Source organism: Plantactinospora sp. B24E8 (assembly GCF_039871735.1).
Taxonomy (GTDB): domain Bacteria; phylum Actinomycetota; class Actinomycetes; order Mycobacteriales; family Micromonosporaceae; genus Plantactinospora.
This window is the reverse complement of record NZ_JBDPMH010000028.1, coordinates 1-55,731: the sequence shown is the minus strand read 5'-3', so window position 1 is coordinate 55,731 and position 55,731 is coordinate 1. Positions and strand designations below refer to the sequence as shown.

General features: G+C 72.2%; 52 protein-coding genes (1 of these 52 only partly in view). 31 read left to right on the top strand and 21 right to left on the bottom strand.

Translation table 11 applies throughout. From position 1 onward, the window contains the following. Positions 1-72: the 3' portion of an ABC transporter permease gene (locus ABGB21_RS28355; protein WP_347654820.1), read on the top strand. 726 nt of this gene lie to the left of the window's left edge; 72 of the gene's 798 nt are visible here — the last part of the coding sequence; its start codon lies off the left edge, out of view; its stop codon occupies positions 70-72. Between the two features lie 39 nt (positions 73-111). Here the strand turns inward: ABGB21_RS28355 and ABGB21_RS28350 are convergent, their stop codons facing one another. Next, positions 112-828, bottom strand: a complete 717-nt coding sequence (locus ABGB21_RS28350) for a hypothetical protein (RefSeq protein WP_347680360.1) — start codon at positions 826-828, stop codon at positions 112-114. Positions 829-917: 89 nt separating this feature from the next. Here ABGB21_RS28350 and alr point away from each other — a divergent pair, with 89 nt between their 5' ends. Further along, entirely contained in the window at positions 918-2,099 is a 1,182-nt protein-coding gene (gene alr / locus ABGB21_RS28345; RefSeq protein ID WP_347680358.1) for an alanine racemase, read from the top strand. Next, a complete protein-coding gene (locus ABGB21_RS28340; RefSeq protein ID WP_347680356.1) occupies positions 2,092-3,102 on the top strand; it encodes a D-alanine--D-alanine ligase family protein in 1,011 nt (336 codons plus the stop codon). Before alr ends, ABGB21_RS28340 begins: the two co-directional genes overlap by 8 nt. Before the next feature lie 134 nt (positions 3,103-3,236). Here ABGB21_RS28340 and ABGB21_RS28335 read toward each other — a convergent pair whose 3' ends face one another. Further along, positions 3,237-4,190, bottom strand: coding sequence for an NlpC/P60 family protein (locus ABGB21_RS28335; RefSeq protein WP_347654824.1), 954 nt, complete (start codon positions 4,188-4,190; stop codon positions 3,237-3,239). Between the two features lie 607 nt (positions 4,191-4,797). Between ABGB21_RS28335 and ABGB21_RS28330 the strand changes: the two genes are divergently transcribed. Then, the gene (locus ABGB21_RS28330; protein WP_347654825.1) at positions 4,798-5,340 is read left to right on the top strand and encodes a DUF6232 family protein; all 543 of its coding nucleotides are present in this window, start codon (positions 4,798-4,800) and stop codon (positions 5,338-5,340) included. Positions 5,341-5,394: 54 nt separating this feature from the next. On the opposite strand, the gene ABGB21_RS28325 is transcribed toward ABGB21_RS28330, so the two are convergent. Together ABGB21_RS28325 and ABGB21_RS28320 are read right to left on the bottom strand one after the other, a co-directional pair. Then, the gene (locus ABGB21_RS28325) at positions 5,395-5,724 is read right to left on the bottom strand and encodes a DUF3817 domain-containing protein (RefSeq protein WP_347654826.1); all 330 of its coding nucleotides are present in this window, start codon (positions 5,722-5,724) and stop codon (positions 5,395-5,397) included. Next, entirely contained in the window at positions 5,709-6,266 is a 558-nt protein-coding gene (locus ABGB21_RS28320; RefSeq protein ID WP_347654827.1) for a hypothetical protein, read from the bottom strand. Before ABGB21_RS28320 ends, ABGB21_RS28325 begins: the two co-directional genes overlap by 16 nt. 134 nt (positions 6,267-6,400) lie before the next feature. Here ABGB21_RS28320 and ABGB21_RS28315 point away from each other — a divergent pair, with 134 nt between their 5' ends. From ABGB21_RS28315 to ABGB21_RS28305, 3 genes are all read left to right on the top strand, one after another. After that, on the top strand, positions 6,401-6,763 hold the full coding sequence (locus tag ABGB21_RS28315; RefSeq protein WP_347654828.1) for a DUF6158 family protein: 363 nt from the start codon (positions 6,401-6,403) through the stop codon (positions 6,761-6,763). A gap of 20 nt (positions 6,764-6,783) precedes the next feature. Then, entirely contained in the window at positions 6,784-7,098 is a 315-nt protein-coding gene (locus tag ABGB21_RS28310; RefSeq protein ID WP_347680354.1) for a hypothetical protein, read from the top strand. A gap of 76 nt (positions 7,099-7,174) precedes the next feature. Next, positions 7,175-7,693 (top strand): DUF1360 domain-containing protein, encoded by a 519-nt coding sequence (locus ABGB21_RS28305; protein WP_347654830.1) that lies wholly within the window; start codon positions 7,175-7,177, stop codon positions 7,691-7,693. Between the two features lie 40 nt (positions 7,694-7,733). Here ABGB21_RS28305 and ABGB21_RS28300 read toward each other — a convergent pair whose 3' ends face one another. Further along, the gene (locus ABGB21_RS28300; RefSeq protein ID WP_347680352.1) at positions 7,734-7,940 is read right to left on the bottom strand and encodes a hypothetical protein; all 207 of its coding nucleotides are present in this window, start codon (positions 7,938-7,940) and stop codon (positions 7,734-7,736) included. Positions 7,941-8,047: 107 nt separating this feature from the next. On the opposite strand from ABGB21_RS28300, the gene ABGB21_RS28295 reads away from it, so the two are divergent. Beyond that, on the top strand, positions 8,048-8,458 hold the full coding sequence (locus tag ABGB21_RS28295; RefSeq protein WP_347680350.1) for an amphi-Trp domain-containing protein: 411 nt from the start codon (positions 8,048-8,050) through the stop codon (positions 8,456-8,458). 342 nt (positions 8,459-8,800) lie between these two features. Here the strand turns inward: ABGB21_RS28295 and ABGB21_RS28290 are convergent, their stop codons facing one another. The 3 genes from ABGB21_RS28290 to ABGB21_RS28280 all read right to left on the bottom strand — a co-directional run bounded on the left by ABGB21_RS28290 (position 8,801) and on the right by ABGB21_RS28280 (position 16,617). Continuing rightward, complete coding sequence (locus ABGB21_RS28290) at positions 8,801-11,299, bottom strand: transglycosylase domain-containing protein (RefSeq protein WP_347654904.1); 2,499 nt, start codon at positions 11,297-11,299, stop codon at positions 8,801-8,803. A gap of 146 nt (positions 11,300-11,445) precedes the next feature. Continuing rightward, positions 11,446-12,531: a 3-deoxy-7-phosphoheptulonate synthase gene (locus ABGB21_RS28285; RefSeq protein ID WP_347680348.1), complete on the bottom strand. Its 1,086-nt coding sequence runs from the start codon at positions 12,529-12,531 to the stop codon at positions 11,446-11,448. Positions 12,532-12,867: 336 nt separating this feature from the next. Next, on the bottom strand, positions 12,868-16,617 hold the full coding sequence (locus tag ABGB21_RS28280) for a M12 family metallo-peptidase (protein WP_347680346.1): 3,750 nt from the start codon (positions 16,615-16,617) through the stop codon (positions 12,868-12,870). A 386-nt stretch (positions 16,618-17,003) separates the two neighbouring features. On the opposite strand from ABGB21_RS28280, the gene ABGB21_RS28275 reads away from it, so the two are divergent. The 10 genes from ABGB21_RS28275 to ABGB21_RS28230 all read left to right on the top strand — a co-directional run bounded on the left by ABGB21_RS28275 (position 17,004) and on the right by ABGB21_RS28230 (position 28,196). After that, positions 17,004-18,293, top strand: coding sequence for a pitrilysin family protein (locus tag ABGB21_RS28275; RefSeq protein ID WP_347654835.1), 1,290 nt, complete (start codon positions 17,004-17,006; stop codon positions 18,291-18,293). Between the two features lie 5 nt (positions 18,294-18,298). Continuing rightward, the gene (locus ABGB21_RS28270; protein WP_347680386.1) at positions 18,299-19,642 is read left to right on the top strand and encodes a pitrilysin family protein; all 1,344 of its coding nucleotides are present in this window, start codon (positions 18,299-18,301) and stop codon (positions 19,640-19,642) included. Positions 19,643-19,838: 196 nt separating this feature from the next. After that, entirely contained in the window at positions 19,839-20,864 is a 1,026-nt protein-coding gene (locus tag ABGB21_RS28265; RefSeq protein ID WP_347680344.1) for an aspartate-semialdehyde dehydrogenase, read from the top strand. A gap of 68 nt (positions 20,865-20,932) precedes the next feature. Next, on the top strand, positions 20,933-21,370 hold the full coding sequence (locus tag ABGB21_RS28260; protein WP_347654906.1) for a PPOX class F420-dependent oxidoreductase: 438 nt from the start codon (positions 20,933-20,935) through the stop codon (positions 21,368-21,370). Positions 21,371-21,557: 187 nt separating this feature from the next. Beyond that, on the top strand, positions 21,558-21,974 hold the full coding sequence (locus ABGB21_RS28255) for a CBS domain-containing protein (RefSeq protein ID WP_347654837.1): 417 nt from the start codon (positions 21,558-21,560) through the stop codon (positions 21,972-21,974). Between the two features lie 96 nt (positions 21,975-22,070). Further along, positions 22,071-22,466 carry an SCP2 sterol-binding domain-containing protein gene (locus ABGB21_RS28250; RefSeq protein WP_347654838.1) on the top strand — a complete coding sequence of 132 codons (396 nt, stop codon included), beginning with the start codon at positions 22,071-22,073 and terminating at the stop codon, positions 22,464-22,466. Beyond that, a complete protein-coding gene (locus tag ABGB21_RS28245) occupies positions 22,463-24,523 on the top strand; it encodes a glycogen debranching N-terminal domain-containing protein (RefSeq protein ID WP_347680342.1) in 2,061 nt (686 codons plus the stop codon). Before ABGB21_RS28250 ends, ABGB21_RS28245 begins: the two co-directional genes overlap by 4 nt. A 183-nt stretch (positions 24,524-24,706) precedes the next feature. After that, on the top strand, positions 24,707-25,099 hold the full coding sequence (locus ABGB21_RS28240) for an SCP2 sterol-binding domain-containing protein (RefSeq protein ID WP_347654840.1): 393 nt from the start codon (positions 24,707-24,709) through the stop codon (positions 25,097-25,099). A gap of 52 nt (positions 25,100-25,151) precedes the next feature. Beyond that, positions 25,152-27,182 (top strand): glycogen debranching N-terminal domain-containing protein, encoded by a 2,031-nt coding sequence (locus ABGB21_RS28235; RefSeq protein ID WP_347680384.1) that lies wholly within the window; start codon positions 25,152-25,154, stop codon positions 27,180-27,182. Between the two features lie 48 nt (positions 27,183-27,230). Continuing rightward, positions 27,231-28,196 carry a hypothetical protein gene (locus ABGB21_RS28230; protein ID WP_347654841.1) on the top strand — a complete coding sequence of 322 codons (966 nt, stop codon included), beginning with the start codon at positions 27,231-27,233 and terminating at the stop codon, positions 28,194-28,196. Between the two features lie 42 nt (positions 28,197-28,238). Here ABGB21_RS28230 and ABGB21_RS28225 read toward each other — a convergent pair whose 3' ends face one another. From ABGB21_RS28225 to ABGB21_RS28210, 4 genes are all read right to left on the bottom strand, one after another. Beyond that, positions 28,239-29,423 carry an MFS transporter gene (locus ABGB21_RS28225; RefSeq protein ID WP_347654842.1) on the bottom strand — a complete coding sequence of 395 codons (1,185 nt, stop codon included), beginning with the start codon at positions 29,421-29,423 and terminating at the stop codon, positions 28,239-28,241. A gap of 220 nt (positions 29,424-29,643) precedes the next feature. Further along, positions 29,644-30,336, bottom strand: coding sequence for a hypothetical protein (locus ABGB21_RS28220; RefSeq protein WP_347654843.1), 693 nt, complete (start codon positions 30,334-30,336; stop codon positions 29,644-29,646). Continuing rightward, entirely contained in the window at positions 30,333-31,190 is an 858-nt protein-coding gene (locus ABGB21_RS28215; protein WP_347654844.1) for an ATP-binding cassette domain-containing protein, read from the bottom strand. The genes ABGB21_RS28220 and ABGB21_RS28215 overlap by 4 nt, the downstream gene beginning before the upstream one ends. After that, the gene (locus ABGB21_RS28210; protein WP_347654845.1) at positions 31,187-31,525 is read right to left on the bottom strand and encodes a PadR family transcriptional regulator; all 339 of its coding nucleotides are present in this window, start codon (positions 31,523-31,525) and stop codon (positions 31,187-31,189) included. The genes ABGB21_RS28215 and ABGB21_RS28210 overlap by 4 nt, the downstream gene beginning before the upstream one ends. 88 nt (positions 31,526-31,613) lie before the next feature. Between ABGB21_RS28210 and ABGB21_RS28205 the strand changes: the two genes are divergently transcribed. Together ABGB21_RS28205 and ABGB21_RS28200 are read left to right on the top strand one after the other, a co-directional pair. Beyond that, positions 31,614-32,246 carry an ABC transporter ATP-binding protein gene (locus ABGB21_RS28205; protein WP_347680340.1) on the top strand — a complete coding sequence of 211 codons (633 nt, stop codon included), beginning with the start codon at positions 31,614-31,616 and terminating at the stop codon, positions 32,244-32,246. Continuing rightward, complete coding sequence (locus ABGB21_RS28200; RefSeq protein WP_347680338.1) at positions 32,243-33,805, top strand: DUF6297 family protein; 1,563 nt, start codon at positions 32,243-32,245, stop codon at positions 33,803-33,805. Before ABGB21_RS28205 ends, ABGB21_RS28200 begins: the two co-directional genes overlap by 4 nt. A gap of 21 nt (positions 33,806-33,826) precedes the next feature. On the opposite strand, the gene ABGB21_RS28195 is transcribed toward ABGB21_RS28200, so the two are convergent. Beyond that, positions 33,827-34,537, bottom strand: coding sequence for an alpha/beta hydrolase (locus ABGB21_RS28195; protein ID WP_347680336.1), 711 nt, complete (start codon positions 34,535-34,537; stop codon positions 33,827-33,829). Positions 34,538-34,770: 233 nt separating this feature from the next. Between ABGB21_RS28195 and ABGB21_RS28190 the strand changes: the two genes are divergently transcribed. After that, positions 34,771-35,175 (top strand): hypothetical protein, encoded by a 405-nt coding sequence (locus ABGB21_RS28190; RefSeq protein WP_347680334.1) that lies wholly within the window; start codon positions 34,771-34,773, stop codon positions 35,173-35,175. A gap of 81 nt (positions 35,176-35,256) precedes the next feature. Next, positions 35,257-36,114 carry a hypothetical protein gene (locus ABGB21_RS28185; RefSeq protein ID WP_347654850.1) on the top strand — a complete coding sequence of 286 codons (858 nt, stop codon included), beginning with the start codon at positions 35,257-35,259 and terminating at the stop codon, positions 36,112-36,114. A gap of 111 nt (positions 36,115-36,225) precedes the next feature. Here ABGB21_RS28185 and ABGB21_RS28180 read toward each other — a convergent pair whose 3' ends face one another. Then, positions 36,226-37,023, bottom strand: a complete 798-nt coding sequence (locus ABGB21_RS28180; RefSeq protein WP_347680332.1) for an SDR family oxidoreductase — start codon at positions 37,021-37,023, stop codon at positions 36,226-36,228. A 42-nt stretch (positions 37,024-37,065) separates the two neighbouring features. Then, a complete protein-coding gene (locus tag ABGB21_RS28175; protein WP_347680330.1) occupies positions 37,066-37,545 on the bottom strand; it encodes a hypothetical protein in 480 nt (159 codons plus the stop codon). Positions 37,546-37,659: 114 nt separating this feature from the next. On the opposite strand from ABGB21_RS28175, the gene ABGB21_RS28170 reads away from it, so the two are divergent. After that, the gene (locus tag ABGB21_RS28170) at positions 37,660-38,829 is read left to right on the top strand and encodes a serine hydrolase domain-containing protein (protein ID WP_347680328.1); all 1,170 of its coding nucleotides are present in this window, start codon (positions 37,660-37,662) and stop codon (positions 38,827-38,829) included. Between the two features lie 158 nt (positions 38,830-38,987). After that, on the top strand, positions 38,988-39,626 hold the full coding sequence (locus tag ABGB21_RS28165; RefSeq protein ID WP_347654853.1) for a hemerythrin domain-containing protein: 639 nt from the start codon (positions 38,988-38,990) through the stop codon (positions 39,624-39,626). 54 nt (positions 39,627-39,680) lie between these two features. Here the strand turns inward: ABGB21_RS28165 and alaS are convergent, their stop codons facing one another. Continuing rightward, positions 39,681-42,356 carry an alanine--tRNA ligase gene (gene alaS / locus ABGB21_RS28160; RefSeq protein WP_347654854.1) on the bottom strand — a complete coding sequence of 892 codons (2,676 nt, stop codon included), beginning with the start codon at positions 42,354-42,356 and terminating at the stop codon, positions 39,681-39,683. 417 nt (positions 42,357-42,773) lie between these two features. Here alaS and ABGB21_RS28155 point away from each other — a divergent pair, with 417 nt between their 5' ends. The 5 genes from ABGB21_RS28155 (at position 42,774) to ABGB21_RS28135 (ending at position 48,037) form a co-directional block, all read left to right on the top strand. Beyond that, a complete protein-coding gene (locus ABGB21_RS28155; protein WP_347654855.1) occupies positions 42,774-43,190 on the top strand; it encodes a hypothetical protein in 417 nt (138 codons plus the stop codon). Between the two features lie 69 nt (positions 43,191-43,259). Further along, on the top strand, positions 43,260-44,123 hold the full coding sequence (locus tag ABGB21_RS28150) for a Clp protease N-terminal domain-containing protein (protein ID WP_347654856.1): 864 nt from the start codon (positions 43,260-43,262) through the stop codon (positions 44,121-44,123). Positions 44,124-44,260: 137 nt separating this feature from the next. Beyond that, positions 44,261-45,325, top strand: coding sequence for an asparaginase (locus ABGB21_RS28145; protein ID WP_347654857.1), 1,065 nt, complete (start codon positions 44,261-44,263; stop codon positions 45,323-45,325). Between the two features lie 64 nt (positions 45,326-45,389). Beyond that, entirely contained in the window at positions 45,390-46,433 is a 1,044-nt protein-coding gene (locus tag ABGB21_RS28140) for a LacI family DNA-binding transcriptional regulator (RefSeq protein WP_347654858.1), read from the top strand. A gap of 263 nt (positions 46,434-46,696) precedes the next feature. Next, complete coding sequence (locus tag ABGB21_RS28135; RefSeq protein ID WP_347654859.1) at positions 46,697-48,037, top strand: PHB depolymerase family esterase; 1,341 nt, start codon at positions 46,697-46,699, stop codon at positions 48,035-48,037. A 114-nt stretch (positions 48,038-48,151) separates the two neighbouring features. Here the strand turns inward: ABGB21_RS28135 and ABGB21_RS28130 are convergent, their stop codons facing one another. Further along, positions 48,152-49,018, bottom strand: a complete 867-nt coding sequence (locus ABGB21_RS28130) for a GNAT family N-acetyltransferase (protein WP_347680326.1) — start codon at positions 49,016-49,018, stop codon at positions 48,152-48,154. A gap of 145 nt (positions 49,019-49,163) precedes the next feature. Between ABGB21_RS28130 and ABGB21_RS28125 the strand changes: the two genes are divergently transcribed. After that, the gene (locus ABGB21_RS28125; RefSeq protein ID WP_347680324.1) at positions 49,164-49,859 is read left to right on the top strand and encodes a methyltransferase domain-containing protein; all 696 of its coding nucleotides are present in this window, start codon (positions 49,164-49,166) and stop codon (positions 49,857-49,859) included. A gap of 10 nt (positions 49,860-49,869) precedes the next feature. Here the strand turns inward: ABGB21_RS28125 and ABGB21_RS28120 are convergent, their stop codons facing one another. Further along, the gene (locus ABGB21_RS28120) at positions 49,870-50,832 is read right to left on the bottom strand and encodes an ATP-dependent DNA ligase (RefSeq protein WP_347680322.1); all 963 of its coding nucleotides are present in this window, start codon (positions 50,830-50,832) and stop codon (positions 49,870-49,872) included. 119 nt (positions 50,833-50,951) lie between these two features. Between ABGB21_RS28120 and ABGB21_RS28115 the strand changes: the two genes are divergently transcribed. Further along, positions 50,952-51,293, top strand: a complete 342-nt coding sequence (locus ABGB21_RS28115; RefSeq protein ID WP_347680320.1) for a hypothetical protein — start codon at positions 50,952-50,954, stop codon at positions 51,291-51,293. 21 nt (positions 51,294-51,314) lie between these two features. Here ABGB21_RS28115 and ABGB21_RS28110 read toward each other — a convergent pair whose 3' ends face one another. The 3 genes from ABGB21_RS28110 to ABGB21_RS28100 are packed head-to-tail and all read right to left on the bottom strand — an operon-like array spanning position 51,315 to position 55,441. Further along, entirely contained in the window at positions 51,315-53,429 is a 2,115-nt protein-coding gene (locus tag ABGB21_RS28110) for a hypothetical protein (protein WP_347680318.1), read from the bottom strand. Further along, positions 53,429-54,073 carry a TOMM precursor leader peptide-binding protein gene (locus ABGB21_RS28105; protein ID WP_347654864.1) on the bottom strand — a complete coding sequence of 215 codons (645 nt, stop codon included), beginning with the start codon at positions 54,071-54,073 and terminating at the stop codon, positions 53,429-53,431. Before ABGB21_RS28105 ends, ABGB21_RS28110 begins: the two co-directional genes overlap by 1 nt. Beyond that, positions 54,074-55,441, bottom strand: a complete 1,368-nt coding sequence (locus tag ABGB21_RS28100) for a YcaO-like family protein (RefSeq protein ID WP_347680316.1) — start codon at positions 55,439-55,441, stop codon at positions 54,074-54,076. Between the last annotated feature and the right edge of the window lie 290 nt (positions 55,442-55,731).

Below are 55,731 nucleotides of genomic sequence, written 5' to 3'. Positions count from 1 at the left end.
CTGCTCGCCGGGTACGCGGCCGTCGCCGCCCTGCTCGCCGTGGCGCTGCCGATGCGTCGCGACGTCAGTTGAGGTGGTGGGACCGGGGCTCGCCGCGCGGGCCCCGGTCCGTCACTTCAGTCGGCCGATCAGCTCGCCGATGGTGGCCTCGGGCCGGCTGTCGCAGAGCTGGTCGATGGCGGTCATCACCAGCGGGCTGTCCGCTCCGGAAACGCCCTTGGCCAGCCCGATCTCCCGGATCGCCGCCACCCGTTCCTCGGGCGGTGCCTGGCGGTACTCCGTACAGCTCGACTGTGCGGTCAGCCCGCCGGCGCCGCTGAGGTTGTCGACGACGGACCGGACGACCAGGAAGCCGGCCACGCCGAGCACGACGAGGGCGGCCAGCGCGATCCAGCCACCCCAGCGGCGGGGGCGGCGTTCCTCCGCCGACCCTTCGGACCCCTGACCGGCCGCTGCCGGTTGCTCCGCCGGTTGTGCCACCGCGTGTTCCGCCGTCCGGGCAGCCGGCCTCTCCTCAGCCGGGAGTGCGGCCACGGCGGCGGCGAGTGCGGCCACGGCGGCGGCGAGTGCGGCCGCGTACTCCTGATCATCGATTACCGCCTGGGCGAGCAGGCGCCGGGCCAACGAGTTGTTCCGGGGATCCCGGGCCAACTCGACCAGTGTCTCCTGCTCGTCCAGGGCGTGGAACCGCTTCGCGACCAGGGCGTAGAGCTGGCGGACCGGGGTATTCCGGCCCGGTGTGCCGCGCGGAGCGGCGAGCTCCGGCAGTCGCGGGGCGAGGTGGTCCAGCACCAGGGCGGCCAGCTCCCTGGCCTCGGGCGGGGTCATCCCGGCAGGCTAGTCGCCGCCGAGGTTCACATCACTACCGCACCCGGTCTTCACGGAATCCATACAACTTTTCCCTAGGCTCACTGAACGTGATCAACAACGGGGGAGAGTTGACGCTGCCACCACTCGCGGAGGCAGTTATCGATCTTGACGCGATCGCGCACAACACCCGGGTCCTGGCCGGCCTCACCGGCGCCGACCTGCTGGCCGTGGTGAAGGCGGACGCGTTCGGTCACGGATTCCTGGACATCGCCCGGACCACACTGAACGTCGGGGCGCGGTGGCTCGGAGTGACGTCGCAGACGGAGGCGCTGCGGCTGCGGGCGGCCGGGATCGACGCGCCGGTGCTCAGCTGGTTGCACGCCCCGGACGAGGACTTCGGGCCGGCCATCGCCGCCCGGATCGACCTCTCCGTCGCCTCCGTCGCCCACCTGCGGGGGATCGCCGCCGCGGCCGGGCGGACCGGCCGGCGGGCGGACGTCCACCTCAAGGCCGACACCGGGCTGTCCCGCAACGGCGCGACCGACACCGACTGGCCGGAACTGGTCCGGGTGGCCCGGGGGAACGAACTCCTCGGCCGGATCCGGGTCCGGGGCGTCTGGTCCCACCTGGCCGGCGGCGAGACCCCGGGCGACCCCCGGGACGCCGTCCAGTTGCGCCGCTTCGACCGGGCGCTGGAGCTGGCCCGGGCCGGCGGGCTGACCCCCGAGGTACGACACCTGGCGAACTCGGCCGGCCTGGTCGGGCTCCCCGAGACTCACTTCGACCTGGTCCGGGTCGGGATCGCCCTGTACGGCCCGGAGCCGCGGGCGGACCGGCAGGTGGGGCTCCGACCGGCGATGACCGTACGGTCCCGGGTCATCCTGACCAAGCGGGTCCCGGCCGGCACCGGGATCTCGTACGGGCACGACTACGTCGCACCGGCCGAAACCACCCTGGCCCTGGTACCGGTCGGCTACGCCGACGGGGTCCCGCGTATCGTCTCCGGCCGCGGCGAGGTCTGGATCGGCGGCCGACGCCGTCCGATCGCCGGTCGGGTGACCATGGACCAGATCGTCGTCGACGTCGGTGACCTGCCGGTCCGGACCGGCGACGAGGTGTTGCTCTTCGGGGACGGCAGCCGGGGCGAACCGGTCGTCGCCGACTGGGCGCGGTGGGCCGGGACCAACCCACACGAGATCTTCACCGGCATCGGCGCCCGGGTGGCCCGACGCTACCTGCCGGTGCGTTCGGAACAGCAGAACAGTGGACGGGAGCGGGTGCATGTCTGATTCGACGCTGAGGGTCGCGGTCGTGACCGGCGGACGCAGCGGGGAACACGAGGTCTCCCGCAAGTCGGCGGCGAGCGTACTGGCGAACCTGGACCCGAGCCGGTACCGCCCGGAACAGGTGCTGATCACCAGGTCGGGGGAGTGGGTCTTCGGCGCCGGGGCGCCGGTCAACGTCTTCGCGGCGGTGGACCGGCTGCGCGCGATGGACGTCGTCTTCCCGACCCTGCACGGCCCGTACGGCGAGGACGGCACCCTCCAGTCGGTGCTGGAGATGGCCGGTGTGCCGTACGTCGGCAACGGCGTACTGGCCAGCGCGGCCGGGATGGACAAGGAACTCACCAAGAAGCTGGTCGCCGCCGAGGGCGTACCGGTGGCCGACGCGGTGGTGTCGCGGCCGACCGACCCGGACGAGCTGCCGTCCGAGGCGGAGCTGCGCCGGCTCGGCCTGCCGGTCTTCGTGAAGCCGGCCCGGGCCGGGTCCAGCCTCGGGGTGTCCCGGGTGACCCGCTGGGCCGACCTGCCGGCGGCGCTGCGGCAGGCCCGGCGCAGTGATCCGAAGGTACTGATCGAGGAGGGGGTGCCGGGGCGGGAGGTCGACGTGGCGGTGCTGGAGTACCCGGACGGCCGGGTCGTCGCCGGGCCGGCACTGGAGATCCGGGTCACCGACGAGCGGTCGTTCTTCGACTTCGACGCCAAGTACGACGATCCCGGCACGGTTTTCGAGATCCCGGCCCGGCTCGATGGTCAGATCGCCGACCGGCTGGCCGACCTCGCGGTCCGGGCGTTCCGGGCGCTCGGCTGTTCCGGGCTGGCCCGGATCGACTTCTTCCTGCGGGACGGGGTGGAGCCGGTGTTCAACGAGATCAACACCTTCCCGGGTTTCACCCAGGTCTCGCAGTACCCCCGGATCTGGCAGGTGGCCGGGCTGAGCTACCCGACGTTGCTGGACATCCTGATCGAGACCGCGCTGGTCCGGCACCGGCGGCTGAGCCCGGTCGGCTGACTGTAGCGGCGCCGCCGGGCACATCGGCGGATCGCGCACCTGCGCTGACAGCGACGATGCCGGGAGGTCGGGTTCACCGACCTCCCGGCATCGTCGTGCTGTGCATGCCCCCGACAGCGGGGGACCGACCGGCGCTACCGCACCCGGCCGTAGCCGTACGGCGTCATCAGGTCGACGCTGGCCAGCTTGACGCTCTCGCCCGCGGTCGGCGCGTGGATCACCTTGCCGCTCCCGACGAAGATCGCCACGTGCCCGAGGCCGCTGTAGAAGACGAGGTCACCGGGTTTCAGGTCGCCCCGGCCGATCTTCGCGACCACGCCCCACTGGTCGGCGGCGTTGTGTGGCAGTGACTTTCCGGCCGCCCGCCACGCCGCCGAGGTCAGCCCGGAGCAGTCGTAGCCGTTCGGACCGTCGGCTCCGTAGACGTACGGGGTGCCGATCGCGTTGTACGCGAAAGTGACCGCCTTGCCGGCGTCGCCGTCGATCTTGGGGATCGTGCCGGTGTACTTTCCGCTGTACGACGTCGGCGAGCCGTACGCCTCCCGGCGCATGTCGTACAGCTTGTCCAGGTCCTTCTCGATCTTCTTCTTCTGGCTGGCCACACTCTTCGCCTGGGCGTTCTGCCGGGCCAGCGTGGCGTCGAGTTCGGCCTTCTGGTCGAGGTACTGACGTTGGGTGGCGTCGAAGGTGGAGAGCTGCCGGTCGCGGTCCCGGGCGAGCTGTTCCAGCGCGCCGAGCCGGTCGACCAGGTTGGCAGCCGCACTCCGCCCGAGCAGCGCGTTCGCGTCGCTCAACCCGCCGAACTTGTACGCCCGGGAGGCGATCTGCGCCACCTCGGCGCGGCCCTGTGCCACCTGCTGTTCCAGCGGGCCGATCCGGGCGTTCAGTTCGGCCGCCGCGGCCTTGCTCTTCTTGATGTCCTCGTTCAGTTTGTTGTACGACTCGACGACCTTCTCGAGTTCGTCCGAGGCCTTGTTGATCTGCTGCGTGAGCTCGGCGACCGAGGGTTCGGCCCGGGCCACCGACATGGGGGCGACCAGAACGGCCGAGACGGCGGCCACGACAAGCGCCCGCAGCAGGTTCCGCACCGAAGAAGACAACGTGTGCAGAGCCCTTCCTGCGCTACCACCGCGGGTGCTGGCTGGACTCGCGGCGACACCGGACCGGCGCCACCCGGCGGGATGACTGACTTCCGGGCCGGCCGGTTCAACCTAGCCCGGGTCGTGGATTACCGACAGTGGCCAGCGGGCGATCTGCGGCAGTAGTGAGAGATAAGGCGAATGTCGTGATCGCTGTACGTGTCCGCAGTGGATCACACCGTGGACCTCGGCGGTTCCACCCGGGGGAACGCGTACCAACTGGGCCTTCGCCCCTTTGGTCGGTGTTTGCGGATGGTTCTGCCGGTCGACAGTGGGCAAACCTGGGCAAGATCCGCCAAGCAGGGATCATCCTGGCCGCTGTCGCCGGGAGAACCGACAGGCTCGGAGCTTCTGGGCGACCGTCCGCTGGCACACCCTCCGCACAATGGGGGACGCCTCGGGGGAGCTGTCAGTAACGGACAGAACGTCACCGTCGACGCCGCCACTGTCACCGGCACCCGGCCGGACCGGGCGACCGGGTGAACCCGGTCGCCGACCCGCCGATCCCCGGAACCAGCCGTACCAGAGCGCCTCAGGAGCCGTTTGGGAGGCAAGAATGGAGCCGAACCGCCGTACCCACCGCCTACCGGAGCACCAGTTCGACGTACCTGCGGTCAACGTGCCGCGATCCTCGGCCGATCTCTACCACCAGCCCGGCGTCAGAGTCACCCGCGAGGCACTCATCGTCGCCGGTCGACGCTTTCCGGTCGCCGAACTGACCCACCTGCAGACCGCCCGCGGCCCGCACGACCGGCTGACCACCCGGGCCGTCCTGCTCACCGTCGCGGTGCTCGTCGGCATCGGCGTCGCGCTGGGCTACGCCGGCGACCTCTACGAACTGCCCGCCGCCGCGTACGCCGGCCTCGGCCTCGCGGCGTTCGTCCCGGTCGGGCTCGCGGCCGCCGGCCACCGGTGGCGGCCACCGGCGTACGAGCTGTGGGGGCGGTACCGGGGCTCGGTGGTACTGCTCTTCAGCTCCGACCAGGAACGGCAGTTCGGTCAGGTGACCCGGGCGCTGATCCGGGCCCGGGAGGCGGCCCGGCTCGGCGGGCTGGCCCACCCGCCGGCCTCCGAGTCGCCGTACGAGCCGATGGCCTGACGGTCGACGGTCCGACGGCCGGCCCGGTCGCGGTCCGGGCCGGACCCGTCCGGGTCAGCCCGCCACCGGCTCCGGTTCCGGCCGGCGCACCTGCTGCCGTACCTGACGGGCCACCGAGCGTTCGACGTAGATGGACAGGAACGGCACCGTGCCGGCCAACATCACCAGCACCATCCGGCCCAGCGGCCAGCGGGCCCGCCGGCCCAGGTCGAACACGGTCACCAGCAGGACCATGTAGAGGAAGCCGTGGGCCGGGCCGACCGTCTCGACCACCACCGGGTTGTTCCCGAGGTACTTCAGCGGCATGCCGATCACCACGAGCACGATCAGCACCACGCCGACGATGTTGGCGACCACGCGGTAGCGGGTCAGGGCTGCGCCCACGATGTGTCCTTCCTGCTGCCGGCCGGGCCGGGATAACCGGGGTAGTCGGCGGGCCGTGCCCCGGGATTGGCGTTCAGCCAGGCCAGATAGTGGTTGTATTCGTCAAGCGCCGGGTCGTCGGTGCCCTCGACCGCCGGCCGGCGCCGGGCCGTGCGAACCGGTCGGCGGATCCCCGTCGCCCCGCCCTGACCGGGCGCCGACGCCGGCCCGGTGGCCGGGACACCCGCCCCGGCGGCGGAGCCGTCCGCCGTGCTGCCCTCCAGCCCGGGGGCGGAGCCGCCCGAGGCGGTGGCCGCCGCCCCGGAGCCGTCCGGACCGGTCGCCGGGATCCGGTCACCGCGCAGGGCGTACCGGATCTCGCGTACCCAGAGAAAGATCAGGAACCCGGCGAAGATCGGCCACTCGACGGCGTACGCCCAGCTCAGGGTGTTGCCCGCGAGCGCCCGGCTGATCTGCCACCAGCCGAGCGCGAGGAAGCCGACCACCATCACGACGGTGAGCACGTGGCGCACGATCCACGCCGGTGTCCACAGCCGTTTCATGCCCCCGAGCGTACCGGGCGGCGGGGTGCTTCTCCGACACGGCGTCGTAGTGTCGGCGGCACCGGACGGGTTTGACCCTGCCCGGTCTGGGCAACCGTCTAGTCGTCAACCCAAACGAGCCATCGGGGGCGACGATGACCGAATCAGTGAGCCACGGCGGGTTCTCCCCGGCCGGCAGCGGGATACCGACCGAGGCCAGTCCGGAGCAGCGGCTCGGCGAGTGGAACGGTGACCCCGTCCGGTACGGCGGCACGGCGAGCGACTTCGTCGTCGCCGAGGAGGAGTCGCTCGGCATCGACCCGGTCGAGCTGAGCGACGACGACCTGATCCGGGAACTGCACAGCCTGCACCGGACCCGGCTCGACACCCTCCGGCACGCGGCCGACACCGCGCTCGGCCACCACCTGCGGCGTACCGCCGAACTGGAGACCGAGTACCTGACCCGGCATCCGGGTCGGGAGGTCGATCCGAGCCGACTGCGGGACGGCGCCTGGTGACGGTGCACGCCGAACGTGGCATGTCAGCCCCGCCGGAGGTCGTCTTCAGCACCGCGACCGACCCCGACCGGGTCTCCGCCTGGCTGCCGGAGCCGTTACGCGGCGACGGCGGCCAGGGGCCGGAGGTGGAGACGGCGGACCTGCGGGTCCGGTGGCGGACCACGGCAGGCCCGTCCTGGACGGCTCAGCTGGAGGTCGCCCCGGTCGACGCGGGCGGAGCCAGCGTCCGGTTGGCGCTCGACGCCGACCCGCCGGAGCGGCGGCTGCGCGAGATCGCCGACGAGTCGCTGGCGAGCCTGGCCCGCGAGGTGGCGGACAACCTGACCGCGGGTTGAGGGCGGCCGGCCCCGGCCGGCGACCGCCGACGGATCAGGACAACCGGAGAGCAGGCTACGCGCGGAGCGGAGCGGCATGAACGTACGGGACAGGGTGGCGCGGTTGCGCAGGGCGTACGCACCGCACGAGCACCGCCCGCTGGGCGGCTATCTCGCGGCGATGGGCACGTACGCCGGGGTGGCGACGGCGCTCGGGATCGCGGCGAAGACGACCGGCCGGCGGGTACCCGAGCGGCCGACCACGGCGGACGTCGTACTGCTGTCGATCGCCACCCACAAACTCAGCCGGCTGCTCTCCAAGGACGCCGTGACCAGCCCGCTGCGCGCCCCCTTCACCCGCTACGACCGGCCGATCGGCAGCGGTGAGGTGATGGAGCAGGTACGCGACCAGGGCAGTTCCGCCCGGCACGCCGTCGGTGAACTGCTCAGCTGTCCGTTCTGCCTGGCGGTGTGGGTGGCCACCGGGCTGGCCGGCGGGCTGGTCCTGGCCCCCCGCCTGACCCGGCTGGTGGCGACCGCGTTCACCGCCGTCGCCGCCTCCGACTTCCTGCAGATGGGGTATGCGATCGCCCAGCGCGAGGCGGAGAAGTCGTAGCTGTCAGACGGGCAGACGGTGGTGGGGGCCCGACCCGCCGTCAGCGGCTGGTGCCGCCGAGCAGGTCGGCCACCTCGTCGACGGAGTACTCGCCCTGCGGCAACGCGGTGATCCGGGTCAGCAGCTCGGCCGGAACCTCGGCGGCGACCGCCCGGCGCTGGATCTCGGACTGGGTGACCCGCTCCTGACCGGAGTAGAGGTCGTCCAGCAGGTCGTCGAGTTCGATACTGGTTGTCTCGTCGGTCACCCGGTCCGGCTACCCGGTGGGGAACCGGTCAAACAACACGTCGGGCCCGGCGACGGGACGGACGTGTCGTCGACCCGTTCGCGTTTCGTCCTCAGTGGAATGCGAGCATGGCGGGCATGGAAATCTACAACGACACCCGTACGGTCGCCCGGAACGATCTGGCCGCCTGGCTGCGCCAGCTCGCCGACCAGCTCGAGTCCGGTCAGATCTTCTACGGTGCCGCGGGGCGGGTCGCCGTGGGCGACCAGGTCGAGTGCGAGCTGGAGATCGAGCGGGAGAGCGACACGGAGGTCTCGGTCGAGATCGAGTTCACCTTCACCAGTGCCGCGCCCGCCGCCGAAACGGACGAGGACGAGGAGTCCGAATCCGACGAGGACGACGAGTCTGACGGGGAGTCGGAGGACGAGGGCGACTCGGACGGGGAAGAAACGGACGGCGAGGACGCCGCGGCCGAGGCCGACAGCGGGACCGCCGGTGAGCCGGCCAAGGCCCCGGAGAGCGGCGGCAAGGAGGCCTGACCGGGGCGGTACCCGGCCCCGGTGGACGAGTCGAAGCCGATCCGGCGAGGGTGACCTTCGCCACGACGGAGACCGGAACACCGGGCGGGGGTCCGGCGGTTGTACGGACTGTCGGTGTGTCCAGTGTCCCCGGGCCTCAACCAATTGCCCTCGCGGAATACCGTTCGGCTGGAGCCGCGTCGTGCCACTCGCCGAGAGGCGACCTGCACACCGACACCGCGCCGCCCATGGCCTGCCATGGGCGGCGCAACGTTTTCCGGGTCTTGTCAACCCTGGGCGTTGTGCGGCCGGCGTGAACAGGTCACGCCGGCCGTCGAACTCACCGTCGGTGGTCGGTCCGGCTCATTGCCGGCCGCCCGGCGGAAGGTCCGCCGGCGGCTCGGCACCGCCGTTCTGCGGCCCGCCGTTGCCGTTCCGGGGTCCACCATCGCCGTTTCCGCCCGGGCCACGCCCGTCCGGCCCGTCCGACCGGCCCTGTCCGTTGCTGATCCGCAGCATCACCAGACCGCCCGAGACGGTCCGGCCGTCCGGATCGGTCCGGGCGACCGTACCCGCCGGGCAGGACGAGGTGACCTGGTTGCTGTCGACCTCGACCCGGAAACCGGCACCGCGCAGCGTGTTGGTGGCGTCGTCGACGGAGCGGCAGGTCACCGACGGCACCGACCGCTGGTCACCGTTGACGAACGCGGCGTCCGGCTTCGGGAAGTCCTTCTTCGGCTTGCCCTTCATCGCGTCGGCCAGCGTCTCGTAGACGGCCGGGTTGACGAGGTTGTGGTTCATGTTCTCGGTGGTCTCCGGCCAGTCCGGGTCGGCCAGGATGCCGGCGACGCTCAGCGAGGTGGTGGTGGCCACCAGCGACGCGGTCCGATCGCTGTCCGTGGTACCGGTCTTGCCGGCCACCGGGTGACCGACCACCTGACGCACCACCGAGGCGGTGGCGCCGGAGCACCGGCCGTACGCCGACTGGTCGCCGACCGGGCAGCGGGCGGCGTCGATGGCCGCCCGGGCGACCCCCGGATCCACCGCCTGGTCACAGCGGGGTTTCGCCACGTCCAGCAGATTCCCGGACTGGTCCCGGATCTCCTGCACCGGAATCGGCTCGCAGTGCTTGCCGTCCGCGGCCAGGGTCGCGTACGCGTTGGCGAGGTCCAGCGGGGTGGTCGCCGAGACGCCGAGGGTGAACGAGCCCCAGCCGTCCGCCGACGCCTCGTCCTTCGCCATCTCCGCGTCGTTGCCGGCCCGGAACCTGATGCCGAGCCGCTCGGCCGCGTCGACCACCTTGGCCGCGCCGACCCGCTCCTCCAACGGCACGAAGTACGTGTTCACCGAGCGGCCGAAGGCGCTCCACATGTCGTGCCGCCCGGCCATGCCGGCATTGTCGTTGCTCGGGCACCACCGCTCGGTGCCGGGGCAGGCGGACTCGGTGCCGGCCGCCGCGGTGTACTTCGACGGGTACCGGTTCGGCGCGTCGATCTGGTAGCTGAGCGGATAGCCCTGCTCCAGCGCGGCGACCATGGTGAAGATCTTGAAGGTCGAACCGGCCTGGTACCCGGTGATGTCGCCACCGCCGGTGAGCAGCGGGTTCGTCGTACGCGGGTAGGTTGCCCGGACGTCCTCCCGGGCCTGCGCCGGGTTGCTGGAGATCGGGTTCTTCGGGTGCGCCGGGTCGTCCAGCCCGAACGTCCGGTTGGTGGCCAGGGCCCGTACCCGGCCGGTGCCCGGTTCGACCGCCGCGACCATCAGCGCGTCCTGCTTCCCGGTCGACAGGTACTGCTCCACGTTCTTGTGCGCCGCCTTCTGCACGGACGGGTCGAGCGTGCTGACGATCCGGTAGCCGCCGCCCTTGAGCTGCCGCTCCCGGTCGTACGAGGTGTTGCCGAACGCGTCCTGGTTCATCCACCAGCGGGACAGGTAGTCGCAGAAGAAGCCCCAGTCGTTGTGCACCGAACTGGTGCACCCGTTGCTCGGGGTCTTGCCCTTCACCTTCAGCGGTACGGCGAGAGCCGCCGCCTCCTCCGCCGGGGTGATCGCGCCGGTCTCCCGCATCTGGCCGATCACCCAGTTCCGGCGCTCCACCGTGTGCTGGTAGCCCGGCCCCTTGCTGTCCAGCGCGTCGTAGTAACTCGGCGACTTGACCAGGCCGGCGATCATCGCCGCCTCCGGAACGGTCAGGTCCCGGGGCTCCTTGCCGAAGTAGAAGCGGCTCGCCGCGGCCACCCCGTACGTGCCGTGGCCGAACGGGGCCATGTTCAGGTAACGCTCCAGGATCTGGTCCTTGCTGAGCTTCTTCTCCAGCGCCGCCGCCTGCCGCATCTCCCGCAGCTTCCGGCCGGTGGTGTCCTCGCTCGCCGCCACCACGTCGTTCGGATCGGTCGAGCCGTAGACCAGCGACATCCGGACCAGCTGCATGGTCAGCGTCGAGGCGCCCTGCTTCGACCCGCCGGTGCCGTTGGAGACCAGCGCCCGCAGGAAGCCCTTCAGGTCCACCCCGTTGTGGTGGTAGAACGCGTGGTCCTCGGCCGCGACCATCGCCTTGCGCATCGCCGGGGAGATCTGGTCCAACGGGACGTCCTGGCGGTTCTCGTCGAAGAAGGTCGCCAACAGCGTCTTCCCGTCGGACGCGTACACCTGGGTCGCTTCGGGGACGTGCGGCACCGTCAACTCGGCCGGCAGGTCCTCGAACGACTCGGCGCCGGCCTTCGCCGCCAGACCCGAGAACGCCACCGCCGGGAACGCCGCGCCGGCCAGCACCAGCCCGGCGAGCAGCGCGCAGAACAACAGCACGGCGGGTCGGTTCAGACGACCTCGGAACAGACGGAGTCGGCGAAGACGGAGCAGCATCATCAACCTCTGGGTGGGGGCGGACACGTCGCAGACAGGCGCTCGGCGCGCGAGGACAACCGTACGCGCGTCTTTCGCCCTATTGATCCAGACGCCGCCCCCGACCACACGGTTGCGCGCGGGGCGAAGCACAAATGACTGCTACGTCACACCTCGGCCGGGGCGGTCGCCCGGCGGGCCCGGACCGCCGTGGCCAGCTCCGCCAGCACCTGCTCGGTCTCCGGCCAGCCGAGGCAGGCGTCGGTGATCGACTGTCCGTACACCAGCGGACAGGTCGGGTCGAGGTCCTGCCGGCCCGGGACCAGGAACGACTCCAGCATCACCCCGACGATGCCGCGCTGCCCCTCCGCCATCTGCCGACCCACCTCCGCGGCCACCACCGGCTGGCGGCGGTGGTCCTTGCCACTGTTGTCGTGGCTGGCGTCGATCACCAGACGCTCGGGCAGCCCGGCCGCGCGCAGCAGCTCCAGCGAGGCGGCCACCGAATCGGCGTCGTAGTTCGGCTCACCCCGGCCGCCGCGCAGCACCAGGTGACAGTCGGTGTTGCCCCGGGTGTGCAGGATCGCCGGCGCCCCGGAGACGTCGATGCCGGGGAAGACGTGCGGCACCCCGGCGGCCCGGATCGCGTCGACCGCCGTGCCCACGCTGCCGTCCGGGCGGTTCTTCATCCCGATCGGCATGGAGAGCCCGGAGGAGAGCTGGCGGTGGACCTGGCTCTCCACCGTACGGGCGCCGATCGCACCCCACGCCACGGTGTCGGCGATGTACTGCGGGGTGATCGGGTCGAGGAACTCGCAGCCGACCGGCAGGCCGAGCCGGAGCACGTCCAGCAGCAGGGCGCGGGCGGCCCGCAGGCCGGCGTTGACGTCCCCGGAACCGTCCAGTCCCGGATCGTTGATCAGACCCTTCCAACCGACGGTCGAGCGCGGCTTCTCGAAGTAGACCCGCATCACCACCAGCAGGTCGTCGGCGTGCCGGGCCGCCGCGTCGCGCAGCAGGTGGGCGTACTCCAGGGCGGCGGCCGGGTCGTGCACCGAGCAGGGACCGACCACGACGAGAAGTCGATCATCCTCGCGGTCCAGCACCCGGCCGACGGATCGTCGTCCGTCCAGCACCGCCGCCGCCAGTTTCTCGTCCAGCGGTAGTTCGTGGTGCAGCAACGCCGGTGTGGTCAACGGCACGATCCGGTCGATGCGCTGGTCGCTGACCCGACTCATTCCGGTGGTGGTCATCTCGCAGTCTCCCTCCGCCGACCTTCACCCGGGGGCCGGCGCCCGGGAGCCGAGCCGGCTGCTCACATGGAAAAAGCAGGGACGAATGTCCCTGCTTCAGCCGGCTCTGCTGGATCTGGTGACGTCAGGTCATGGCTGAGTCACCGGCTCCGGAGCCGGCTGACTAAACCATCGATACGACCGCATCACGCGGTGAACGATACCCGATGAGTGGCGGAGGTGGTGGCGGAGCGCCACCGTACAGTGTCGGACCGCCGACGGTCGCGGGCGCCCTGAGCTGTGCGGAAGGGCCCCTTCCGCTACCAGAACGGTGTGGAAGGGGCCCGGCCCTTCGTCTCAGAGGACGAGAAGGGTGCCGCCGGAGAGGGTCAGTTCCCGGCTCTGTCCCCCGGCCCAGTCGGCGGCGAGGAGCAGCCGGTCGCCGTCGAGGACGGTGACCGCCAGGCTGTCCCGGCCGCCGCGCGGCCCCCGGTCGGCGCCGGTCAGCCGCAGGGTCAGCCCGGTGGCGACGGTCACCGGACGCCGGGCGTCGGTGACGTCGACCAGGCTGGCGGTGGTCCGCAGGTCGAGCCGGTCCGCGCCGTCGACCCGCCGGGCGCCGAACGAGTCGACGTCCGTGCTCCGGAGCTGGTACTTCCGGTCGCCGGAGCGGAACTCCAGGTCGACCAGGCCGGCGGCGGCACCGGTCCGGGTCTGGGCCAGCAGCAGGCCGACCTCGATCCGGGACCGGGGGTCGACCCGGTAGGCGCCGGCGGAACGGGTCGGGGTCAGCTCGGCGGCCCCGAGCACCGCCCGGTTCTCCGGCCGGGACACCTCGACCCGGGCCGTGGCGCTGCCGGCGTAGTTGCCGCCGAGCGTGACGGTCACCTCGTGACCGCCGGTCGGCAGACTCGCCGTACAGCTGGCGACCGCCGCGAAGTCGTCCGTGCCCAACGGCGCCGGCACGGCCGTGCAGAGCGTCCGGCCACCGGCGGCGAAGGTCACCGTCGCGGTCGAGACGTCACCCGGCCAGGGGTCGGTCCCGGGGTACGGCAACGTCTCCCGGAAGGTGGTCTGGAGCAGCACCTCGGTGTCGCCCCGGCCGGCGCCGAAGACCACCGCGTCCCCGGCGTACGCCACCTCGGTCGACTCGGGCAGCACCCGGACCACGAACCGGACGGTTTCTCCCAGGCCGTGCTCGTCGGTGACGGTCGCCGTGACCGGGTAGTCGCCCGGGGCCGCCCGGGTGGTGCCGAGGATGCCCCAGCGGGTCGGTTCACCGGTGCCGCCCGGGGTCGGACGCCCGCCGACGAGGAACAGTCCGGCGGGCAGGCCGGTGGCCGTGCCGGTGAGTTCCGACGGGTCCCCGTCCGGGTCGGTGGCCCGGACGTACACCTCGGGGTAGACCCCGTCGCTGTACTGGACCGTCACCACGTCCGGACCGTCGAAGCTGACCTCCGGGGTGGCCCAGATCGGGAAGTTGACGTCGCTGAGGTCGAAGAAGACGTTGCCGATCGCCTCGACCCTGATCCGGGCCGCCGGCTTGGCGCCGACGTTCGGCACGGTCACCGTCGCGGCGCCGTCGTTGGCGGTCCGCTCCGCGAGCACGTACGGGAAGGTGAGGCCGCCGTCGACGGAGAGCGAGATCCGTACCTCGGTCACCCCGATCGGCGCCCGGTCGGTGCCGGCGACGTCCCAGGCCACCGGCAGGTCGGAGCCGCCGGCCACGGCGTCGGCCGTGGCCGGCGCGGTGACCAGGAACGGCCCGGCCTCCGGGGCCAGGGTCAGCGCGGTGTCGGCACTGCCGATGCCGCCGGCGCCGGGGTGGCCGTCCCGGGCGGTGAGCCGGAAGTGCAGGGTCCGGTCGCCGGTGAAGCCGACCCAGTCGGCGGTGGGCAGGAACTCGGAGTAGCAGTCGACGACGTGCGGCGGCACGTTCGTCGCGCCGCCGCTCGGCGGCACGGGCGGGGCCGCCGGGCAGGCCCCGGTCGCCGCGTTGGTGTGGTTGGCGGCGATCTGGTCCAGGTCCGGGAAGGTCCGGGTCGGGTCGGTGGTGACCGCGTTCAGCCCCCGCGAGTGGTACTCCAGCGTCTCGTCGGGGCCGACGACCGCCGCCCTGCCGAACTGCCGGAACAGTGGCCCGTTGGTCTTCGTGTTGTTGACCAGCGCGGTGCCGGTGGCGCTGCCGCCGCTGACTCCGCCCCGGTCGTTCTGCTCCCACAGGTAGGTGACGGTGTCCCCGTCGGCGTCGGTCGCGCCGCCGGTCAGCGCGAACGGGGTACGGACCGGGATGGTGTACGACTGCGGCGCGGTGACCACGGGTGCGTGGTTGCCGGTCTGCTCGACCCGCCAGCCCTGGTTGTCGATCGCGCCGCCCTTGACCGTCTCGCCGACCAGCGCGGTCGGACCGCCGTTACCGGAGTCGGCGGTGAGCACCAGCGACTCGACGTTGGTGCCGGCGAGAGTGCCGCCGAAGGTGACCTGGAAGCCGGTGTCGTCGAGGACGGCGCCGCCGCCGAACCCGGTGACGCTGACCGTGGCGCCGGCCGGCCAGCCGGGGATCCCCTCGATCGTCGACTTCAACCCGGTGGGCGTGTAGTCGCCACCCCGGACGATCGGCGCCGAGGTCTGGCCCCGGAAGCCGAGGCGGAAGCTCTGCCCGTCGGTGTCGAAGCCACGCAGGCCGACGTTCTGCACCTCGTTGACGGCCGGCCGCTCCGAGTTGACGTACGTGGTGATCTCGGTGTAGCTGCGCTGCGACCAGTACGGGTCGCTGTGCGGCTGAAGGTTGTCCTGCTGACAGATGCCGGCGTACGCCATGATCGACGACCCGCTGCCCGGCTCGTACGAGTTCGCCGCACTGCGGTTGCCGCCGGAGCAGTTCCACTGGGTGCCGTTGAAGGTGTGGTTGCCGGCGAACTGGTGGCCGAGTTCGTGCGCCACGTAGTCGACGGCGAAGTAGTCGCCGACCGGGGTCGGCAGTCCGGTGCAGCCGCGGGCCTTGTTGGCCCCGCCGACCACGCCGAGCCCGGCGACGCCGCCGCCGGCCTTGCCGAGCCCGATGTGCCCGACGTCGTAGTTGCCGGCGCCGACGAGCTGACCGAGTACCACGACGTTGCGGCTGAGCAGGCCGCCGGTGCAGGAGCTGAGCTGCGCCTCGGTGTAGCAGGGTGCCGCACCGCACGGCCCGTCCGGTCCGGTCGCCTCGGCCGGGGTGTTCAGGTTGGTCTTCTCGGTGGCGTCGACCAGGACCAGCCGGATCGCGGTCTCGTCCTCGTAGATCTGGTTCACCCGGTTGACCAGCGTCACCTTCGCCGCCGTGACGTTCTCCGGCCCGAAGTACGTGGCGTACGAGGGGTCGGTCACCAGGGCCAGCCGGTACGTCCGCAGCCGTACCTCGGCCCCGGTGGCGGCGGAGGCGACGTCGTCGGCGAGGTCCCCGACGGCCTGCGTCACGTCCTCCCGTTCGACGAACACGTCCTCGGGGTGGGCGGTGTCGTGCACGTGGTAGCTGGCGTACCGCCGCAGGTCGGTCCGGCTGTACGGGTCGACGTACCAGACGCCGTCGGCGGAGCGGACCGAGGCGTGGAAGCCGAGCGGGGTGAGGTCGGCCCGGACGGTCGCGGTCGGGTCGTCCAGGCCCCGTCCGGCGTACGTCCGGATCTCCGGGTGCCGGGCGGCGAGGCCGGACTCCATCACCGGTGAGTCGACCAGTTCGAAGCGCTGGAACGTCCCCTCGGGGGTGGGCAGCGGGACGACCAGCGGCCGGGTACGGGCGGTGGTGCTCCGTTCGGCGGGTGCGGACTCCAGGATGGTCTCGAAGGCGGCCCGGTCCAGCGCGAAGCCGGCGAACCGGTCGACCCGGACGTCGGTCGGGCCGGGGATCCGGGCGGTGGTCGAGGTGCCCAGCGCCGTCCACGGGTTGGTCGGACCCGCCGGTGCGGCGGCGGCCGGTGCGGTGCCGGCCAGCGCCGGCAGCAGGCCGGCCGCGAGGGTGACCACGGTCAGGACCGCCAGCCGCCGCCGACCTCCGGAGGGTCCGGTGGGTGGGCGGCGGCCGGACAGCGCCGGACCGTGGTCGGCGGCGGGGGTCGAGGGCGTCGTCAAGGGCGTCTCCTTTGACTACGCCGACCGCCGGTGGTCCCGGGGCACCCGTCGCCGCCCGGCCCGACCGTCGATCGACTTGGGGGATTGATCAGGACCATAGGGGTCGACGAGCCGGCGGACCACCCTCCGCGTGGTCGGATCCGTTTCCCGGCCCGGGTTCCGGCTGCCGGGCATGCGCCCGGTTCGGGTTGGGTGACCACTGTGGTCTGCCGCCGCCTCCGGGCCGCGCCGGTGCCCGGGCCGGTCGACTGCCGCGTCCGGGCCGCGCCGGTGCCCGGGCCGGTCGGCGGAACGGAGGGCCGGCCGGGGGAGTGTCCGGGATCAATCGGCCGCGCACGGCATGGTTGGCGCCCGGTCCGGTGGTCCGATCGGATAGCGTCGTGCTCATGCCCGAGACCGGTTACCCCTGGCCGATCGAGACCGCCCGGCTGGACAACGGCCTGCGTGTGGTGGTCAGCGAAGACCGCAGCGTGCCCGTCGTGGCGGTCAACCTCTGGTACGACGTCGGGTCGCGGCACGAGCCCGACGGCCAGACCGGCTTCGCCCACCTGTTCGAGCACCTGATGTTCGAGGGCTCGGTCAACGTGGCGAAGACCGAGCACATGCAGCTCGTCCAGGGCTCCGGTGGGTCGCTGAACGCGACCACCAACCCGGACCGGACCAACTACTTCGAGACCCTGCCGTCCGAGCACCTGGCCCTCGCGTTGTGGCTGGAGGCCGACCGGATGGGCGGGCTGGTCCCCGCGTTGACCCAGGAGACGCTGGACAACCAGCGTGAGGTGGTCAAGAACGAGCGGCGGCAGCGGTACGAGAACGTGCCGTACGGGGACGCATGGCTGCGCCTCCTGCCGCTGCTCTACCCGCCGGGGCACCCGTACCACCACCCGACGATCGGCTCGATGGCCGACCTGAACGCCGCCGACCTGGCGACCTTCCAGGCGTTCCACACCACCTACTACGCCCCGAACAACGCCGTCCTGACGGTGGTCGGGGACACCTCCCCGGGCGAGGTCCTCGCGCTGGTCGACCGGTACTTCGGTCGGCTGCTGCCGCAGTCGGACATCCCGCCGGCACCGGAGGGCCGGAAGGTGCCGGCGACCGGCGTACCGGCCCGGGAGACGGTCACCGGCGACGTGCCGGCGCCCCGGGTCTACCTGGCGCACCGGACCCACCCGTTCGGCGAGCCCGGCTACGACGTGGTGACCGTGTTGGCGATGGTGCTCGGCGCGGGCCGGGGCAGCCGGCTGTACCAGCGGCTCGCCGACGGTGCCCGGCTGGCCCAGCCGGACAGTGTCAGCGCGTTCGGGGTCGACCTGGCGCACGGACCGGCGCCGTTGATCGTCAGCGCCACCGCCCGGCCCGGGGTCACCGCCGAGCGGTTGGAGGCCGGGCTGGTCGAGGTGCTGGAGGGGCTGGCCGACGGCGTGACCGAGGCCGAACTCGACCGGGCCCGGGCCCTGCTGACCACCGCGTGGTGGCGTCAGCTCGCCACGGTCGACGGCCGGGCGGACCTGCTGGGCCGGCACACCACCCAGCTCGGCGACCCGCACCGCGCGGCGGACCGGCTCGCCGGCTGGCTGTCGGTCACCGCGGACCAGGTGACCGGGCTGGCCCGGGACCTGCTCGGCGCGGCCGACCGGGTGACCCTGACCTACCTGCCGGAGGAGAAGGCGTGAGCGAGCTGTTGATCACCGACCGGCCGGCCACCGGTACGCCGCGGCCGTACACCTTCCCGCCGGTGGTCCGGCGGACCGTGGCCGGCGGGGACGTGGTCGCCGCCCACCTGCCCGGGTACAACCTCGCGGTCGCCGTGCTGCTGCTCGACGCCGGCGCCGGCCGCGAGCCGGTCGGCCGGGAGGGTCTGGCCGCCGTGGTCGCGAAGGCGATCGAGGAGGGTACGACCCGACGCGACTCCACCGCCTACGCGCTCGCCCTGGAGGGACTCGGCACCGAACTGGTGATCTCCGCGGACTGGGACTCGTTCCAGGTCAGCGTGCAGGTGCCGGTGGAGCGGCTGCCGGAGGCGGTGGAGCTGCTGACCGAGGCGGTACGCACCCCGCGGCTGGACCCGGCGGACATCACCCGGGTCCGCGACGACGAGGTGACCGCGCTGCGGATGTACTGGGCGAACCCCGGTCCCCGGGCCGACGCGGCGCTGCGCGCCGACCTGTTCGGCGCCGACCAGCGGCCCGGCCGGCCGATGGACGGCGATCCGGACTCGGTCGCCGCGGTCACGGTCGAGGACGTCACCGCGTTCCACGCCGAGTGGCTGACCCGGACCGGCACCCTGCTGGTCGCCGGTGACCTGGACCGGATCGACCTCGACCGGCTGGCCACGACCGTCTTCGCCGGCGCCGCCGGCGCACCCGCCTCGAGCGGTGGGCCGCTGCAGGTCAGGGTCCCCGGGCAGCGGCGGATCATCCTGGTCGACCGGCCCGGCTCGGTGCAGTCGACGCTGCGACTCGGGCACGTCGCGCCGCACCGGGCGCACCCGGACCACGTACCGATGACGCTCGCCGCGACCGTGCTCGGCGGGGCGTTCACCTCCCGGCTCAACCACCTGATCCGTGAGGTGCGCGGCTACACGTACGGGATCCGGGGCGAGTTCGGGTACTCCCGGCGGTTCGGACGGTTTGTGGTCAGTTCCGGGGTGCAGACGGCGGTGACGGCACCCGCGCTGGTGGACGCGGTCGGCGAGATCACCCGTACCCGGGACAGCGGGGTGACCGAGGCGGAGCTGACGGTCGCCCGCGCCTGGCGGGCCGGGCAGCTCTCGGTGGAGCTGCAGACCCCGCCCGCGATCGCGAACGCGCTGGCCACCCTGGTCGTGCACGGCCTACCGGACGACTACCACGCCACCTTGCGGGAGGCGTTGCTCTCCGCCACCGAGTCGGAGGTGTCGGCGGCGGCCGCGACGCACCTGCACCCCGAGGGGCTGACCCTGGTGGTGGAGGGGGACGCGGCGACGATCCGCGACGACCTGGCGGCGAGCGGGCTCGGCGAGGTCGTCGACGCGGCCGGCTGACCGGCCCGCCCGAAAGGGCGTCGCCACAGCCGGCGGGCAACGACCGGGCCCGTCCGGCCGATCCGGTGGCCGCCGGACCCCGTCCGGCCGTCCTGGGTCGCCGGGAGGGTCCGGCCGTTCCGGGTCGCCGGCCGGGTGCGTGGCGTGGCGGTAATCGCCTTGCCGGCCCGTCCGGTCGACTGGGTAGCCTCGCGGTATGAGGATCGGCATTGTGGGGGCCACCGGCCAGGTCGGTGGCGTGATGCGGCGGGTACTCGCCGAGCGGCGGTTTCCGGTGGAGCAGCTGCGGCTGTTCGCCTCGGCCCGGTCGGCCGGCCGTACGCTGCCCTGGCAGGGCGGCGAGATCACCGTGGAGGACGCCGAGACCGCCGACTACCGCGGGCTCGACATCGTGCTCTTCTCGGCCGGGAAGGGTACGAGCCGGGAGCTGGCTCCCCGGGTCGCCGAGACCGGCGCCGTGGTGATCGACAACTCGTCGGCCTGGCGGATGGACCCGGATGTGCCGCTGGTGGTCGCCGAGGTCAACCCGCACGCCGCGGCGGTACGCCCCCGGGGCATCATCGCCAACCCGAACTGCACCACGATGGCGGCGATGCCGGTGCTGCGTCCGCTGCACGCCGAGGCCGGACTGGTCGCCATGGTCGTCGCGACGTACCAGGCGGTCTCCGGGACCGGGCTGGCCGGCGTCGCCGAGCTGGACGAGCAGGTCCGCAAGGTGGCCGACGGCGCCGCCGGGCTGACCTTCGACGGGTCCGCCGTCGAGTTCCCGACCCCCCGGCAGTACGTCGCGCCGATCGCCTTCAACGTGCTGCCGCTGGCCGGCTCGATCGTCGACGACGGGTCGGACGAGACCGACGAGGAACAGAAGCTCCGCAACGAGAGCCGCAAGATCCTGGAGATCCCCGACCTGCTGGTTTCCGGCACCTGCGTCCGGGTGCCGGTCTTCACCGGGCACTCGTTGCAGGTCAACGCCCGGTTCGCCAACCCGCTGAGCCCGGCCCGGGCCCGGCAACTGCTCGACGGCGCACCCGGGGTGGTGTTGACCGACGTGCCGACGCCGCTGCGGGCCGCCGGTGCCGACCCGACGTACGTCGGCCGGATCCGGGCCGACGAGACGGTCGAGCACGGGCTGTCGTTCTTCTGCTCCAGCGACAACCTGCGCAAGGGTGCCGCGCTCAACGCCGTACAGATCGCCGAACTGCTGGCCGACGCAGCGCGGTGACCCGGGACACCGCGCCGGTGTCGGCGACCGGTTAGGTTGGGGTGAGCACGACGGAAGGACGGTGGACTGTGGACGGACGGACCCGGCAGGCCCTGCTCGACCTGCTCCACGCCGGATCACTCGGCGTGCTCGCCACGATCAGACGGGACGGCCGTCCCCAGCTGTCCAATGTGAACTACACCTTCGACCCGGCCCGACAGCTGATCCGGGTCTCGGTGACAGAAGGGCGGGCGAAGACCGCCAACCTGCGCCGGGACCCGCGGGCCAGTTTCCAGGTCAGCAGCGCCGACGGCTGGTCGTACGTGGTCGCCGAGGGCACCGCCGAGTTCGGTGCCACGGCGGCCGACCCGGACGATCCGGCGGTCGAGGAACTGATCGAGGTATACCGCGCGATCCAGGGCGAGCACCCGGACTGGGACGACTACCGCCGGGCGATGGTCGCGGACCGCCGGCTCGTGTTGCGCCTGCCCGTCGACCGGGTCTACGGGGTGCCACCGCGCGGCTGACCCCCGGCCGGTCGGCGCATCCCGGATACCGCACTCCCCGGACGATCCGACCGAAGTCTCCACCGCCGGCCCGGACAGGGGCGGCGGGAACCATCCGTCACAGGTGAAACGCCGTGGCACCTTTCGCGAAACGCGTTATCCCGGGGGCAGTCCGGGTAGACGGCGGCCGACACGAGAGGGAGGCAGGATGACGACCGTCGGAGAGTTCATGACGACCCGGCTGGTGACCATGGACGGCACCGATACGCTGACCGCCGCCGCGCAGGAGATGCGGGACAGCGCCATCGGCGATGTGATCGTCACCAACGGGGACCAGGTGATCGGGATCGTCACCGACCGGGACATCACGGTACGTGGGGTCGCGGAGGAGCTGAATCCGTCCACCGCCACACTCAACGAGATCCTCACCCAGGACGTGGTGACCGTCACCCAGTACGACGACGCGGTGGCCGCCGCCGACCTGATGCGTACGTACGGCATACGCCGGCTGCCGGTGGTCGAGGACGGTCGGCTCATCGGCCTGGTGTCGCTGGGCGACCTCGCCGTCGAGCGGGAACCGCAGTCCGTCCTGGCCGACATCAGCGCTGACGAACCCAACAACTGAGCCGCCGGCCCGCAGACCTGGTACGCCGGGCTGCCGGCCCGCCGCCGGGCCAGGGTCGGCGGCCCGCCGCCGGGTGCGACGAGGAGGTGCGGGGCGATGGATCCGATCATCAGGAAGATGGACCCGACCACCAGGTTCTTCGAGGAACTCAACCACCGGGGACCGAACCCGCTGCTGACCAAGGTACGGGGCACGGTGCGGTTCGAACTGGAGCAGGACAACGAGGTCGACACCTGGCTGCTGGTGTACAGCGCGGGAAACGTGAGTGCCACCCAGGCGGACCGCCAGGCCGACTGCACCGTACGGACCGACCGCGAGTTCTTCCACCAGATCGCCTGCGGTGAGGCGAACCCGCTCGCCGCGTTCCTGCGTAACCGGGTCACCGTGGAGGGCGACGTGCTGCTGTTCAGCTACCTGCACCGCCTGGTGCCGGGACCACCCGGTGCGCACGAGCCCCGCGACTGGGTGAAGCGGCAGGGGCGGCGACAATGAAAAAGCTGGTCAGCATCCTCGACGGGAACACCTTCGTGGTCAGCGACAACCGGGGCGACATCGACCCCTCGCCGACCTTCCCGACCGGACTCTTCTCCTTCGACACCCGGTTCCTGTCGAAGTGGGAGCTGCGGGTCAACGGCGAGCGGCTCAACCCGCTCTCCGTGGACGACCTGCAGTACTTCGAGTCCCAGTTCTTCCTGGTGCCGGGCGAGCCGACGCACTATGTCGACGCCAAGTTCTCGATCATCCGGCACCGGTCGGTGGGTGGCAGCTTCCTGGAGGAGTTGACCATCCTCAACCACCAGGACCAGGCGGTCGACCTGACGGTGCGGCTGAACGTGGAGGCCGACTTCGCGGACCTGTTCGAGATCAAGGACGTCCGGGAGAAGGTCGGCACCACCACCGTCCTGCTCGAGGAGGGCCGGATGCGGCTCCGCTACCAGCGGGAGACGTACCGGCGGGAGGCGATCGTCACCTCCAGCGCGCCGGCCGTGTACGACGAGGCCGGGCTGACCTTCTCGCTGCACCTCGGGGCGCACGAGCAGTGGGGAACCCACCTGAAGGTGGAGACCCTGGTGGAGGGGGCCGGTGGGCGGGACATCCGGCTGAGCATCCAGCGGCACCGCAGTCGTACCCGGGAGCAGATGCGCGCCGACCTCGACGAGTGGCTGGCCCGGGCACCGAAGCTGACCAGTGACTCCGAGCCGTTGGAGGAGACGTACGAGCGGAGCCTGGTCGACCTGGCCGCCCTCCGCTACTCGCCGCTGGCCACCTCGGACCGGTTGCCGACCGCCGGCCTGCCCTGGTTCATGACCCTGTTCGGCCGGGACAGCATGATCACCTGCCTGCAGACGTTGCCGTTCACCCCGGAACTCACCGCGCCGACGCTGCGCTACCTGGCGATGGCTCAGGGCATCAACCTCGACGACTTCCGGGAACGCGAACCGGGCAAGATCCTGCACGAGGTCCGGTACGGCGAGTCGACGGCCTTCGAGGAGCAGCCGCACTCGCCGTACTTCGGGTCCGCCGACGCCACCCCGCTGTTCGTGATCCTGCTCGACGAGTACGAGCGGTGGACCGGGGACACCGGGCTGGTCGCCGAACTCGAGCACGAGGCCCGGGCCGCGCTGCACTGGATCGACCGGTACGGCGACCTGATGGGCAACGGTTACATCTGGTTCGAGCGGCGGAACCTGCGTAACGGTCTGGAGAACCAGTGCTGGAAGGACTCCTGGGACGCCATCTCGTACTCGTCCGGGCGGCTGCCGGCGTTCCCCCGCGCCACCTGTGAACTGCAGGGCTACGCGTACGACGCGAAGATGCGGGGCGCCCGGCTGGCCCGGTTGGTCTGGCAGGACCCGCTGTACGCGGACCAGTTGGAGCGGGAGGCGGCGGAACTCAAGCAACGGTTCAACCGGGACTTCTGGGTGGAGGACGGCGAGTACTACGCGCTGGCCCTGGACACCGAGGGCGGGCAGGTGGACGCGCTCTCCTCCAACATCGGCCACCTGCTCTGGAGCGGGATCGTCGACGACGACCGGGCCCCGAAGATCGCCGCCCACCTGCTCGGACCGCGGCTCTTCTCCGGCTGGGGCGTACGGACGCTGGCCGAGGGCGAGGGCCGGTACAACCCGGTCGGCTACCACGTCGGCACGGTCTGGCCGTTCGACAACTCGCTGATCGCCTGGGGACTGCGCCGGTACGGCTTCCGGCACGAGGCCGGGCAGATCGCCGAGGCGATGATCGACGCGGGGCAGTACTTCGGGGGACGGCTGCCGGAGGCGTTCGCCGGCTACGACCGGGGGCTCACCAAGTATCCGGTGCAGTACCCGACCGCCTGCAGTCCGCAGGCCTGGTCGACCGGAACCCCGATGCTGATGATCCGGACCCTGCTCGGTCTGGAGCCGCACGGCGAACACCTGGTGGTGGATCCGGCGCTGCCCGAGCGGATGGGACGGATGGAGTTGCTCGACATCCCCGGCCGGTGGGGGCTGATCGACGCCTTCGGTCGGGGGCGGGCCGAGCACGCCCGGCGCCGTGCTGTCGTCGAATGACCGCAAGGGGGTCGTCGGTCGCCGTCGGAGGGAGCGGCGTCGGATGACCGGCCGGGGGAGGTGTCGTCGGTCGCCGTCGGAGGGAGCGGCGTCGGATGACCAGCCGGGGAGGTGCCGTCGGACGACGACCCGGCGGGGACCTGCTGTCGGAAGAGTGGTGCGAGGACGAAGGGATCGACTGCGATGGCGGACCCGACCAGCGACTTCTTCGCCTGGATCGAGGACCACGGGCCGGAGGTCCTGCCCGACAAGGCCAGGGGGACCATCCGGTTCGACCTCGACGCGGGCGAGGGCCGGGTGAACCACTGGTTCGTGGCGATCAACCGGGGCAACGTGCTGGTCTCGCACGAGAACCGGGAGGCGGACTGTGTGGTCAGCACCGAGCAGCGGCTCTTCGACCACTTCGCGCTCGGTGAGTCCCACGTGGTGACGGCGTACAACCGCAACGACGTGACGGTGCAGGGCAACCTGCCGTTGCTGCTGATGTTCCGGCGGGCCTTCCCGTCGCCGCCGGGCACCCGGGATCCCCGGGAGCGGGTCCGGGAACGGTTCGTCGGCCGCAGGGCGCGACGATGACGGAACGGAGGCCGCGACGGTGACGGGTGCGGGTAAGAGTTCGGGCACCGGAATGGTCAGCATCCTCGACGGCAACACCTTCATGGTCAGTGACGCCCGGGGCGACGTCGACCCGTCTCCGGACTTCCCGGCCGGTCTCTTCGCCTGGGACACCCGGTTCCTCTCCAAGTGGGTGCTCACCGTCGACGGCGAGCGGCTCAACGCGCTCTCCGTGGACGACCTGCAGTACTTCGAGTCCCGGTTCTTCCTGGTGCCCGGTGAGCCGACCCACTACGTCGACGCGAAGACGTCGGTGATCCGGCACCGCTCCCTCGGTGGCAGGTTCGAGGAGCGGCTCACCGTACTCAACCACCGGGACGAGCCCACCAGCCTGACCCTACGGATGGAGATCGGCTGCGACTTCGCGGACCTGTTCGATGCCCGGGAGGCCCGCCCTCGGCCGGGTCAGACGGTCCGGATGGTGGAGGACGGCCGGCTGCGCTTCTGCCACCAGCGGAACCGGCACGTGGCAGAGACCATTGTGACCAGCACGGAACCCGTCGACATCGACGAGAGCGGGCTCACCTTCCGGATCGAACTCGGCGCGCACGGCACCTGGACGACCACGCTGTACGCGGTCGGCATCATCCGGGGCGCGGGCGGACGTGACGTACGGGAGAGCGTCCGCGGCTACACCGAGGTCCGGCCGGAGAAGCGGCAGGAACTCGCCGAGTGGCTGGCCCGGGCACCGCAGCTCGTCTGCGACTCGGAGGCGCTGCAGCGGACGTACCGGCGGAGCATGATCGACCTCGCCGCGCTGCAGTACACCGGGCTGACCAGCCAGGTACGGCTGACCGCGGCCGGGCTGCCCTGGTACATGACCCTGTTCGGCCGGCACAGCATGCTGACCGGCTTCCAGACCCTGCCCTTCGTACCGGAGATCGCCCGGCAGACCCTCTGGACGATGGCACTGCTGCAGGGCGGCCGGGTCGACGACTTCCGTGACGAGGAACCCGGCAAGATCCTGCACGAGATCCGGTACGGCGAGCCCGGCGGCTTCGAGGAGCAGCCGAGGACGACGTACTACGGGGCGGCGGACAGCACGCCGCTGTTCGTGATCCTGCTCGACGAGTACGAGCAGTGGACGGGGGACGCCGACACCGTACGCCAGTTCGAGTTCGAGGCCCGGGCGGCGCTCACCTGGCTCGACACGTACGCCGACCTGATGGGCGACGGCTACGTCTGGTACGAGTGTCGCGCCCCGGGCGGGCTGGAGAACCAGGGCTGGAAGGACTCCTGGGACGCGATCTCCTACCGCGACGGTCGACTGCCCGGCCACCCCCGGGCCACCTGCGAACTACAGGGATACGCGTACGACGCGAAGGTGCGGGCGGCGCGGCTGGCCCGGACCTTCTGGAACGACCCGGCGTTCGCGGACCAGCTGCTCCGGGAGGCGGAGGTGTTGAAGGACCGGTTCAACCGGGACTTCTGGATCGAGGACGGGGAGTACTACGCGCTGGCGCTCGACGGCGAGGGCGGCCAGGTCGACGCGGTCGCCTCGAACATGGGACACCTGTTGTGGAGCGGGATCGTGCCCGAGCACCGGGCACCCCTGGTCGCCGCCCGGCTGCTCGGCGACGAACTCTTCTCCGGTTGGGGAGTACGGACGCTGGCCCGGGGACAGCAGCGCTACAACCCGGTCGGCTACCACAGCGGTGCGGTCTGGCCGAGCGACAACTCGCTGATCACGATGGGGCTGCGCCGGTACGGCTTCGAGGAGGAGGCGGCCCGGATCTCGTTGACGATGATCGAGGCGTCGCGGTATTTCGACGGCCGGTTGCCGGAGGCGTTCGCCGGCTACGACCGCTCGCTGACCCGGTATCCGGTGCAGTACCCGGGAGCGTGCAGCCCGTTCGCCACCTCGGCCGGGACCCCGCTGGCGCTGCTCCGTACCCTGCTCGGGCTGCTGCCGCACGAGGGGCATCTGACGATCGTGCCGGCGGTGCCGGAGGAACTGGGGCGGATCGAGCTGATTGGCATCCCCGGCCGGTGGGGCCGGATCGACGCGTTCGGGCACGGCCGGCTGCGGATGGGGCGGCGCTGAACGCTGTCGTGGGTGGTGGTCGGCGGCCGACCGTGATAGCGATGAGCGATGGCGGATCCCGACGCGTTGGAAGGCGTCGCGTTGGCCCGGGTGCTACGCCAGGCCGGCGGCGCCGAGATCCTCAACACCCTCGGTGTGCAGCTTTCCGGGGCGGACCTGGTCGCGCTGCTGCTCGCCGCGTTCCGTACCCGGGCCGGCTTCCTCAGCCCCGCCGACGTGCTGCGCCGGTACACCGAGGACCGGTTCGTGGCGCCGGCGCCGGTCGACTTCCGAGTGCAACGACGGGTGGAGGACCGACTGCTCTCGGCGGTGCCCGACGAGGTGGAGTTGGTGACCCTGGCCCCGGTCACGCCGCTGGGCGCGCACTCCACCGTCGCCGGGGTACACCAGAACAACGTGCTGGCCACCGTACGCGGCAGTGAGGTGGCGGCGGATCCGACCACCGGGCTGGCGTTGGAGGCGGCGGTGCGGCGGCGTGACCGGGGTGCGGGTGCCCGCCGTGGCGCGCCGCCGGTGCGGCTCGCCGCGCTGCAACGGGTGATTCGGGCGCGGCGTTCCGCCGGGGCCGACCGGTTCGCCCACGCGAACCTCTTCGCGCTGGCCACCGCCGGCGCGGACAGCGGCGGCCTGGGGTTCGAGCGCCGGCACTCGGTCGAACAGTTGGGGCTGCTCTGTACCGCGCTGCGGGCCACCGGCGTCCAGTCGGTCGAGGTGGGCCTCACCCTGCTGGATCCGGCGGCCGGTCCGGTCACCGAGGCCGTCCGGTCCGCGCTGCGGGACCGTCCGGACGTTGTCCTGCGGGAGGTTCCGGAGCCGGTCGACGGGCCGTGTCACCACACCGGCTGGTGTTTCCGCCTGGCCGTGCTCCACGACGGCGTCCGGGTCGAGGTCGGTGACGGCGGTTTTGTCGACTGGACCCGGCGGCTGCTCGGTCGGCCCCGGGAGCGGCTGCTGGTCAGCGTGCTCGGCGTCGACCGGCTGTCGGCGCTGGTGGCCGAGGGCCCGGCCGGCTGACCGTGCCGGCTGACCGTGCCGGATCCCGGGGGTGGCGGCGGGTCAGGCCGGTGACGGGGCTGGTGCCGGTCGACGGGTGAGCCGGAGCACGCCGTAGGCCAGCGCGATGGTGACCGGCGCGACGGCGAACCCGACGGTGAGGCTGCCGGACCGGTCGAGCAGCGCGCCCGTCAGCGCGGAGCCGAGCGCGCTGCCGACCGAGAACGCGGTGGCCGCCCAGGCGAACGCCTCGGCGGCGGTGCCGGCCGGGGCGACGCCGTCGATGGTGACAAAAACGATGGTCAGTAGCGGTGGCAGGGCGAGACCGCTGACCGCCATCAGCCCGAGCATGACGGGCAGCTCCGGGACCAGCAGCAACGGCAGGTAGCCCAGGGCCAGCGCGGCCGCCGCCCGGGGCAGCGTGCCGGAGCGGCGGGCAGCGGCGAACCGGACGTAACCGAGCCCGCCGGCCAACGCCCCGGCCGCCTGCGCGGCCAGCAGCCAACCGGCCCAGGACCGGTCGGCGGTCGCCTCGGCGTAACCGGTGGCCGCCACCACCACGCTGCCGACTCCCGCGCCGACCAGCACCAGCGCGCCGAGGATCAGCCGGAGCCGGCCGGCCCGCAGCGGTCCGGCCCAGTGCCGTACCGCCGGCACGCCCTTCCACCGACGGACCACCGGCGCGGTGGTGAACCAGGCGGTGCCGACGAGCTGGCAGAGCGCGGCGGCGACCAGGCCGCCGACCGGCCCGGCCAGGCCGACCGCGCCGAGGGTGAGCACCGGACCGACCACGAAGATCATTTCCTGGGTCGCGGTGTCCAGGGTGTACGCCGTGTGCACCTGGTGCTCGGGCAGCAGGTCCCGCCACAGCACCCGCAGCCCGGCCTCGAACGGCGGCGCACCGAGCCCGGCGAGCATCGCGGCCACGACGGTCAGCGGGGTGGAGAACGCCGCCGCGACCAGGGCGAACCCGAGACTGGAGAGGCACACCGCGAGCCACATCACCGGAGGTAACCGCCACCGGTCGGCGAACCGGCCGAACAGCGGCTGACCGACCGCCATCCCGGCGGTGTACGCCCCGACCAGCAGCCCGGCCAGGGTCAGCGTCATCGTCTCCCGGGCGAAGACCAGCAGAGCCAGCGGTGCCGCGCCGAGCGGTATCCGCCCGAGCAGGCTGGCCGCCAGTACCCGGGCGGTCTGCGGGGTTCTCAGCACGGTGCGGACGGAGGTGTCGAGGGTACGGGACATGACGGAACGCTCCCGAGGCGTACGCAGGGACAGGCCGGATGGGGTGGGGTGGCACCGGCCGGTCAGGGAGCGAAGTCCGCGCGCTCGTGGTCGTTGCCGTAGAGCGGCAGGTCGGGAGTGGACCACTGGGCGTACGCGGCGGCGAGCGCGTCCAGTGGGGTCATGGGAGCAGGGTACTGCGGCCGGGGCGGAATCCGCAGGGCCCGCGGACCGCGACCGGTCAGCGGGCCGAGACGAACCGCAGGTGCGGGCGACGCCGCAGCCGGATCGTGGCGGCGACCGCGACCAGCGCGGTGAGCACGACGGCGGCGACCAGCCCGTGCGTCAGCCCCCGGGTCAGGTATCCGCCGTCGGTGTGGTCGATCGCGTACGTGCCGATCTCGCGGCTGAACCAGAACGGCAGCAGCCGGGCGGCGGAGTCGGCGGGGTCCATCACCATCTGCAGGCCGACCACGATCAGCAGCACCAGCGTCCCCTCCAGTTCCCGGGGCAGTACGGCGCTCAGCGCCAGTCCGAAGGGTGCGGCGGTGGCCACGGTCAACACCATGATCAGCGCGATCGCGTCGTACCGGACGTTGTCCTGGTCGAACCGGACGAGCAGGAAGTACGGCACGGAGAGCGCGACGCCGACCGTCCAGAGCGCGAGCAGCCGGCCGAGATGCAGGTGGTGGGGCCGGTAGCCGGAGAGCCGCAGCCGTGGTTCGATGCCCCGGGCCGCGCTGCCGGCGAAGAGCGCGGCGGTGCTCAGCGCCCAGCCGATCCCGAGGCAGACGAACCGGATCGACTGGCCGAGGTGGTCACCTCGGCGGCTGAGGTAGAAGGCGAGCGGCAACAGCAGCATGATCAGCAGCACCCCGCGTCGGCGCAGGATCTCCCGCAGGGCGAACTCGGCGACCGTCCAGATCTTGATCATGATGTCGTCTCCCGTGCCGGGGTCAGCTCGAGCACGGTGTCGACCCGGTCGAGCTGGTTGAGCAGGTGGGTGACCACCACGATCGCCTTGCCCGCCGAGCGCCACCGCCAGAGCTGTTGCCAGAAGTCCAGATAGGTGCCCCGGTCGAAGCCCTGGTACGGCTCGTCGAGCAGCAACACGTCCGGTTCGCCGAGGCCTGCCATCACCAGGTTCAGTTTCTGCCGGGTGCCGCCGGAGAGGTGCCGTGCCTGGGTACGTCCGCTCGGGTCCCAGTCCAGCGACGCGGCCTGGTCACGGCCGGCGGTGCGGGACTGGCTCCGGGACAGCCCTCGGCCGGCGCCGACGAGCGCGAAGTGCTCCTCGGGGTAGAGGAAGTCGCTGGTGCCGCCGGCCTGCGGACAGTAGCCGAGGGTGCCGTACACCCGGACCTGACCGGCGTCCGGGCTGAGCAGGCCGGCGCAGATCCGCAGGAAGGTGCTCTTGCCCGAGCCGTTGGCGCCGACCACGGCGGCGATCTCGCCGGCCCGTACCGTCAGGTTGACGTCGGTCAGCACCGGACGTCGGCGGTACCGCTTGCTGATCCCGCGCACGTCGAGCCGGACCGGCCCGGGCGGACCCGGCCGCGACGACGCCGGCTGACGCACCCGGTCGGGCGCAGCCGTGCCCGCCGTCCCCAGGCTGTCCGCGACGGCCGCCGCGTACGTCCCCGGCGGGCCGAAGACCGCCAGCGGCGGCTCTCCGCTGTCCCGCAGGTGGGAGGCGGCCTCCGAAACGACGTGTGCGGTGAGTTCCGGGTCGACGCCGCGCCGGCGCAACTCGCCGGCGAGGGTGTCGAGCCAGCCACGCTGGTTCATCGGGTCTGTACCTCTCGCAGGATCACGCCCACCCCACTGGTGAAGGCGTCCCAGTCGACGGCGGTCCGGTGGAGCGTCTCGATCCCGACCGGGGTGATTCGGTAGTACTTGCGGGCCGGTCCCGCCGCGCCCTCCCGCCACTGGGCGGCCACCAGTCCGGTGCGCTGCAGCCGGAGCAGCACCGGGTAGAGGGTTCCGCCCTGGATCGGGCCGACGCCGGCCGCGTTCAGCGACTGGGCCAGTTCGTACCCGTAGGACTCGCGGTGCCGCAGCAGGGCGAGGACACACAGGTCCAGCACTCCGCGCAGCCACTGGGCCCGACGTTCCTGATCCACGGCGGAGACAGTAGCACAGCCATCTAGCTTGCGCCGCAACCTAGGGCGGCGGACGGTCCGGGGTGACAGCGAGGCGGAGAATGACCGGATGATCCTGCGGACCGACGGGTTGGACGTCGGCTATCGCGACCGGGTGCTGGCTCGTGGCCTGCGCCTCACCGCGTCGGCCGGTGAGGTCCTCGCGGTCACCGGACCGAACGGCACCGGGAAGTCCAGCCTGCTGCGCTGTCTCGCCGGACTGCTCCGGCCGCTGGCCGGCCGGGTGCTGGTCGACGGAGCACCCGCCGACGAGCGGTCCCCGGCGTTCCGGCGCACCGTGGCGAGTCTGCTGGAGACCGCCGCCTGGTACCCGAACCTCACCGCCGGCGAACACCTGGAGTTCGTCCGGTACGCCAACCGCCCGGTCGCCACCGACTGGTTCGAGCCGGCCGTGCTCGCCGACCGGCTGGAGGTCACCCGGTTCGCCTCGATGCTGCCCGGACGGCTCTCCAGCGGTCAGCGGCAACGGCTGGCGCTGGCGCTGGTCCTGGCCCGGCCGAGTCGCCTGCTCCTGCTCGACGAGCCCGAGCGCCATCTCGACGAGGCCGGCCGGGCGGCCGTCGGCGCAGTGCTGCGCGACTACGCCCACCGGGGCGGAGCCGTCGTCCTGGCCAGCCACGATCCCGCGCTTGTCGGCGCGGCGCAGGCCCGGACCCTCGACGTGACGGACTGGCAGGAATGACGAACGTCGGCGCGGCCAACTCCGCCCGGGCGGCCCGGGCCTGGCTGCGGGCCCGGCGCCGGTCCCGCGCCGCCAACCGCCTCGAACAGGCCTACCTGGGACTGCTCACCGTCCTGGTCGGCGGCGGGGTGGTGGCCAGCGTGCTGCCGAAACTCGCCAGCAGGTTCGCCGCCGGACCGCCCACGGTTCCCGGCCCGACGACCCTGCTCGCGATCGGCCTGCTCTGGTACGCCGCCGTGCTCGCCGTCGCCGGCCGGTTCGGGCCGTTGGCCGCCGCACCGGCCCAGGTCAGCTGGCTGCTGTCCAGCCCGACCGGACGACGTGGACTGCTCTGGCCCACCGCGCTCGTCGTGCTGGGACTCGCCACCCTCGCCGGCCTGCTGCACGGCACCCTGGTGGCCTGGGCGCTGACCGCGCCGCTGACCATGGTCGTACTCGCCGGTGGGGTCGCCGGGCTCCTCGTCGGCGGAGCCGCCACGCTGGTACCGACCGTGGTCAGCGAGCCGGCGACCGTACTCGACCGGTTCGCGCTGCTGCTCGGTGCCGGTGCGGCGGTGCTGACGATCGTCGACCTGCCGACCCGCGCCGCCACCGTGGTCGGCCGGCTCGGACCCTGGGGCTGGCCGCAGACCGTCGCCGGGGACGGCGGAACGTCGGGTGACTGGCCGTTCGTCGCCGGCCCGCCCGGGTGGCTGGCCGTTCCCGGCGTGGCCGCCGTGCTGCTCGCCGGTCTGGCGCTGGTCCGGCTCGACCGGGTCCGGCTCGCCACCCTCGCCGCCGGTGGCGCCCAGGTACAGACGCTGACCGCCGGTGTGGTCACCCTCGACCTCGGCATCGCGGCCCGGATCGGCGAGGAGCGCCGGTGGGCGGCCCGGGCGCCCCGTCGTACCGGCCTGCTCCGGTTCCCCGGACCGATGGTGGCCCTGGCCCACGACCTGCTGACCCTGCGACGGTCCCCGGAGCGGCTGGCGCTGGCCGGTGCGGCGCTGCTGCCACCGGTCCTCTCCGCCGGCCTCCTCGGCCCCGGTCCGCTGCTCGCCGTGGTGTGGCCGCTCTGCGGCCTGCTCGCCGCCGGGGCGCTGACCGGGAACGTCCGGCGGGACCACGACCTCCCGGCACTGGGCCGGCTGCTCGGCGTGCCCGAGCGGGGCCTGCTGGCCGTCCGGTCGATCGTGCCGGTGGCGGTGGCGACCTGCTGGAGCGCCGGCGCGCTGGCCCTGGTCGCCGGCGCGTTCTCCGCCGCCGTCCTGCCCTGGCTGCTGCTCGGTGGCGCGGCCGGCCCGGCGCTCGCGGCCGGCGCGCTCCGGGCCGCCCGCCGGGGGGCCGTCCGGCACGACCTGCCGCCGATCGTCACCCCGATGGGCTGGGTGCCGACCGCGCCGCTGCACCGGCTGGTCACCGCCGTGGACCTGGGACTGCTCTGCACCGTGCCGACCCTGCTGGCGGTGGTCAGCGGCGACCCGGCGGGCTGGCTGCCGGTACAGCTCGCCGGATCACTGCTCGGCCTGGCCGGCCTGCTCGCCCTGGCCGGGGCCCGGATCTGGCCGGTGCCCCGCTGACGGTCGCCGGTCCGGTCCGCGTCAGCGGCTGGCGAGGTTGGCGTCGAGGAAGGCGGCGGTGACGGCGCGGATGTCCGGACGGTCCAGGTCCAGCGCGTGGCCGCCGTGGGTGACCAGCGAGTGCACCGGATGCCCGGCCCGGAGCAGCGCCGAGGTCAGCGCCAGGGTCTGCCCGACCGGTACGGCGGCGTCCTGCGCGCCGTGCACCAGGAGGACCGGCACCCCGTTACCGAGATGGCGCGACGGGGTGGCGTCCCGGGTTGTCGGATCGTCGGCGGACGGCTCCCGGCCGATCAGGTCCCGCCACGGGTCGTTCCCGGCCCGGGACCGGATCCATTCCTCGTCCAGCGGGTCCACCGGCGCCCAGTACGCCAGTACGCCGTCGACGTCGCCCGGCTCGGCGACCCCGCGCAGCCCCAGGTGCAACGCGAGGTGGCCGCCGGCCGAGTCGCCGGCGACCAGGAACGGCAGACCGGCCGCCCGGGCCCGGGCCAGCGGCTCCCGCGCCGCCGCCCGGATGTCGGCCAACTGTGCCGGCCAGTGCGCCTGGTGACTGAACCGGTAGCTGCCCTGCACCACGGTCAGCCCGTGCTCGCCAAGCGCCGTACCGTCCTCCTCGGACCTGGCCCGCCAGCCGCCGCCGGGCAGCCAGAGCACCACGCCACGTACTTGCGGGTCGGGGTCGTCGGTCCGCCGGGTCGCCGGCCCGGCCGCTGCGCTCGGTGAGGTCATCCGGTCAGCCTGGACGCCGGCCGGCGATCGGCCAAGCGCCGGACCCCGGAGTACGCCGAGAGCGCAACCGGGCCGACTGCGCCGGTGCGTGCCGGTTGCCGCCGCCGAGGTGGATTGTGACCGCTGCGGCACCTGCCGGCGCGGCCGAGCGGTTTCGCCGTGGAGCGGGTAGGTTTTTCTTCGTGGTATCCGTCGCGCTGTTCCGCCCCGTGTGGTGGATGGCGTGCCGGTCGGTGCGGTTCGTGACCGCCCTGGTGCTGATGGCGTTGCTGCTGGGCGCTGGTGGCGCCCGGCCGGGTCAGGCCGCCGGGCCCGGTACGACAGGTGGCACATCCACGATCGCCGCCGAGGCTCCGTCCGGTGTGTCCGGTCGGACGGTCGAGGCGGACCGGGTAGCGGCCACCTCGGCCACCGGTCCGGGCAGTGGCGTCGCCGGCCCGGCCGACCCGGCTCGGGTCGACGCCGGCGAGCCCACGGACCCGACCGGGGCGGACGCTCCGGCGTCGGCCGTCGGGCCGGTCGCCCCGACGGGCCGGCCGGTCGCGTCGGGCGCGCTGCCCGGCGGCGGGGCGGCGACATCGCCGACCGGTGACGCGTACCCACGGACGAGCGGATCGCGCGCACCCCCGACGGGGTAGGTACCGGACGCGCCCCGATGCGGCGTGCCCGGTTCCCGAGCACCCGTCCGTTCGTTTCGTCCACCCCCGTGAGGTGCCGTTGTGGAGAAGCTCTACTACTACTTCCTGGTCGACGTTCCCCGAGCCATGACGATCTGGGTCGTCCTGATGGGGCTGGCCGCGGCCGCCACCGTCGGGCTGCTGATGCGCCCGCGCCCGTCCGGCGCCGGTACGACCGACCCGGCGACCGACGGCGCGGAGCCGGACGGTGCCGTCCCGGCCGGCGGCACTCCGGTGCTGCGGGTCGAGGAGCAACGCCGGCGGGCGCTGGCCTCCCGGGCGCTGGAACTCCACCGGTACGCCGAGGAGGTGACGGTCGCCGCCGAGCGGTCGACCGTCACCGCCCAGCGGCGTCGCGACGAGTGGCTGGCGGCGCAGGAGCAGGCCGAGGCGGCCTGGCAGGCGTACGAGGCGGCGGACGCCGCCGCCCGGCGGGTGGCGGCGGCGGCCGTACTGCCCGAGCCGCGTACCCCACGCACCCCGGCCGAGTACGCCGACCGGGAGCGTTACCTGCACCGGGCCGCGATGGCGGCCTGTACCCGCAAGGAGCTCTCGGTCCTGCAGTTGAGTGACGCGCTGGCCAACCGCAACGGCTGGGATCCCCGGCGGCACCCGGTCGAGCAGGAGATCGTGCTGCGGCGGACCGTCCGGGACAGCCTGTTCGCCGCGCACCGGGCGGCCGCCGAGCGGGAGCGGGCCGCGTGGCGGGACGCGGAGGTCGCCGCCGAGGCGGCCCGTACGCTCCGCGAGGAGGCGTTCGCCGCCGCCGCCCGGGCCGAGGAGTTCCGGCGCTGGCTGCCGTCGTCCGTGCCGTCGACCGGCTCCACGGACGGGCCGACCGGCGGCGCGAACGGGCGGCTGCGTCCCGTGGTCCGCTGGCGGACGGCCCGGGCCGGCTGAGCCGGCCGCCGCCCCGGCCTGTCGTGCCCGGCCTGTCGTGCCCGGCCTGTCGTGCCGGTCCGCCGTCCCCGGGGCGGACCGGGGCAGGTGTCCCGGCCGGGTTCCGCGCTGCTACGGCTCCGGGTCCCGGCCGAGGGCCGACCGTCCGCCGTCCACCGGTACGACGGCTCCGGTGATGAAGGCCGCGTCGGTGGAGAGCAGGTGTGCGACCGAGGCGGCGACCTCCTCCGGCCGGCCCATCCGGCCGACCGGGTGCAGGTCCCGGATCTCCCGCTCGACGCGGCGCGCCACGGCCGGCTCCTGACGGGCCAGGTGGGCGGTGTGCCGCTCGGTCTCGATCGAGCCGAGGGCGACCGCGTTGACCCGGATGCCGTACCGGCCGTACTCCACGGCGAGGGCGCGGGTCAGGCCCTCGATCGCGGCCTTCGCCGTCGCGTACGGCAGGCAGCCCGGCACCGGACGCTGGGCCTGGTGCGAGGAGACGTTCACGATCGCCCCGGCGGTGCCGGCGGCGAGCAGGTGGCGGACGGCCGCCGCGCAGCCGACGACCGTGGCGTCGAGGTTCAGCGCGATGAGGTCGAGGATCCGCCGGGCCGGGGTGTCGTGGACGGAGGCGTCCCGGAACACGGCGGCGTTGTTGACCCAGCCGGTGAGGGTTCCGCCGGCGCCGGCCAGTTCGGCCGCCCGGGCCGCGACGGCCTCGTCCGCGGCGTCGCCGGTCACCGCGACCAGCCGACGTGCCGCCGGGTGCGCGGCGAGCCAGGCCAGTGCCGCCGGCTCGCGCTCGATCACCACGACGTGGTTGTCGTCGCCGAGGAGCCGTTCGACCACGGCCCGCCCGATTCCCCGGCCTCCGCCGGTGACCACATAGGACCGGGTGGGCTCGGTGCGGTCGGGGGAGTGCGGCATCGGTCCACCGTACCGGCCGGGTGGGTGGTCCGCTGGCGTCCGTCAGTCGGGCGCCTTCTTCGGTACGACGTTGCGGAACCGTTCGTGCGCCGACTGCCGGCTGATGCCGAGCGCGCCGCCGATCTCGGCCCAGGAGAGTCCCGCCTCGCGGGCGGCCGCCACCGCCCGTTCGATCAGCGGTCTCTGCCAGCGTTCGACCTCGGCGAGCAGGCCGAGCGCCTGCAGCGGCCAGGTCGGGGCCAGTTCGGCGATGTTGTCCCGGAGGGTGTCGGAGCGGGTCACCAGCCAGCCGGGCGGGGTGGCGGCCCAGAGCGGCTTCATGTGCGCCGAACCCCACTCGGAGGTGGCCATCCAGGTGCCCTCGTCGGCGGCCGGGTAGTCGGTGTCGCCGACCCAGCCGCACGAGCACCGGGCCCGGTAGCCGACGGTGCCCTCGGGCCGTTCGGCGGCGGTGCTCAGGGTGCCGTCCGGTAACCGGAACCCGAGCAGGTTGTGGTGGCCCGGAACCAGTTCCTCCTGCATCCGTTCAGCATATTGCTGTCAGGGTTGCCTGACATCTAGCGTCAGAATATCCTGACGCAACTTCCGGGGGCGCGGGTGACGCGGCCCGGAGTCGAGTCGTGGACGGAGAACGGCATGACAGTGGTCAGTGGCACCGCGGCCCCCGGTTTCGAGCCGGTACGGGACGCGTTCGTCGAGAACTTCCGCGCCGGTACGGAGGTCGGCGCGGCGGTCAGCGTCTACCGGCACGGGCGGGAGGTGGTGCATCTCTGGGGCGGGGTCGCGGATCCGGACACCGGCCGGTCCTGGCGGGAGGAGACCCTGCAGGTGGTCTATTCGGCGACCAAGAGCGTGCCGGCGGCCTGCGCGCACCTGCTGGTCCAGCGGGGTCAGCTCCGACTGGACGCCCCGGTCGCCGACCACTGGCCGGAGTTCGCGGCGGCAGGCAAGAGCGACCTGCCGGTCCGTTGGCTGTTGTCCCACCAGGCCGGCCTGCCGGTGCTGGACCGTCCGGTGCCCCTGGCCGACGCGCTGGCCTGGGAGCCGATCGTCGCCGCACTCGCCGCCCAGGCGCCGGTCTGGGAGCCGGGCGCCGCGCACGGCTACCACGGACTGACGTACGGCTGGCTGGTCGGCGAGGTGGTACGCCGGGTCTCCGGACGCGGCGTCGGGACGTACTTCGCCGACGAGATCGCCAAACCGCTCGGCCTGGACTTCTGGATCGGGCTGCCCGACGCCGAGGTGCACCGGGTCAGCCGGCTCGTCGAGGCGCCGGTCGAGCCGCCCGCCGAGCCGCTGTCGGCGGAGCTGCGGGAGACGCTCGCCGCGTACACCGATCCGGGCTCGCTGCTGGTCCGGTCGGTCGCGGTGACCGATCCGCCGCTCGACCTGGCCGACCCGGCCACCTGGTCGGCGGAGATCCCGGCGGTCAACGGCATCTGTACGGCCCGGGCCCTCGCCCGGTTCTACGCCGGGTTGATCGGCGAGGTCGACGGGATCCGGATCCTCGACGCCCCGACCCTCGCCGCCGCCACCGTCGAGCAGGCGCACGGTGTCGACCGGGTACTGGGGATGCCGACCCGGCCGGCCCTCGGTTTCGGCCTGCCCCTGCCCGACCAACCCTGGTGGTCGCCGACCGCCTTCGGCTTCCCCGGCCACGGCGGTTCGCTCGGGTACGCCGACCCGGCCAGCGGCGTCGCGTTCGGCTACGTGACGAACAACCTGAGGGTCACGACGACCCCGGACCAGCGGACGGTCAACCTGGTCGGCGCACTCCGGTCGGCACTGGCGGCGGTCTCCCGCTGACCGATCCCGGATTGCCGGGGGCGGCTCGGCGTCGCCCGGCTCCGGCCAGTCCCCGACGCCGGCGGGGGCCGGGTCACCGCCGCCGTCCGCGTGCTGCGGATCACCGCCTGATCCGGTACGGGACAATGAGCAACCGGAAAGATCACTGAAGGTAGGTCATGAGCACCGAGAACACCTGGCTGACCCGGCGGACCGGCATCACGCCGACCGCCGCGCCGACCGACAGGCTCAGCCCGAAGAGCGTGCTGGACGAGACGACCCGGCCGACCGCCCCCGAACCCCCGGACGAGGTCGAATTCACCGCCCGCGGCCGGTACGCCGGTCGGCACCTCGTCGACGTACACGACCACTACCGGGCCGAGCTACGTCAGGTGCGGGACATCCTCCGGCAGGTGAAGGAGGGGACGACCCAGCTCGGCGACGCGCGCAGCCAGATCAACCTGATGACCATCCGGGCCAACGACTGGACCCTCGGCGGGGTCTGCCAGGCCCAGTGCCGGTCGCTGACCACCCACCACACGATGGAGAGCGACGGCATCTTCCCGTACCTGCGGCAGCGTCAGCCGGACCTGGCCGCCGTACTGGACCGGCTGCACGAGGAGCACCTGGCGATCCACCACGTGCTGGAGGGGATCGACGCCGCCCTGGTGCACCTCGCCGCCAACCCGACCGACTACGGGCCGATCACCGAGGCGATCGACCTGCTCACCGACACCCTGCTGTCGCACTTCGCCTACGAGGAACGGGAACTCGTCGGCCCCCTGGCCCGGCACGGCTTCTTCGCCGGCCAGCTCTGAGCGGTCGGACGGGGCCCTTCCCACACCAGAGACGAGAGGAAAGGCCCCGTCCGTTCAGAGCAGGGTGCTGGCGGTCTGTTCGGCCTGGGAGAGCGCCTCGGCCGTCCGCTCGGAGCGCCGGCCGCCCGCGCTGGCCAGGCGACCACTCCCGCCCGTACCGCCACCGATCGTCCGGGCCGCGTCGAGGAGCACCTGCCGGGCCTGTAGCCCCCGGTCCAGCAGGGGACGGCTCAGGCCGGCGACGAGCTGGCCCTTCCCGCCGTGTCGGGTGGCCAGGACCGCGACCAGCGGCTGCGTGTCCGGGGCACGGTCCAGCAGCGACGTCACGACCGAACGCAACTCGGCCGGGGTGAGGTCGTCGCGGAGCGCGGTCACCAGCCACCCGTCGCCGACCGTGCGGCGTCGGCCGAGCAGGGTTCCGGTGAGCGTGTCCAGTTCCCGGTCCCGGTGCCGGCGCAGCGTCCGCTCGGCCTCGGTGAGCGCGTCGAGGCGCCGGGCCAGGGTCGGCACCAGCTCGTCCGGCGGCGTACCGACCAACCGGGTCACCTCGGCGAGCAGCCGCCGCTCGGTGTCCGCGTACCGCAGCGCGTCCCGGCCGGTCAGCGCCTCGATCCGGCGCAGCCCGGCACCGACCGACGACTCGGCGACGATCCGCACCGGACCGGCCTGGGTGCCGTGCCCCACGTGCGTACCGCCGCACAGCTCCCGGGACGCGTCGCCGATGTCGATGATCCGGACCTGCTCGCCGTACCGGTCGCCGAAGAACGCGAGCGCACCGGCCGCCTCCGCCTCGGCCCGGCTCGCGTGCCAGACCCGGACCTCCGGATCGTCCAGCAGGTAGTCGTTGACCAGAGCGCCGATCGTGGCCAGCTGGCTCTCGTCGACCGGCGAGAAGTGGGTGAAGTCGAACCGCAGCCGGCCGGGCGCGACCAGCGAGCCCTGCTGCCGGGCGTGCCCGCCGAGGGTACGGCGGAGCATCGCGTGCAGGACGTGGGTCGCCGAGTGGGAGCGGGCCACCGCCGCCCGGCGCTCACCGTCCAGGGTCGCCTCGACGGTCCGGCCGGGCCGCAGTTCCCCGTGCCGGACCAGCCCGTGGTGGACGTGCAGCCCGGTGACGCCGTACCGGGTGTCGGTAACCTCCACGAGCGTGCCGTCGGGCAGGCGTACCGTGCCGGTGTCGCCGACCTGGCCGCCGGACTCGGCGTAGAACGGGCTGTGCCGCAGCACCAGCTCGACCCGGTCGCCCTCACCGGCGACCTCGACCGGCCGCCCGTCGACAAGTACGGCGAGCAGGTCGGTTCCGGTGGAGATGGTGGACCCGGTGAACAGCTCCGGATAGCCGACGAAGACGGTCGGTCCGTGCCGCCCCAGCAGTTCCCGGTACGTCTCCTGTCGACGCAGGGTCTGCGCGTTCCGCTCCCGGCCGCCGCCCCGGCCACGGCGGCGCTGTTCGTCCAGCAGGGTCGCGTACCGCTGCTCGTCCACGGTCAGCCCGGCCGCCTGGGCGATCTCGACGGTCAGTTCGACCGGGAAGCCGTACGTGTCGTGGAGTTCGAACGCGGTCTCGCCGTCCAGCCGGGTCACCCCGGTCCGCCGCGCCCGCCCGATCGCCGCGTCCAGCAGCCGACCGCCCTGGCGGAGCGTACCGTCGAAGGTCTCCTCCTCGCGGGCGGTGACCGCCGCGACGAGTTCCCGCCGGGCGTCGAGTTCCGGCCACGCGCCGCCGAGGTTGTCGACCACGGAGCCGGTCACCGCGGTCAGCACCGGTTCGGTGATGCCGAGGGTACGGGCGTGCCGGATCGCCCGGCGCATCAGCCGGCGCAGTACGTAACCGCGCCCCTCGTTGCCGGGCAGCACCCCGTCGGCGATGAGGAACGCCACGGTCCGGGCGTGTTCGGTGACCACCTGGAAGGAGACGGACTCCGGACTGCCGTCGTGGCCCGGGAACGGCCGCCCGGCGAGTTCCTGCACCAGGCGGAGGGTGGGGCGGAGCAGGTCGGTCTCGCAGACCGTGCCGACGTCCTGGAGGATCGCCGCGAGGCGGTCCATCCCGAGTCCGGTGTCGATGTTGCGGGTCGGCAGGTCGCCGAGGACCGGGAAGCCGTCCTTGCCGTCGCCCTCGCCCCGCCGGTGCTGCATGAAGACCAGGTTCCAGAGTTCGAGGTAGCGCTCGTCGTTCACCGCCGGGCCGCCGTCGACGCCGAACGCGGGACCCCGGTCGTAGCAGAGTTCGGCGGACGGGCCGGACGGGCCGGGTACCCCCATCGACCAGTAGTTGTCGGCCATCCCGAGGCGCTGGATCCGGGACTCCGGTACGCCGATCCGCCGCCACAGGGTCGCCGCCTCGTGGTCGTCGTGGTGGACGGTCGCCCAGAGCCGTTCGGGGTCCAGCCCGTAGTGCCGGGTGAGCAGTTCCCACGCGTACGCCATCGCCTCGGCCTTGAAGTAGTCGCCGAAGGAGAAGTTGCCGAGCATCTCGAAGAAGGTGGCGTGCCGGGCGGTCCGGCCGACGTTGGTGATGTCGTTGGTCCGGACGCACTTCTGCACGCTGGTCAGCCGGCTGTGTGGCGGCCGTTCCTCGCCGAGGAAGTACGGCTTGAACTGGTTCATCCCGGCGATGGTGAGCAGCAGCGTCGGATCGGTGGGGATCAGCGGGGCCGACGGGACCTGCCGGTGGCCACGGTCGGTGAAGTAGTCGAGGAAGGTCTGACGGATGTCGGTGGATCGCATGGCACTGTCCTTGTCGGACGGTGGCGAACGCGCACCGGAGCCCGTCCGGTCGATGACCGGGGTACGGGTCCTCGCGGTGTCCGTCCAGGGCACGTTCGCACGGCTGACGGGGCCGGGGAAGCGGGTACGCCGAGCCGGGCCGAGGGGGTCAGGCGAGGACGCTGTCCTCGTTCCCCAGCTCGGCGTGGCTAGCTCGCCGTCCTGTCGTGCCCATCCGTGTCTCTCCGGTCGACTCGTGCCGGCGGCTCCGCTGCCCGGGCGCCCCGTAGAAGAGGGCAATGTCCCGGCGGGGCCGACGGCCTTTGCGGAGATCATATCTCGGGCCGGTGACGGACCGCGACCCTGATCCGGCGGCCGGATCGAGTCAGTCGTCAAGGGTTCCTTGACGGGGCAGCTTGTCAGGTCTAGCCTGACGGAATGGACGAACTTGTGGCGACGGCGCTGCGCCTCGACGTGACCGACGCGGCGCAGGCGTGTGTCAACACCGCCGTGAACGAGGCCAGCCGGCAGGCGGAGCTGCTGATCGGCCCCCGGCCGCTGCCCGGCACCCCCGAGTGGGTGGCGGAGCAGGGCGGCGAGGTGGGGCGGCAGCGGGAGGTCGCCGGCCAGTTGCTGCACTTCCGGATCCTCCTGGCGGCCGGGGTCGACCCGTTGGCCAGTGTGGTCGGCCTGCGCCGCTGGGGGATCACCTGGGAGTTGATCGCCCGGGCCGCCGGGGTGAGCCGTCAGGCCGCGCACGAGCGCTGGGGACGCCGGGTCCGCCAGATTCTCGACCCGTACGGGACGGGGGAGCCGGGTGGGCCGGTGCCGGACGACGAGGCGGATCTGATGTAGTGGGATGACGGTGTAACCCTACAGGGGTTATACTGGTCTCCCAGCCTGGCGCGGCGAGGAGGCACGACCATGCCGAAGATCAACGTGTATCTGCCGGACGAGTTGGCGGAGGCGGTGAAGGCCTCCGGCGTACCGGTCTCGGCGGTCTGCCAGCGCGCCCTGGAGCAGGCGGTACGCCGGGTCTCCGCGATCCGGGAGACCGTGCTGGTCGACCTCGACGACGCCGACCTGGCCGCGCGGCTGCCACGGTTCACCGAACGGGCCCGCACGACGGTCAGACTCGCGATCGAGCGGGCCCGGGCGGACGACGTTCCCGGCGTCGGCACCGGCCACCTGCTCGCCGGCCTGCTCGCCGAAGGCGGCAACCTCGCGTTGCACGTACTGCGGGTCGAGGAGATCGAGCCGGAGCGGGTGGCGCAGGCCCTCGCCGGCCGGTCGACGCCGGAACCGGGCCTCGACCCGGGGAGCTCGCCGCACTTCACCAGCCCGGCGGCCAACGCCCTGGAACTCGCGGTCACCGAGGCGACCGCGTTCGGCCACAACTACGTCGGCTGTGAGCATCTGCTGCTCGGCCTGGTCGGTGAACCGGAGGGCAACGCCGGGCAGGTGCTCCGCTCGCTCGGCGCCGAACTGCGGCTGACCCGCCGGGCCGTCGCCGCGGCCCTGGCCGGTTACGTGCACCTGCGGGCCCAGACCGGACAGTCGGCCGCTGCCGCCGGTCCGGGCGCCGGCCCGGGGTCCGCCGGCGGTGCGGCGCCGGCCACCGGTCCGGCGGCATCGGCCGGGGTCGGCCCGGTGCCGCCGACGGGGGTCGGCATCGACCCGACGCGAATCGCCAACATGCTGACTGCGGCGATCCGGCAGGAACTCCAACCCGTCGTGGCCCGCCTCGAACGCCTCGAGCAGCGGGCCGGCCTGACCACCGAGGACTGACCGTGCCCGCCCGACCCGACCGGTGGGTGTGGTGGCGGACGGTCCGGGCCGGTCCTGCGGCGCTGCTGCTGTTCCTGCTGCTCGTGCTGCCGTTGTTGACCGAACGGCCGTAGCGCCGGACCGGAGATCGGATACCGATGAGAGAGGAGCCGGACGTGGAGAGCCAGGTGCTGTTGCTGGCGACCGGGGACACCATCGCGTACTCGACGGGAGTGGGTCGGGAGGGGGTCGCGTCCGGCGCGCAGCTGCTCGCCGACGTACCACAGTGGTGGCGCGCGGCGCGGGTGGTCGTCGAGGACGTACCGGCCGAGCCGAGCTGGGACATGTCGACCGCGACCATGCTGGCCCTGGCCCGCCGGGCCCGGGCCGCGCTGGTCGACGACGGTTTCGACGGGGTGGTGGTCAGCCACGGCGCGGACACCCTGGAGGAGACCGCGTACCTCAGCGACCTGCTGGCCGGGCCGGCGGTGTCGCGCGGGACGATCGTTTTCACGAGTGCGGTACGCCAGCGTGACGCGCTCTCCGCCGACGGCCCGCGCAACCTGGCCGGGGCGATCGCCGCGGCCGTGGATCCGGCGCTGCGCGGAGCCGGTGTGCTGGCCTGCCTCGACGACGAACTGCACGCGGCGCGCTGGGTCGGCCGGGTCGACGCCACCACGGTACGGGGCTTCTCCTCGGCGCCGTACCCGCTGCTCGGACGGGTGGTCGACGCCGGCGGCGAACAGGCTGGCCTCCGGGTGGAAGCGCTCGGCGGCCCGCCGCCCCGGCCACCCGCCGGGTACGGCGAGCCGGAGACCGGGGTCGCGGTGGTCAGGACGTATCCGGGCATGGGTGCCGAGCAGCTCACCGCGGTTGTCGACGCGGGCGCGCGGGGTGTCGTACTGGAGGGGACCGGTTCGGGCAACATCCCGGTCAGCCTCTTCGCCGCGATCGGTGACCTGCTGGAGTGGGACATCCCGGTGGTGGTCGCCTCGGTGTGCCGTACCCGGGAGGTCGACCTGACGGAGCTGCCGCCACCGGCCGGGCTCGCCGGCCGGCTGGGAGCCATCGGCGCCCGGGGCCTGCCCGCCACCAAGGCCCGGTACGCCCTGATGGTCGCGCTCGGCGGGGCGACCCGGTTCGGCGGCGGTGTGGCGGCGGCCCGGGACTGGTTCGGCCGGATCGAGCCGACCGGACCTGCGGCGGGTGGGCAGCCGGGCTGAGCATCACGCGGCGGGCATCGCGCGGGGTCGATGCCCGGCCACGGCGGTCGCGTAGGCTGCTCCGGTGACGACCGGTACGGCACCGCAGGCTCCAGGGGAAGGGCGGGGTCGGGTGCTCACGGTCGCGAAGATCGCCCGGCTGGCCGGGGTCTCCGCGCCGACGGTGTCCCGGGTCCTCAACGGACAGACCGGGGTGGCGCTGGAGACCCGGGAACGGGTCGAGGCGGTGCTGCGCGAGCACGGCTACCGGCGTCCGGGCGGGGCCAGCTCCATCGCCGTACTGGAGTTGGTCTTCCACGCGCTGGACAGCCTCTGGGCGTTGGAGATCATCCGGGGCGTGGAGAAGGTCGCCCGCGAGCACGACCTGGCCGTTGTGCTGACCGAGATGCAGGGCCGGCTCACGCCGGGACGGGCCTGGACCGAGCAGGTGCTGACCCGTCGCCCGACCGGCGTGATCGCGGTCTTCTCCGAACTGACCGTCGCCCAGCAGTCGCAGTTGGCCACCCGGTCGATTCCGCTGGTTGTCCTCGACCCGACCGGTGAGCCGCTGCACCAGACGCCGTCGGTCGGGGCGACGAACTGGAACGGCGGTCTGGCCGCCACCCGGCACCTGCTCGACCTCGGCCACCGGCGGATCGCGATGCTCAGCGGGCCGACGGCGTGGCCCTGCTGCCGGGCCCGGCTCGACGGCTACCGGGCCGCGATGGACGCCGCCGACGTACCGGTCGACCCGGAGCTGGTCCGGATCAGCACCCTGTACGTCGAGGGCGGGCTGGCCGACGGCCGGGCGTTGCTGCGGCTGCCGGATCCGCCCACGGCGATCTTCGCCGCGAACGACCTGCAGGCGCTCGGGGTGTACGAGGCGGCCCGGCGGGAGGGCGTCCGGATCCCGGAGGAGTTGAGTGTGGTCGGCTTCGACGACCTCTCCTTCAGTCGGTGGTCCGGGCCGCCGATGACCACGGTTCGCCAACCGCTGGAGCGGATGGGGGCGACCGCTGCCCGCATGATCATCGAGTTGGCGGCGGGTCGGCCGCTCGAGCAGCACCGGGTGGAACTCGCCACCGAGTTGGTGGTACGGGAGAGCACCGCGTCGCCGTCCGGGTGCTGAGCAGCTGGATCGGTCGCCGGACCGGGTGCGGATCGGCCGCCTCGTCGGACGGTGTCAGCCGGACCGCGGACCAATCTCATAGTCAGATACGTCTATCTATTGTGCGCCGAAACATTCCGATCCATACTTCGAAATGTTTCGGGTTGATGGTCGGCCGATGACCGCCTCGTTGCCCCGACGGCCGCCCGTCCCACGGCGACCCTCGGCTCGACCCGGTGGTCGACCGTTGCCGGCGGCTCAGGCATGAGGAAGGAACAGAACGGATGAGAAGGCTCCTGCAAGCGATCGGCGCCGCCGGGGTGGCGGTGGCCATGGCGGTCCTGGGCCTGGTGGTCGCCACCCCGGCATCGGCGGCGACCCTGACCGAGGTGACCAACTTCGGCACCAACCCCAGCAACCTGCGGATGCACCTCTACGTGCCGGACCGGCTCGCGGCGCGACCCGGGATCCTGGTGGCCATCCACTACTGCACCGGCACCGGCCAGGCGTTCTACTCCGGCACCCAGTACGCCTCCCTGGCGGACCGGTACGGCTACATCGTCATCTACCCCACGGCCACCCGGAGCAGCCAGTGCTTCGACGTCTACTCGCCACAGGCGCTGCGCCGCGACGGCGGTAGTGACCCGGTCGGCATCGTCTCCATGGTCCGGTACGTCCAGCAGCGCTACAGCACCGACACCTCGCGGGTCTTCGCCACCGGTACCTCCTCCGGCGCGATGATGACAAACGTCCTGCTCGGCAACTACCCGGACGTCTTCGCCGCCGGAGCCGCCTTCGCCGGCGTGCCGCACAGCTGCTTCGCCACCAACGGATCGGGGGAGTGGAACAGCCAGTGCGCCAACGGTCAGATCATCCGCAGCGCCCAGGAGTGGGGTAACGCGGTCCGCTCCGCGTACCCCGGCTACACCGGTCGCTACCCCCGGATGCAGCTCTGGCACGGCACCAACGACGAGACGCTGCGCTACCCGAACTTCGGCGAGGCGATCAAGCAGTGGACCAACGTCCACGGCCTGAGCCAGACGCCGACCTACACCGACACGCCGCAGTCCGGCTACACCCGCACCCGGTACGGCGGCAGCGGGCCCCAGGCGCCGGTCGAGGCGATCAGCATGCAGGGTGTGTCGCACAACCTGCCGGTCAACGCGGCCGAGGCGATCCGGTTCTTCGGCCTGGACCAGACGAACCCGCCGACGAACCCGCCGACCACCCCACCCACCAACCCGCCGACCACTCCGCCCACGAACCCCCCGACCACTCCGCCGACCACTCCGCCCACGAACCCGCCGTCGGGTTGTGCGGTCAGCTACGTCGTCAACGCCTGGAACACCGGCCTGACCGCCTCGGTGACCATCGCGAACCGGGGAACCAGCGCGATCAACGGCTGGAGCCTCGCCTTCACCCTGCCGTCGGGCCAGACCATCACCTCGGGCTGGAACGCCTCGTACAGCCCGACGAGCGGAGCGGTGACCGCACGCAACGCCAGCTACAACGGCACCATCGCGCCGAACTCCTCGGTGAACATCGGCTTCCAGGCCACCCACACCGGCAACACCGGCCGACCCGGCTCCTTCACGCTCAACGGAGCCACCTGCACGGTGAGCTGATCCCGGTTCCCGGCGGCGCCGTCCCCGCGCCGCCGGGCCGACCGGCCACGGACACCGCGCGGGGCGGTGGAGGTGGTGCCGCCGGCACCACGGCGCGTCCGGCCAGGACACCGGTCACCGGCGGCGGTATCGGACCGTCCGGGCGTACGGGGTGAAACCGAGGGCGGCGTAGACCTGCCTCGGTACCGGGTAGTCGTCGTCACCACGGGAACTGACCAGGGCGGTACGGGCACCCGCCTCGCGGAACGCTCGCAGCACGGCCTCGATCGTGGCCCGGGCCAGCCCCTGACCCCGGAACTCGGCGAGCGTGCCGACCGGCTCCAACACGCCGACCCGGTTGACCTCGTCATACCAGCCCAGGCAGTAGGCGAGAAAACGACCGTCGGGGGCCTCGACCACCATGTCGAACTCACCGCGGTACGGCCAACCGGCGCTGACGTTCCGGAAACGCTCCTCGGTCACCTGGGAGGGGTGCCAGACCTCGCGGTGCACGGCGGTGCGGCGGACCAGGTCGGCTTCGCCGCGTACCGGTCGTACCGTCAGCCCGGCCGGCAGCCGCGGCACCGGAGGCAGTTCGTCGAGGTCCCGGCGGTGGGCCAGCAGGAAGGTCCCGCCGTGGTCGGCGGTGTGACCACGCCGGAGCAACGCCGCGACCAGATGCCGCTCGGTGTCGAGCACGGTGACCGTCAGCGGCCCGGTCGTGACGGTGCCGGCCCAGTCCAGCACCTCGTCGACCAGGTCAGGACGCGCCGGATCGACAAGCAGTGACAGTTCGTCCTCCGGCCGGACGACCCAGCCCCAGGCCAGCACCGAGCCGTCCGCCTCCCAGAGCGCCATCGGCCACTCCGGTCGGCCGTCCGGCACCTGGCCCAGGTTCCACGCCAGCTCCCCGACGTGCCATCGGCCGCCCGGTGACCAGATCCGTTGGGCGAAGCCGTACAGCGCCGGCAGATCCGCCGCCCCGGCAACGTCGCGTCGCATCCGGACAACCTTCGTCGGGGTCGGGCCGGTTCCGCAACCCGGTTCTCCGGTACGCCCTGCCGGGCCGCCGGCGGCCCGGCACCGTCGACCCGTCGACGCCGGACCGGGCGGCTGTCCGCAAGACGCGACCTGGCAGGCTGGGCCGGTGCGACGCCTGCTGGACACCGCGACCCTGGAATCGTCGGCGGTGGTGGCGAACTCGGCGATGAACCGGGAGCGGCAACTCGACGGGGTCAACAGCTACGCCCGCGAACTCGGCTTCAACCCGCTCGACTGGCTTCTCGACCGTGCCGGCGACAAGCCTGACGGCGTCGGTTGGCTCGACCTGTGCTGCGGCAGCGGGCGGGCACTGATCCGGGCCGCGGCCCGGCTGCACCGGCTCGGCCGGACGGGTGCGGTGACGCTGGCCGGGGTGGATCTCGTCGACCACTTCGACCCGCCCGGCACTGCCGGGCTGCCACCCCGACTGGTCTGCGCATCCGTCGCCGACTGGACGCCGAACCGACGATTCGACCTGATCACCTGCGTACACGGGCTGCACTACGTCGGAGACAAGCTGGGCGTACTGGCCCGGGCCGCCGGTTGGCTCACCGAACACGGTCGGCTCGTGGTCGACCTGGATCTCGACGCGGTACGGCTGGCCGACGGCCGGCCCGCCGGGGCCCGGCTGACCCGGCTGCTCCGGGCCGCCGGCTTCACCGTCGACCGGCGTCGTCGCCGGGTCAGCCGTACCGGACCGGCGACGATCTCCCTCCCGTACCGGTATCTCGGTGCCGACGACCGGGCCGGACCGAACTACACCGGCCAACCGGCGGTCAACTCGTACTACATCGAGAGCTGACGTCGACCGGTCAACCTGCCGCGTCGCGGCGGGCCCGGGCCCGCCGCCGACCCTCGTGCATCGCCTGGACCCGGGGGATCGGAATAGTGTGCCCCTCCGCGACCAGGTCGGCATCGAGCCGCTGCGGCCCGGGCATCCGCTCCACCCACGGGTCGGCACCGTCGAGCAGCGCCGGCACGGTACGCAGGGTGAAGTCGGCCGGTGTGACGGAATCCAGGTCCGCCCAGTCCACCGGGAACGACACCGGCACCCCGGGCCGGATCCGTGGACTGTAGGCCGCCACCACGGTCGCCCCGCCGACCCGGGTCGGATCGAGGAAGACCCGCCCGCCCCGGTCGTCGCGGATGAAGGCGGTGGTCGCCAGCGCCGGGTCGAGCCGTTCCGCCCGGGCCGCGAGCGCCCGGGTCGCCGCCGCCACGTCGTCCATCGCCGTCGCCGGATCCACCGGTACGAAAATGTGCAGTCCCTTCGCCCCGCTGGTCTTCACCACCCCGGTCAGGCCGACCTCGGCCAGCGCCCGGCGGACGAGTTCGGCGGCCCGGACGACCAGCGGGAACCGGCCGCCCTCCGGCGGGTCGAGATCGAGCACCAGGTGCGTCGGCCGGCTCGGGGCGTCGGCCCGGACCAGGGCCGGGTGGTACTCCACCGCGCGCTGGTTGGCGAACCACAGCAGCGTACGCCGGTCGTTGCAGAGCGCGTACGACACCTCGCGCCGGGACGTCTCCGCCCAGAGCGACACCGTCGACACCCACTCCGGGGTGTACCTCGGCACATTCTTCTGCATGAACGGTGCCTGACCCCCGAGCACCCGGACCACCGACAGCGGCCGGTCCCGCAGCTGCCCGACCAGCTGCCCGTGGACGGCGTCCAGAAAGTCGACCAGCTCACGTTTGCTCGCCTCGGCACCGTCGAAGAGCGGCTGGTCGAGATTGGTCAGCGTAACCCCGTCGCGTACCTCGTCCGCAGCCGCCATCAGGTCACCTTGCCGGGGTAGGGCCGCCCGGTCAACCCGACCCGGCGTAGCGGCGGTGGAAAGGACGGTACGACGCAGGTTCAGCCGGGGACGAGGGTCACCTGGGCGCCGGACTCGTCGTGCCGGACGCTGATCCGGCCGGTCAGGCCGGCGAGTTCACCCGTACCAGTGCCTCCGCGTACCTGACCGTCGAGAACGGTCGGGCCTGGCTCTACGGGCCACCCCGACGCAGGTTCGAGCGGGTGCTCGCCGACGCCGGACGGGTCGTCGGCCTCGGGCCCGGCTGGGTGGTCCGGCGCTGCCGGCTGCCGGAGGCGGCGTTGTACGCCACCGAGGGTGGGCCGGTCGACTGGGTCGGACTCGCCGCCGACCTCGGCTACTACGACCGGGCACATCTGGTGCGGGACCTCACCGCCGCCGTGGGCGTACCGCCGGCCCGCTACACCGACTGCTCCGTCTGAGGCTGCCCGTCGGGGACGGTTTCACAGATCCACCAACACCCTGGAGGATCCGGGCAGAGCGCCGTCCGGTCGCCCCGTTACCAGCGCGGACAGTATGCGGTGCCGGGAGCTTTTGCCTGCGGTTGACTGTTCCAAGAGGCGGGCCGGTATTTTCAACAGCAGTCGGGCCGCGATCCCCATCTCGTCGGCCGCTGACGACAGAAGGTGGGCGAGGGCTGCGGCACGTTGTATCAAAGACGCATAGGCGGTAGCTCCGTGTCGACAGACCTCCGTCTGCAGGTCGGCTCCGATCAGAACGAATGTGAGGTCTCCCGGGACGATTCCCGACAGGGCGCCCCGGAGCGCGGCACGGGGTACGGGATCCTGTTGGACGCGGGTCCGTCCGGCGTACGCCCCATCCTTGACCCGAACCTCGCTCAACTCCTCATCGCCATCCCAGCAGTACAAGACCAAACCATCGACGACCGACGGTGCGACCTGCCGAACGGTGGCCATCGCCGTGCCGAACCAGGACTCGAACGTTGACGGAGCGTTCGAGGGCAGGCCGGTGACAGGCGGTCTCCTCGTCTGAGCCGAACCAGCCTCGTCGCCGACCACGGCATCGAAATCGAGGATCGCGAGCACGTCTTCGCCGGCAGCCAGATCGAGGACGGAGCGTGCGGACGCTGTCGACCAGTCGGACGGGACAGCTGGTCGCAGCCCCAACTGGGATCCGCTGTGTAGCAGTTGGGCCAACAGGAATCCCGCATCGTGAAGCACGACACGTCGGCCGAACCGTCCGAAGGTCACTTCGGCCGCCGTGAAGTTTCCGGTAACGCAGAGGCTGAAGCCGGTCGTCGGTTGACTTCTGTCGCCGACCGGCCACCGGAGAGGGAAGAGGTCGCCCTCATAGGGATCATAATGAGCTCCGCCGCCGAGGAGGGCACACTGCTCCAGGGGAAGCGCGTAGACCGAGGCCGTTCCTATTCCTTCCACGGTCGGCAATCTCCGGTACCGGAGTTCGCTGACCTTGCCATGACTCGTCGTGACGTCAGCCTCCAGCGCCATACCCAGTAGCGACAGCAGCTGTCCGGGGATCTCCGCCCCGTGCGCTTCCGCGAGGTGCCGCAACGGTGGCATGTTGAAGTGCCTCCGTCGGAAAATAGACTGATTCCTGACGGACAGCCACTGCTCCACCCGACCAACGCGCCCCATCGGAATCTCGACGCTTTTCTCGTAGGTCCAGGCACGTTGCGCGGTGGCGTGCGGCGTCTCGCCATCCCTCGTGGGTACCCCGCACCCGGGACAGGTCATGTCGCCTCTCGGGAGCGCCAGATCAGATTGCCCCGTTCGCGGGTCATAACGAACCGAAGTCGTCAGGATCTCACATGGGTGAAGACCGCCCAGATAGGAGAGAACAGCGGCAGACACGATACCGCTTCCCACGGACCTGGCCGCTCGTGGCGCGTCGACCCAGTCACGCCCGTTGGAGTGGGGACCGCAGCAGCCACGACAACGCCCGACGCCGCCTTCCAGCACCGGCCCTACGACAATCTCCTCGCCGTTCCAGATGGCTGGCAGCACCGCGACCTCACCACCGGCGGCACCCGCCGTGGTTCCGCCGGTCGGCCAGGTCAGGTCCACGATCAAATCCAATGGGCGGGGAGGTGCGGCCTCGCCGTCCACCGGTGGCGTGGACACTCCCCGAAGGCGCGACCTGCCGACGCCGGAGCCCTCCAACGCGCGGACGATCTGCCCACCCATCCACGGGTCGCCGACGATCACCACGTCGGCTTCCGCAAGCCTGTGCCGAACGCCTTCCACGAGATCCGCCGCGTAACGGCCCCGCAGACTCACCAGATAGTCGTTCGTCCGGTCCGGTCGCCTCTCCAGCGCGGCCCTGTCTCCGGATTCGAGGAGCCCGGAACCCGTCAGCAACTCGACAACGTCCAGCAGCTCGGAGTCATCAGCCGAGTCGGGCCTCGAATCCATGACGACCTCGCCGGCCACCTCGCCCGACGACGCGTGTTTCAGAATGCTGATCGCCCTCCTGTCGCGTATCCGGACCCTCAGGCCGGGCTTCTCGGCAACGAGATGGTCATCCACCTCTCTCAGGAACACACCTGGGCTCAGCGCCAGGCGGCGCAGGATGGTCATCATTTCTCCCACAGGTCTCGGTACAGCCGAAGCAGCTGCGCATTGCCACGCCCAGCGCTGGCCGGGCGCGTACACCGTGGGCAGTCATGGACAGCCGTCAGGGCCTCAGCCCGCACCTTGAGCCCGTTCACGTGGAGCAGGTACACCGACCGGGGGCGACCACGCCCGGTGGGCTCCAGTAATCCGGAGAGCAAGCCGGCCACCGTGTAGGCCAGGTGTCGAGGTATACCTTCGACATGGTCTCCGCGCACGGGCACGTCGACACCGCGCAGAGGTACCTCGGTTCGCCCGTGCTGCTTCAGGCGGACCTGTAGACACAGGTAGCAGGGGCCGTCGTCCGGAACGACGTGGGGTCCGACGAACACGTACGGATAGGCGTAGCCCACGAAGCACCACGGGACGCTGAGGCGATGACTGGCGGCGTCGAACGCGTGCACCTGTCGCCAGTCGAAGCGGGAAGTGACGAGGACCGTTGTCCTCCCTGCCGCCATCACCGCGCCCGGGTTGTCCGCGCATTCTGACAGCGCCACGAGGCGGGTTTCGTACGCGGTGTCGAGTGTCTCCGCCACAGCGGCGGCGACCAGAGCGCCGAAGCTCCCGTCGAAGACGAGCTGGACGGGCGCTTCCGATGGCGTGGGATTCATTCAGGACACCGGAAGCGGATAGGGATTCAGCTCCGACTCGGGCCGCACGACGTGGTTGAGGAAACGTGGGAGTTCGTAGAGCCTTGTAGAGCCCCGGTACTGGGCACGTGGCCATACGGACAGCGGTTGCGCCTGCGGGACGATCACCTTGACGCAGGCGAGGCCGGCGTCGGCGACCTCTCGAGTGGTCATATCGACGGCGTAGACCGAACAACCTCTGGCAGACAGCCGCTCCAGCACGTGTTTCAGCGCCCTCCGTGGGTCCAGGTCGCTGTCGCCGCGTGGCTCCGCTCTTCTTCTGTCGCGGTAACCGCTGACGAGAAAGTCGAAGGCGGGTCGCCTGGCGCGCATTCCGGTGTAGGCCGCGCCGGAGTTGATGTCGGCAAACCTCTCGTGGGCGTCACCGGGCTCGCTCGCTTCAATGGCCGGAGTAAACCGCGAGCACTCCAGTATGGACTTGAGTGCCGCATTCTTCTGGTTCAGATCGCAGGCGGTGGCCGTGGTCTGAGCAGTATGCCTACCGTGAGGTGAGAACTGCGTACACCACACCACGGGAATTCCGACATCCGTCGTGGCGTCGAAGAGGAAGGTCTGAACCCCGCGCTCGTCGAACCAGCCGACGATTTCCCTCGCCTCGTCGCCGAGGAATCCGTCGTCGAGGACCGGAATCGGCATCTGCTGAAGCCACACAATGGAGCACGCGTCGCGCTCGATTACTTCACATAGTGCGGCGAGCAGCGCCTTCTCCAACGTTTCGTGTATGGCGGTGCCCGTTGAGAAGGGTAACCAGAACCGCTCTGTCCGCAGCCTGTCGGTGAGGGCGTACGCCATCACCGCGGGCACCATGACCTCGCCGCCACCGCACAGATCGACGCCCCGGGTCCATCGAATCACCTCGTCTTTGCTCGGCCTGTCCAGGAAGCCGCCCGACTCCGCTATCTCCTGCTCCGAGAACGTCGCCAACTCGTCCAGGTCCAGTGCGTCAGAACCCAGGTCTGTGGCTCGTGCGCGAGTGAATCCGTCGGTATCGTAGATCAGGGCCGCATACCGCTCCAAGCCTTCACAGATTGCGACCCGGGCCGCATGAGCCGGGTCGTCCCAGGCGTGGCCGCTTCCGACGGCGACAACCTTTCCCGACCCCGACCGGCGTACCTGGTTGACGTCGCCGGTGAGGCTGTTGTACGCCCTGATCCTGGGCGGCCGCCAACCCCCCCAGTACTCCGGTCCGTGCACGCCGAGAACACCGGCCCAACCCACGAAGTCGTCGAGTCGCAGCCCCGCCGGTGTTTCCTCGCCACCATCCCATCGAACGTTCTCGACCCGTGACTCGTCGGGTCGATGACCGGAACTGCCACCCGCCCGATCCACCCGCAACTGCTCCCTCCGCGACCCGTACGTCGGCTGGACAGCCGCGCGATTCACCGTCTCTGATGTGTGAGGAGTACATCAGTTGGTCGGTGAGCGTCGCAAGGTCTCACCGGACGCGCTCTGCCCCGACTCCCGGTCGTCGATGCCCACTGCTGGCGGAGACGTGACTGATCAGGTGCTCGTCGGCGGGTTGGTTTGACCTGCGCCGTCTGGTCTGGATCATGGTGGGGTGTCCGGAACGCCATCCGTCGTGGAGCTGCTTGAGCGGCTTGCCGGCTTGGAGGCGCGGA

What these genes read in the sequence shown, in the direction of transcription:
- ABGB21_RS28350 (WP_347680360.1), bottom strand. Translation starts at nt 828, where the DNA reads ATGACCCCGCCCGAGGCCAGGGAGCTGGCCGCCCTGGTGCTGGACCAC.
- ABGB21_RS28340 (WP_347680356.1), top strand. Translation starts at nt 2,092, where the DNA reads ATGTCTGATTCGACGCTGAGGGTCGCGGTCGTGACCGGCGGACGCAGC.
- ABGB21_RS28330 (WP_347654825.1), top strand. Translation starts at nt 4,798, where the DNA reads ATGGAGCCGAACCGCCGTACCCACCGCCTACCGGAGCACCAGTTCGAC.
- ABGB21_RS28320 (WP_347654827.1), bottom strand. Translation starts at nt 6,266, where the DNA reads ATGAAACGGCTGTGGACACCGGCGTGGATCGTGCGCCACGTGCTCACC.
- ABGB21_RS28315 (WP_347654828.1), top strand. Translation starts at nt 6,401, where the DNA reads ATGACCGAATCAGTGAGCCACGGCGGGTTCTCCCCGGCCGGCAGCGGG.
- ABGB21_RS28310 (WP_347680354.1), top strand. Translation starts at nt 6,784, where the DNA reads ATGTCAGCCCCGCCGGAGGTCGTCTTCAGCACCGCGACCGACCCCGAC.
- ABGB21_RS28305 (WP_347654830.1), top strand. Translation starts at nt 7,175, where the DNA reads ATGAACGTACGGGACAGGGTGGCGCGGTTGCGCAGGGCGTACGCACCG.
- ABGB21_RS28295 (WP_347680350.1), top strand. Translation starts at nt 8,048, where the DNA reads ATGGCGGGCATGGAAATCTACAACGACACCCGTACGGTCGCCCGGAAC.
- ABGB21_RS28290 (WP_347654904.1), bottom strand. Translation starts at nt 11,299, where the DNA reads ATGCTGCTCCGTCTTCGCCGACTCCGTCTGTTCCGAGGTCGTCTGAAC.
- ABGB21_RS28285 (WP_347680348.1), bottom strand. Translation starts at nt 12,531, where the DNA reads ATGACCACCACCGGAATGAGTCGGGTCAGCGACCAGCGCATCGACCGG.
- ABGB21_RS28275 (WP_347654835.1), top strand. Translation starts at nt 17,004, where the DNA reads ATGCCCGAGACCGGTTACCCCTGGCCGATCGAGACCGCCCGGCTGGAC.
- ABGB21_RS28265 (WP_347680344.1), top strand. Translation starts at nt 19,839, where the DNA reads ATGAGGATCGGCATTGTGGGGGCCACCGGCCAGGTCGGTGGCGTGATG.
- ABGB21_RS28255 (WP_347654837.1), top strand. Translation starts at nt 21,558, where the DNA reads ATGACGACCGTCGGAGAGTTCATGACGACCCGGCTGGTGACCATGGAC.
- ABGB21_RS28250 (WP_347654838.1), top strand. Translation starts at nt 22,071, where the DNA reads ATGGATCCGATCATCAGGAAGATGGACCCGACCACCAGGTTCTTCGAG.
- ABGB21_RS28245 (WP_347680342.1), top strand. Translation starts at nt 22,463, where the DNA reads ATGAAAAAGCTGGTCAGCATCCTCGACGGGAACACCTTCGTGGTCAGC.
- ABGB21_RS28240 (WP_347654840.1), top strand. Translation starts at nt 24,707, where the DNA reads ATGGCGGACCCGACCAGCGACTTCTTCGCCTGGATCGAGGACCACGGG.
- ABGB21_RS28235 (WP_347680384.1), top strand. Translation starts at nt 25,152, where the DNA reads ATGGTCAGCATCCTCGACGGCAACACCTTCATGGTCAGTGACGCCCGG.
- ABGB21_RS28230 (WP_347654841.1), top strand. Translation starts at nt 27,231, where the DNA reads ATGGCGGATCCCGACGCGTTGGAAGGCGTCGCGTTGGCCCGGGTGCTA.
- ABGB21_RS28225 (WP_347654842.1), bottom strand. Translation starts at nt 29,423, where the DNA reads ATGTCCCGTACCCTCGACACCTCCGTCCGCACCGTGCTGAGAACCCCG.
- ABGB21_RS28220 (WP_347654843.1), bottom strand. Translation starts at nt 30,336, where the DNA reads ATGATCAAGATCTGGACGGTCGCCGAGTTCGCCCTGCGGGAGATCCTG.
- ABGB21_RS28215 (WP_347654844.1), bottom strand. Translation starts at nt 31,190, where the DNA reads ATGAACCAGCGTGGCTGGCTCGACACCCTCGCCGGCGAGTTGCGCCGG.
- ABGB21_RS28205 (WP_347680340.1), top strand. Translation starts at nt 31,614, where the DNA reads ATGATCCTGCGGACCGACGGGTTGGACGTCGGCTATCGCGACCGGGTG.
- ABGB21_RS28200 (WP_347680338.1), top strand. Translation starts at nt 32,243, where the DNA reads ATGACGAACGTCGGCGCGGCCAACTCCGCCCGGGCGGCCCGGGCCTGG.
- ABGB21_RS28195 (WP_347680336.1), bottom strand. Translation starts at nt 34,537, where the DNA reads ATGACCTCACCGAGCGCAGCGGCCGGGCCGGCGACCCGGCGGACCGAC.
- ABGB21_RS28180 (WP_347680332.1), bottom strand. Translation starts at nt 37,023, where the DNA reads ATGCCGCACTCCCCCGACCGCACCGAGCCCACCCGGTCCTATGTGGTC.
- ABGB21_RS28175 (WP_347680330.1), bottom strand. Translation starts at nt 37,545, where the DNA reads ATGCAGGAGGAACTGGTTCCGGGCCACCACAACCTGCTCGGGTTCCGG.
- ABGB21_RS28170 (WP_347680328.1), top strand. Translation starts at nt 37,660, where the DNA reads ATGACAGTGGTCAGTGGCACCGCGGCCCCCGGTTTCGAGCCGGTACGG.
- ABGB21_RS28165 (WP_347654853.1), top strand. Translation starts at nt 38,988, where the DNA reads ATGAGCACCGAGAACACCTGGCTGACCCGGCGGACCGGCATCACGCCG.
- alaS (WP_347654854.1), bottom strand. Translation starts at nt 42,356, where the DNA reads ATGCGATCCACCGACATCCGTCAGACCTTCCTCGACTACTTCACCGAC.
- ABGB21_RS28155 (WP_347654855.1), top strand. Translation starts at nt 42,774, where the DNA reads ATGGACGAACTTGTGGCGACGGCGCTGCGCCTCGACGTGACCGACGCG.
- ABGB21_RS28150 (WP_347654856.1), top strand. Translation starts at nt 43,260, where the DNA reads ATGCCGAAGATCAACGTGTATCTGCCGGACGAGTTGGCGGAGGCGGTG.
- ABGB21_RS28145 (WP_347654857.1), top strand. Translation starts at nt 44,261, where the DNA reads ATGAGAGAGGAGCCGGACGTGGAGAGCCAGGTGCTGTTGCTGGCGACC.
- ABGB21_RS28135 (WP_347654859.1), top strand. Translation starts at nt 46,697, where the DNA reads ATGAGAAGGCTCCTGCAAGCGATCGGCGCCGCCGGGGTGGCGGTGGCC.
- ABGB21_RS28130 (WP_347680326.1), bottom strand. Translation starts at nt 49,018, where the DNA reads ATGCGACGCGACGTTGCCGGGGCGGCGGATCTGCCGGCGCTGTACGGC.
- ABGB21_RS28120 (WP_347680322.1), bottom strand. Translation starts at nt 50,832, where the DNA reads ATGGCGGCTGCGGACGAGGTACGCGACGGGGTTACGCTGACCAATCTC.
- ABGB21_RS28110 (WP_347680318.1), bottom strand. Translation starts at nt 53,429, where the DNA reads ATGACCATCCTGCGCCGCCTGGCGCTGAGCCCAGGTGTGTTCCTGAGA.
- ABGB21_RS28105 (WP_347654864.1), bottom strand. Translation starts at nt 54,073, where the DNA reads ATGAATCCCACGCCATCGGAAGCGCCCGTCCAGCTCGTCTTCGACGGG.